Origin of the sequence: Sporosarcina beigongshangi, from assembly GCF_033485195.1 — a bacterium.
Classification (GTDB): Bacteria; Bacillota; Bacilli; order Bacillales_A; family Planococcaceae; genus Sporosarcina; species Sporosarcina beigongshangi.
Map to the genome: position 1 here is coordinate 1 of NZ_JAWLIR010000020.1, position 56,788 is coordinate 56,788.

60 protein-coding genes and 1 pseudogene are annotated in these 56,788 nt (G+C 41.4%); 38 read left to right on the forward strand and 23 right to left on the reverse strand.

Features of this window, described 5'->3' with window-relative positions; all coding sequences use genetic code 11:
* The first annotated feature begins 182 nt into the window (after nt 1-182).
* The 7 genes from R2B77_RS10585 (at nt 183) to R2B77_RS10615 (ending at nt 8,672) form a co-directional block, all read left to right on the forward strand.
* On the forward strand, nt 183-2,930 hold the full coding sequence (locus R2B77_RS10585) for a type I restriction endonuclease subunit R (protein WP_203248257.1): 2,748 nt from the start codon (nt 183-185) through the stop codon (nt 2,928-2,930).
* A gap of 196 nt (nt 2,931-3,126) precedes the next feature.
* Nucleotides 3,127-3,705, forward strand: a complete 579-nt coding sequence (locus R2B77_RS10590) for a restriction endonuclease subunit S domain-containing protein (protein ID WP_203248256.1) — start codon at nt 3,127-3,129, stop codon at nt 3,703-3,705.
* Nucleotides 3,702-5,255 carry a type I restriction-modification system subunit M gene (locus tag R2B77_RS10595; protein ID WP_203248255.1) on the forward strand — a complete coding sequence of 518 codons (1,554 nt, stop codon included), beginning with the start codon at nt 3,702-3,704 and terminating at the stop codon, nt 5,253-5,255. The genes R2B77_RS10590 and R2B77_RS10595 overlap by 4 nt, the downstream gene beginning before the upstream one ends.
* Before the next feature lie 8 nt (nt 5,256-5,263).
* Nucleotides 5,264-6,451, forward strand: coding sequence for a restriction endonuclease subunit S (locus R2B77_RS10600; RefSeq protein ID WP_203248254.1), 1,188 nt, complete (start codon nt 5,264-5,266; stop codon nt 6,449-6,451).
* Between the two features lie 111 nt (nt 6,452-6,562).
* Entirely contained in the window at nt 6,563-7,057 is a 495-nt protein-coding gene (locus tag R2B77_RS10605; RefSeq protein WP_203248253.1) for a hypothetical protein, read from the forward strand.
* 172 nt (nt 7,058-7,229) lie between these two features.
* Complete coding sequence (locus R2B77_RS10610; RefSeq protein ID WP_203248252.1) at nt 7,230-7,526, forward strand: phage antirepressor KilAC domain-containing protein; 297 nt, start codon at nt 7,230-7,232, stop codon at nt 7,524-7,526.
* Between the two features lie 237 nt (nt 7,527-7,763).
* On the forward strand, nt 7,764-8,672 hold the full coding sequence (locus R2B77_RS10615; protein WP_203248251.1) for a hypothetical protein: 909 nt from the start codon (nt 7,764-7,766) through the stop codon (nt 8,670-8,672).
* Nucleotides 8,673-9,352: 680 nt separating this feature from the next.
* Here the strand turns inward: R2B77_RS10615 and R2B77_RS10620 are convergent.
* Nucleotides 9,353-9,730, reverse strand: coding sequence for a hypothetical protein (locus tag R2B77_RS10620; RefSeq protein WP_203248250.1), 378 nt, complete (start codon nt 9,728-9,730; stop codon nt 9,353-9,355).
* A 187-nt stretch (nt 9,731-9,917) separates the two neighbouring features.
* Complete coding sequence (locus R2B77_RS10625) at nt 9,918-10,265, reverse strand: DUF6173 family protein (RefSeq protein ID WP_203248249.1); 348 nt, start codon at nt 10,263-10,265, stop codon at nt 9,918-9,920.
* A 395-nt stretch (nt 10,266-10,660) separates the two neighbouring features.
* On the opposite strand from R2B77_RS10625, the gene R2B77_RS10630 reads away from it, so the two are divergent.
* The 4 genes from R2B77_RS10630 to R2B77_RS10645 all read left to right on the forward strand — a co-directional run bounded on the left by R2B77_RS10630 (nt 10,661) and on the right by R2B77_RS10645 (nt 15,924).
* Complete coding sequence (locus R2B77_RS10630; RefSeq protein WP_203248248.1) at nt 10,661-11,257, forward strand: hypothetical protein; 597 nt, start codon at nt 10,661-10,663, stop codon at nt 11,255-11,257.
* Between the two features lie 133 nt (nt 11,258-11,390).
* On the forward strand, nt 11,391-13,460 hold the full coding sequence (locus tag R2B77_RS10635; protein WP_203248247.1) for a DUF2339 domain-containing protein: 2,070 nt from the start codon (nt 11,391-11,393) through the stop codon (nt 13,458-13,460).
* 37 nt (nt 13,461-13,497) lie between these two features.
* Complete coding sequence (locus R2B77_RS10640) at nt 13,498-13,935, forward strand: VOC family protein (RefSeq protein ID WP_203248246.1); 438 nt, start codon at nt 13,498-13,500, stop codon at nt 13,933-13,935.
* Nucleotides 13,936-14,727: 792 nt separating this feature from the next.
* Nucleotides 14,728-15,924, forward strand: a complete 1,197-nt coding sequence (locus tag R2B77_RS10645; protein ID WP_203248245.1) for a class I SAM-dependent rRNA methyltransferase — start codon at nt 14,728-14,730, stop codon at nt 15,922-15,924.
* Nucleotides 15,925-15,977: 53 nt separating this feature from the next.
* Here R2B77_RS10645 and R2B77_RS10650 read toward each other — a convergent pair whose 3' ends face one another.
* Together R2B77_RS10650 and R2B77_RS10655 are read right to left on the reverse strand one after the other, a co-directional pair.
* Complete coding sequence (locus R2B77_RS10650) at nt 15,978-16,712, reverse strand: glycoside hydrolase family 18 protein (RefSeq protein WP_203248244.1); 735 nt, start codon at nt 16,710-16,712, stop codon at nt 15,978-15,980.
* On the reverse strand, nt 16,705-17,211 hold the full coding sequence (locus R2B77_RS10655; protein WP_203248243.1) for a sigma-70 family RNA polymerase sigma factor: 507 nt from the start codon (nt 17,209-17,211) through the stop codon (nt 16,705-16,707). Before R2B77_RS10655 ends, R2B77_RS10650 begins: the two co-directional genes overlap by 8 nt.
* A gap of 157 nt (nt 17,212-17,368) precedes the next feature.
* On the opposite strand from R2B77_RS10655, the gene R2B77_RS10660 reads away from it, so the two are divergent.
* Nucleotides 17,369-17,989 (forward strand): LysE/ArgO family amino acid transporter, encoded by a 621-nt coding sequence (locus tag R2B77_RS10660; protein WP_203248242.1) that lies wholly within the window; start codon nt 17,369-17,371, stop codon nt 17,987-17,989.
* Nucleotides 17,990-18,182: 193 nt separating this feature from the next.
* Here the strand turns inward: R2B77_RS10660 and R2B77_RS10665 are convergent, their stop codons facing one another.
* The 4 genes from R2B77_RS10665 to R2B77_RS10680 form a co-directional block, all read right to left on the reverse strand.
* Complete coding sequence (locus R2B77_RS10665) at nt 18,183-18,596, reverse strand: DUF3021 domain-containing protein (protein ID WP_203248241.1); 414 nt, start codon at nt 18,594-18,596, stop codon at nt 18,183-18,185.
* The gene (locus tag R2B77_RS10670) at nt 18,593-19,054 is read right to left on the reverse strand and encodes a LytTR family DNA-binding domain-containing protein (RefSeq protein ID WP_203248240.1); all 462 of its coding nucleotides are present in this window, start codon (nt 19,052-19,054) and stop codon (nt 18,593-18,595) included. Before R2B77_RS10670 ends, R2B77_RS10665 begins: the two co-directional genes overlap by 4 nt.
* Before the next feature lie 62 nt (nt 19,055-19,116).
* The gene (locus tag R2B77_RS10675; RefSeq protein WP_203248239.1) at nt 19,117-19,860 is read right to left on the reverse strand and encodes an ABC transporter permease; all 744 of its coding nucleotides are present in this window, start codon (nt 19,858-19,860) and stop codon (nt 19,117-19,119) included.
* A gap of 183 nt (nt 19,861-20,043) precedes the next feature.
* The gene (locus R2B77_RS10680) at nt 20,044-20,763 is read right to left on the reverse strand and encodes an ABC transporter ATP-binding protein (protein WP_203248238.1); all 720 of its coding nucleotides are present in this window, start codon (nt 20,761-20,763) and stop codon (nt 20,044-20,046) included.
* 194 nt (nt 20,764-20,957) lie between these two features.
* On the opposite strand from R2B77_RS10680, the gene R2B77_RS10685 reads away from it, so the two are divergent.
* Nucleotides 20,958-21,770: a VanW family protein gene (locus tag R2B77_RS10685; RefSeq protein ID WP_203248237.1), complete on the forward strand. Its 813-nt coding sequence runs from the start codon at nt 20,958-20,960 to the stop codon at nt 21,768-21,770.
* 5 nt (nt 21,771-21,775) lie between these two features.
* Nucleotides 21,776-22,326, forward strand: a pseudogene (locus R2B77_RS10690) (GNAT family N-acetyltransferase).
* Between the two features lie 105 nt (nt 22,327-22,431).
* Here R2B77_RS10690 and R2B77_RS10695 read toward each other — a convergent pair.
* Nucleotides 22,432-22,962, reverse strand: coding sequence for a helix-turn-helix domain-containing protein (locus tag R2B77_RS10695; protein WP_203248235.1), 531 nt, complete (start codon nt 22,960-22,962; stop codon nt 22,432-22,434).
* A 165-nt stretch (nt 22,963-23,127) separates the two neighbouring features.
* Between R2B77_RS10695 and R2B77_RS10700 the strand changes: the two genes are divergently transcribed.
* The 7 genes from R2B77_RS10700 (at nt 23,128) to R2B77_RS10730 (ending at nt 27,328) form a co-directional block, all read left to right on the forward strand.
* Nucleotides 23,128-23,526 (forward strand): NUDIX hydrolase, encoded by a 399-nt coding sequence (locus R2B77_RS10700; RefSeq protein WP_203248234.1) that lies wholly within the window; start codon nt 23,128-23,130, stop codon nt 23,524-23,526.
* A gap of 20 nt (nt 23,527-23,546) precedes the next feature.
* A complete protein-coding gene (locus tag R2B77_RS10705; RefSeq protein ID WP_203248233.1) occupies nt 23,547-24,263 on the forward strand; it encodes a nucleotidyltransferase domain-containing protein in 717 nt (238 codons plus the stop codon).
* Nucleotides 24,264-24,274: 11 nt separating this feature from the next.
* Nucleotides 24,275-24,727 carry a GNAT family N-acetyltransferase gene (locus tag R2B77_RS10710; protein WP_203248232.1) on the forward strand — a complete coding sequence of 151 codons (453 nt, stop codon included), beginning with the start codon at nt 24,275-24,277 and terminating at the stop codon, nt 24,725-24,727.
* Between the two features lie 207 nt (nt 24,728-24,934).
* On the forward strand, nt 24,935-25,342 hold the full coding sequence (locus tag R2B77_RS10715) for a hypothetical protein (RefSeq protein WP_203248231.1): 408 nt from the start codon (nt 24,935-24,937) through the stop codon (nt 25,340-25,342).
* A gap of 371 nt (nt 25,343-25,713) precedes the next feature.
* Entirely contained in the window at nt 25,714-26,160 is a 447-nt protein-coding gene (locus R2B77_RS10720) for a GNAT family N-acetyltransferase (protein WP_203248230.1), read from the forward strand.
* 206 nt (nt 26,161-26,366) lie between these two features.
* On the forward strand, nt 26,367-26,747 hold the full coding sequence (locus R2B77_RS10725) for a hypothetical protein (RefSeq protein ID WP_203248229.1): 381 nt from the start codon (nt 26,367-26,369) through the stop codon (nt 26,745-26,747).
* A gap of 38 nt (nt 26,748-26,785) precedes the next feature.
* Nucleotides 26,786-27,328 (forward strand): hypothetical protein, encoded by a 543-nt coding sequence (locus tag R2B77_RS10730; RefSeq protein ID WP_203248228.1) that lies wholly within the window; start codon nt 26,786-26,788, stop codon nt 27,326-27,328.
* A gap of 56 nt (nt 27,329-27,384) precedes the next feature.
* Here R2B77_RS10730 and R2B77_RS10735 read toward each other — a convergent pair whose 3' ends face one another.
* The 4 genes from R2B77_RS10735 to R2B77_RS10750 all read right to left on the reverse strand — a co-directional run bounded on the left by R2B77_RS10735 (nt 27,385) and on the right by R2B77_RS10750 (nt 31,632).
* A complete protein-coding gene (locus tag R2B77_RS10735) occupies nt 27,385-28,104 on the reverse strand; it encodes a YebC/PmpR family DNA-binding transcriptional regulator (RefSeq protein WP_203248227.1) in 720 nt (239 codons plus the stop codon).
* A 685-nt stretch (nt 28,105-28,789) separates the two neighbouring features.
* Nucleotides 28,790-29,488, reverse strand: coding sequence for a Crp/Fnr family transcriptional regulator (locus R2B77_RS10740; RefSeq protein WP_212391677.1), 699 nt, complete (start codon nt 29,486-29,488; stop codon nt 28,790-28,792).
* 21 nt (nt 29,489-29,509) lie between these two features.
* Nucleotides 29,510-31,396 (reverse strand): heavy metal translocating P-type ATPase, encoded by a 1,887-nt coding sequence (locus tag R2B77_RS10745; RefSeq protein WP_203248225.1) that lies wholly within the window; start codon nt 31,394-31,396, stop codon nt 29,510-29,512.
* A 14-nt stretch (nt 31,397-31,410) separates the two neighbouring features.
* Nucleotides 31,411-31,632: a heavy-metal-associated domain-containing protein gene (locus R2B77_RS10750; RefSeq protein WP_203248224.1), complete on the reverse strand. Its 222-nt coding sequence runs from the start codon at nt 31,630-31,632 to the stop codon at nt 31,411-31,413.
* Between the two features lie 192 nt (nt 31,633-31,824).
* Here R2B77_RS10750 and R2B77_RS10755 point away from each other — a divergent pair, with 192 nt between their 5' ends.
* Both R2B77_RS10755 and R2B77_RS10760 read left to right on the forward strand, forming a co-directional pair.
* Entirely contained in the window at nt 31,825-32,508 is a 684-nt protein-coding gene (locus tag R2B77_RS10755) for a phosphoribosylaminoimidazolesuccinocarboxamide synthase (protein ID WP_203248223.1), read from the forward strand.
* A gap of 134 nt (nt 32,509-32,642) precedes the next feature.
* Nucleotides 32,643-33,197 carry a superoxide dismutase family protein gene (locus tag R2B77_RS10760; RefSeq protein ID WP_203248222.1) on the forward strand — a complete coding sequence of 185 codons (555 nt, stop codon included), beginning with the start codon at nt 32,643-32,645 and terminating at the stop codon, nt 33,195-33,197.
* 48 nt (nt 33,198-33,245) lie between these two features.
* Here the strand turns inward: R2B77_RS10760 and R2B77_RS10765 are convergent, their stop codons facing one another.
* Entirely contained in the window at nt 33,246-34,373 is a 1,128-nt protein-coding gene (locus tag R2B77_RS10765; protein ID WP_203248221.1) for a CAP domain-containing protein, read from the reverse strand.
* 171 nt (nt 34,374-34,544) lie between these two features.
* Between R2B77_RS10765 and R2B77_RS10770 the strand changes: the two genes are divergently transcribed.
* The 3 genes from R2B77_RS10770 (at nt 34,545) to R2B77_RS10780 (ending at nt 36,170) form a co-directional block, all read left to right on the forward strand.
* Nucleotides 34,545-35,423 carry a methyltransferase domain-containing protein gene (locus R2B77_RS10770; protein WP_203248220.1) on the forward strand — a complete coding sequence of 293 codons (879 nt, stop codon included), beginning with the start codon at nt 34,545-34,547 and terminating at the stop codon, nt 35,421-35,423.
* A 127-nt stretch (nt 35,424-35,550) separates the two neighbouring features.
* Nucleotides 35,551-36,021 (forward strand): hypothetical protein, encoded by a 471-nt coding sequence (locus tag R2B77_RS10775; RefSeq protein WP_203248219.1) that lies wholly within the window; start codon nt 35,551-35,553, stop codon nt 36,019-36,021.
* Nucleotides 36,018-36,170: a hypothetical protein gene (locus R2B77_RS10780; protein WP_203248218.1), complete on the forward strand. Its 153-nt coding sequence runs from the start codon at nt 36,018-36,020 to the stop codon at nt 36,168-36,170. Before R2B77_RS10775 ends, R2B77_RS10780 begins: the two co-directional genes overlap by 4 nt.
* Before the next feature lie 89 nt (nt 36,171-36,259).
* On the opposite strand, the gene R2B77_RS10785 is transcribed toward R2B77_RS10780, so the two are convergent.
* The 4 genes from R2B77_RS10785 to R2B77_RS10800 all read right to left on the reverse strand — a co-directional run bounded on the left by R2B77_RS10785 (nt 36,260) and on the right by R2B77_RS10800 (nt 40,790).
* Nucleotides 36,260-38,407 carry an MMPL family transporter gene (locus tag R2B77_RS10785; protein WP_203248217.1) on the reverse strand — a complete coding sequence of 716 codons (2,148 nt, stop codon included), beginning with the start codon at nt 38,405-38,407 and terminating at the stop codon, nt 36,260-36,262.
* A gap of 393 nt (nt 38,408-38,800) precedes the next feature.
* Nucleotides 38,801-39,001 (reverse strand): cold-shock protein, encoded by a 201-nt coding sequence (locus R2B77_RS10790; protein WP_067205063.1) that lies wholly within the window; start codon nt 38,999-39,001, stop codon nt 38,801-38,803.
* Nucleotides 39,002-39,159: 158 nt separating this feature from the next.
* Nucleotides 39,160-40,158: an inorganic phosphate transporter gene (locus tag R2B77_RS10795; RefSeq protein ID WP_203248216.1), complete on the reverse strand. Its 999-nt coding sequence runs from the start codon at nt 40,156-40,158 to the stop codon at nt 39,160-39,162.
* Nucleotides 40,159-40,169: 11 nt separating this feature from the next.
* Nucleotides 40,170-40,790: a DUF47 domain-containing protein gene (locus R2B77_RS10800; RefSeq protein ID WP_203248215.1), complete on the reverse strand. Its 621-nt coding sequence runs from the start codon at nt 40,788-40,790 to the stop codon at nt 40,170-40,172.
* A gap of 333 nt (nt 40,791-41,123) precedes the next feature.
* Here R2B77_RS10800 and R2B77_RS10805 point away from each other — a divergent pair, with 333 nt between their 5' ends.
* The 8 genes from R2B77_RS10805 to R2B77_RS10840 all read left to right on the forward strand — a co-directional run bounded on the left by R2B77_RS10805 (nt 41,124) and on the right by R2B77_RS10840 (nt 48,986).
* On the forward strand, nt 41,124-41,657 hold the full coding sequence (locus R2B77_RS10805) for a hypothetical protein (RefSeq protein WP_203248214.1): 534 nt from the start codon (nt 41,124-41,126) through the stop codon (nt 41,655-41,657).
* Between the two features lie 209 nt (nt 41,658-41,866).
* Complete coding sequence (locus R2B77_RS10810) at nt 41,867-43,414, forward strand: flotillin family protein (protein ID WP_232843485.1); 1,548 nt, start codon at nt 41,867-41,869, stop codon at nt 43,412-43,414.
* A gap of 315 nt (nt 43,415-43,729) precedes the next feature.
* A complete protein-coding gene (locus tag R2B77_RS10815; protein ID WP_203248212.1) occupies nt 43,730-44,668 on the forward strand; it encodes an HD-GYP domain-containing protein in 939 nt (312 codons plus the stop codon).
* A gap of 176 nt (nt 44,669-44,844) precedes the next feature.
* Nucleotides 44,845-46,056 (forward strand): multidrug effflux MFS transporter, encoded by a 1,212-nt coding sequence (locus tag R2B77_RS10820; RefSeq protein ID WP_203248211.1) that lies wholly within the window; start codon nt 44,845-44,847, stop codon nt 46,054-46,056.
* A gap of 61 nt (nt 46,057-46,117) precedes the next feature.
* Nucleotides 46,118-46,582 carry an NUDIX hydrolase gene (locus R2B77_RS10825; protein WP_203248210.1) on the forward strand — a complete coding sequence of 155 codons (465 nt, stop codon included), beginning with the start codon at nt 46,118-46,120 and terminating at the stop codon, nt 46,580-46,582.
* 33 nt (nt 46,583-46,615) lie between these two features.
* Nucleotides 46,616-47,998 (forward strand): class II fumarate hydratase, encoded by a 1,383-nt coding sequence (fumC, locus tag R2B77_RS10830; protein WP_203248209.1) that lies wholly within the window; start codon nt 46,616-46,618, stop codon nt 47,996-47,998.
* 5 nt (nt 47,999-48,003) lie between these two features.
* On the forward strand, nt 48,004-48,402 hold the full coding sequence (locus R2B77_RS10835; RefSeq protein ID WP_203248208.1) for an HIT family protein: 399 nt from the start codon (nt 48,004-48,006) through the stop codon (nt 48,400-48,402).
* Between the two features lie 83 nt (nt 48,403-48,485).
* Complete coding sequence (locus R2B77_RS10840; RefSeq protein WP_203248207.1) at nt 48,486-48,986, forward strand: PCYCGC motif-containing (lipo)protein; 501 nt, start codon at nt 48,486-48,488, stop codon at nt 48,984-48,986.
* A gap of 54 nt (nt 48,987-49,040) precedes the next feature.
* Here the strand turns inward: R2B77_RS10840 and R2B77_RS10845 are convergent, their stop codons facing one another.
* The 3 genes from R2B77_RS10845 to garR are packed head-to-tail and all read right to left on the reverse strand — an operon-like array spanning nt 49,041 to nt 52,729.
* Nucleotides 49,041-50,393 carry a GntP family permease gene (locus tag R2B77_RS10845; RefSeq protein WP_203248206.1) on the reverse strand — a complete coding sequence of 451 codons (1,353 nt, stop codon included), beginning with the start codon at nt 50,391-50,393 and terminating at the stop codon, nt 49,041-49,043.
* 18 nt (nt 50,394-50,411) lie between these two features.
* Complete coding sequence (locus tag R2B77_RS10850) at nt 50,412-51,833, reverse strand: four-carbon acid sugar kinase family protein (protein ID WP_203248205.1); 1,422 nt, start codon at nt 51,831-51,833, stop codon at nt 50,412-50,414.
* A complete protein-coding gene (garR, locus tag R2B77_RS10855) occupies nt 51,830-52,729 on the reverse strand; it encodes a 2-hydroxy-3-oxopropionate reductase (RefSeq protein ID WP_212391656.1) in 900 nt (299 codons plus the stop codon). The genes R2B77_RS10850 and garR overlap by 4 nt, the downstream gene beginning before the upstream one ends.
* Nucleotides 52,730-52,904: 175 nt before the next feature.
* Here garR and R2B77_RS10860 point away from each other — a divergent pair, with 175 nt between their 5' ends.
* Nucleotides 52,905-53,516 (forward strand): GntR family transcriptional regulator, encoded by a 612-nt coding sequence (locus R2B77_RS10860; RefSeq protein WP_203248204.1) that lies wholly within the window; start codon nt 52,905-52,907, stop codon nt 53,514-53,516.
* Nucleotides 53,517-53,563: 47 nt separating this feature from the next.
* Here the strand turns inward: R2B77_RS10860 and R2B77_RS10865 are convergent, their stop codons facing one another.
* Entirely contained in the window at nt 53,564-54,436 is an 873-nt protein-coding gene (locus tag R2B77_RS10865; protein WP_203248203.1) for a DUF3298 and DUF4163 domain-containing protein, read from the reverse strand.
* Nucleotides 54,436-54,930, reverse strand: coding sequence for an RNA polymerase sigma factor (locus R2B77_RS10870; protein WP_203248202.1), 495 nt, complete (start codon nt 54,928-54,930; stop codon nt 54,436-54,438). The genes R2B77_RS10865 and R2B77_RS10870 overlap by 1 nt, the downstream gene beginning before the upstream one ends.
* 174 nt (nt 54,931-55,104) lie before the next feature.
* On the opposite strand from R2B77_RS10870, the gene R2B77_RS10875 reads away from it, so the two are divergent.
* The 3 genes from R2B77_RS10875 to R2B77_RS17985 are packed head-to-tail and all read left to right on the forward strand — an operon-like array spanning nt 55,105 to nt 56,606.
* Nucleotides 55,105-55,761, forward strand: coding sequence for a Dph6-related ATP pyrophosphatase (locus tag R2B77_RS10875; RefSeq protein WP_203248201.1), 657 nt, complete (start codon nt 55,105-55,107; stop codon nt 55,759-55,761).
* A 33-nt stretch (nt 55,762-55,794) separates the two neighbouring features.
* On the forward strand, nt 55,795-56,289 hold the full coding sequence (locus R2B77_RS10880; protein WP_203248200.1) for a hypothetical protein: 495 nt from the start codon (nt 55,795-55,797) through the stop codon (nt 56,287-56,289).
* Nucleotides 56,290-56,309: 20 nt separating this feature from the next.
* Entirely contained in the window at nt 56,310-56,606 is a 297-nt protein-coding gene (locus R2B77_RS17985) for a TIGR04104 family putative zinc finger protein (protein ID WP_203248199.1), read from the forward strand.
* The last annotated feature ends 182 nt before the right edge of the window (nt 56,607-56,788 follow it).

Here is a 56,788-nt window from a genome sequence, read left to right on the forward strand (position 1 = left end):
TTCAGCTTTTTGGGTGTGAATCACTATATATGTTGGCATAAAGAATCCTACCAACAACGCTTGGCGCTTCGGCGACCCCAGTAAGGCACCTTCGCTTGTGATTATATAGACTGAGTATTCCGACAGAATTATGCAAGAATAGACGTATATAAATATGTTAAATATAAGGCGGTGTCACGTGAATGGGCTATCAATCTGAAGCACAACTTGAAAAAAACATGATTAATCAACTTGTACGACAAGGATATGAACAAATTCAGCTTCCTGATTACGATGCACTTCTGCGGAATTTCCGTTCGCAGGTCAATCGATTTAATCAAAAGAAACTGGAAGGGAAGCCGCTCACAGACATAGAATTTAATCGATTACTCAATTTAGTTGATGGTAAAAGTATCTTTGATTCGGCTAAAATCTTACGGGATAAACAAATTATTGAACGAGAAGACGGGTCGGAACTATATATAGAGCTGTTGAACACCCGTGAATGGTGCAAAAACTTATTCCAGGTGACAACGCAAACCACGGTAACTGGAACATACACGAATCGCTATGATGTAACAATCTTAATCAATGGTCTTCCTGTTGTGCAAGTTGAACTGAAAAGAAGAGGGCTGGATTTCAAAGAGGCATTCAATCAGATTCAACGCTATCGCAAGCATTCATACAAAGGATTGTACCGTTTTCTTCAAATATTCGTGGTTACAAACGGTGTAGATACGAAGTACTTTTCGAATTCGGATGGCGATATTTTATTTGGGTACACTTTTTTCTGGTCCGATGTAGAAAACAACATCATTACGAATTTGAATGAATTCACGGCTTCGTTTCTTGAAAAATGCCATATCGCTAAGATGATTGCTAGGTATATGGTTTTAAACGATACGGAAAAACTGTTGATGGTCATGCGACCCTATCAGGTGTACGCAACTGAGGCCCTTGTCCAGCGTGCCCTTGAAACGAAGAACAGTGGCTTTATTTGGCATACGACGGGTTCAGGAAAAACGCTCACTTCATTCAAAGCAAGTCAAATTCTTGCAAATGAACCGAGCATCAAAAAAGTATTTTTCTTAGTAGACCGAAAAGACTTAGACAGTCAAACCATCGCTGAATTTAATAAATTTGAAAAGGGTTCTGTTGACAGGACAGAGAAAACAGACCTCCTTGTTAAGCAAATTGAAGATGTTATGAAGCCATTCATTGTTACGACCATTCAAAAAATGGCGAATGCGGTAAAGAATCCTCGCTTCGCTCATATCATGGATCAATACAAAGGTGAACGAGTGATTTTCATTATAGACGAATGTCATCGAAGCCAATTCGGGGAAATGCATACGAATATCTCCAGACATTTCGAAAACGCACAGCATTTCGGGTTTACAGGCACACCCCGTTTTGAAGAGAATAAAAGTCAGGATGGGCGAACAACTGCCGATCTTTTTGAAAAGTGCTTACACACGTATTTGATTAAAGAGGCAATTCGAGATGGCAACGTGCTAGGCTTTTCAGTGGAGCATATTCGAACGTTTAATGTATCTGTTGATGAAAGCGATGATACCCGAGTGGAAGCCATCAATACAGATGAAGTCTGGATGCACGACAAGCGAATGCAGTTGGTTGTCAATAACATTCTGGACAATCATGAACGAAAATCACGCAGCAAAGGATACACCGCAATTTTTACGGTTCAATCCATTCCTATGCTCATTAAGTATTATGAGATGTTTAAACAAATCGAACATCCTTTTAAAATAGCGGGAATCTTTTCGTACGGTGCGAATGAAGAGAGTGAAGGGAAAGACGAGCACTCCAGGGATAGCCTTGAACGCATTATCACGGATTATAATGGAATCTTCGATACGAATTTTACCACGGATACATATGCGAGCTACTTTTCAGACATTTCCAAACGGGTCAAAACCGCACAGATTGATATATTACTTGTCGTCAATATGTTTTTAACAGGTTTCGATAGTCGAACGCTGAATACGCTATATGTTGATAAAAACCTAAAACATCATGACTTACTGCAAGCATTTAGCCGTACCAATCGTGTGGAAAAAGCAACGAAACCTTATGGGAATGTCGTCTGTTATCGCAACCTAAAGGATAATACAGACGAAGCCCTTAAACTTTTTTCTCAGACAGATTCTGTCGATGATATTTTAATGAAAAGTTATGTTGAATACTTGGCTATGTTCTTAGCTTCTCTAAAGAAGGTGCGTGAAATTGCCGCTACACCAGAAGCGGTTGATGAACTGGAACGGGAAGAGGATCAAAAGGCTTTTGTCAATGCATTTAAAGATATGACTAAACTCTTAGTTCGATTAAAAACATTTACAGAATTTGAGTTTGATCCAGAAATACTTGAAATCGAAAGCCAGACGTACGAAGACTATAAAAGTAAGTACTTTAAAATTGCTGAACAAGTGAAAAAAGATGTTGAAAAAGTATCTATACTACAAGATATCGACTTTGAATTGGAGCTCATGCACACAGATCGAATCAATGTTAGCTACATCATGAACTTAATGCGAGATCTTGATTTCGATAATAAAGAGGATCTTGAGAATAAACTTCGTTTCATTGAGGAAGAAGTGGGTCGGGCTGATAATCCTGAATTACGCTTGAAAGTAGACTTGATTAAAGGTTTCTTGAAGCGTGTGGTTCCTGATTTAACAAATGAAGACTCGGTGGACGATGCGTATAATAGTTACGAAGAAGAGATGCGGGAAAAAGAAATTCATTCCTTTTCAGAGAAAATGGGCATGCCTGAAGAGGATTTAAAACAATATCTTGAGGAATATGAGTATAGCAATATCATTCAACAATCCGTAATTAGTGATTCTTTAAAAGTCGGGCTTATCAAGAAACGAAAACTTGCCCGACAAATTACGGAGTTCATTATGGAACATACGGAGCGGTATACATGAGGGAGCTCAACGCCCTCTTTGGTTAGAAGATACGAAAGTATAAACATAAAGGCCTGCTACAACTGACAAGATTGTGGCAGGTCTTTATGTTATTTTATAAAATTACGTAAATAATAATTGCTATTTTATAAAATAACATATATAATTCGATCAGTAGTCAAAAGTATGGAGGTGTAGGGCTATTCAATTACAGGAATTGGCGTCAGTCGTCCAAGGTATAAATGTTACTCGTGTAGAAACGAAAGAAAAAACACCGGGTGCTACACGTGTAAAAGTATTAACGTTGAAAGAATTCAACGAATCCATAGGGTTACCGTATAGGTTGGTACAGGATAAGAAGGCCAGTATATGGGTCGAGGAAAAACAGATAGATAAGCTTCGTTTTACTGAAGAGAATATGGTCATCGTACATTTGTTATCACAACGTGTTGCTTCTATTCCGATAATCTTTGAAAAACTTCTGATTCCATCAAATTTCGTTATTATTGATTTTCAAGAGCAAGTCGATGCGAAGTTTATTGAATGGTATTTCAACGAACATGCGGAAGTACGAAGGCAATTCAAACTTGCGACTCAAGGATCCAGCGTCTCGTCCTTATCCATCGGTATGCTTCGTGAAATGGAAGTCTCGTTGCCACCCATTCAATTACAAGTGAAGATAGGAAAAGTTGTACAAGCAGTCCAGCAGAAAAAAAGGCTTATGGAAGAAAGAATGGAACTGGAAGATCAATATATTCATGAATTACTTTCAGTGAAAATGGAGGAATATAAATGACAACATCTGAAAAGCAGCAATTACAACAAGCAGAACTACACAAAAAACTTTGGGATATGGCAAATGATTTACGAGGACAAATGGAAGCATATGAATTCAAAAACTACATTCTCGGGTTAATTTTCTATCGCTACTTATCCGAAAAGACAGAAGATCGTGTAGGTAAATTACTTGAAGAAGATTCAATTTCTTACGCAAAGGCATGGACGGATGAAGAATATCGTGAAGCACTGACAGAGGAACTTCTTCAACAAATCGGTTATGTCATTAAGCCTGAATATCTGTTTTCAAATATGATGATTGAAATTGAAAAAGGGAACAATGGTAGATTTGATACGGAATTACTCCAGGAAGCAGTCAATGCAGTAACGGAATCCACGCTCGGTACAGATAGCCAAGCAGACTTTGAGCATTTATTCGACGATATGGATTTAGCTTCATCCAAATTGGGGCGTGACGTTTCATCTCGTTCTAAATTAATCGCAAAAATAATCGTGAGCGTCAACGATATTCCGTTCTTACATGATGATGTGGATATTGACCTACTGGGTGATGCCTATGAATATATGATTTCAAAATTCGCGGCTAGTGCAGGTAAGATTGCTGGAGAATTCTATACTCCCCAGCAAGTATCGAAGATTTTGGCAAAGATTGTAACGGTCGGTAAAACAGATTTGAAGAATGTTTATGACCCGGCCTGTGGATCAGGTTCACTTCTACTGCGTGTGGCAAAAGAAGCGGATGTTCGTAAGTTCTATGGTCAAGAGCTCACATCTACAACGTATAACTTGGCTCGCATGAACATGTTATTGCACGATGTATCTTACCAAAACTTTGATATTCAAAATGCGGATACTATCGAAGAACCCCAACACATGGAAATGAAATTTGAAGCGGTCGTGGCAAATCCACCTTATAGTGCCAAATGGACCTCAGATGTAGCATTCTTGGATGATGAACGTTTTAGTGCCTATAGTCGCCTAGCACCCAAATCAAAAGCTGACTATGCTTTTGTCCAACATATGATTCACCACTTGGATGACAACGGAACAATGGCCGTCGTATTACCGCATGGTGTGCTGTTTAGAGGTGCGGCGGAAGGCATTATCCGCAAGTATTTAATTGACGATAAAAACTACCTAGATGCAGTTATTGGATTACCATCCAACATTTTTTTTGGCACAACTATTCCAACGTGTATTATGGTCTTCAAAAAATGCCGTGAAGCGGATGACAATGTGATATTTATTGATGCATCCAGTGAATTTGAAAAAGGAAAGAATCAAAATATCTTAACCGATGAAAACGTTGAAAAGATTGTGGAAACGTATAAGTCTCGTGAAACAATTGATAAATATTCTTATGCAGCATTATTAAGTGAAATTGAGGAGAATGACTACAACCTTAACATTCCCCGTTATGTCGATACGTTTGAAGAAGAAGAGCCGATTGATTTGGAAGTTGTTTCACGACGGATGAAGGAAATTGATGTAGAAATTGAACAAATAGATGCGGAACTTGAGAAGTATTTTAGGGAATTGGGGGTTTGAAACTTCTGATGGAAAACATAATTAGAAATTATAAGGTATATAAAAATTCACAGATTCTTACAAGAGTGGAAAACCCTGTTAAGGTTGAAAAACAAGCCGAGTACGTCCAAATCGGAATACGTTCACATGCCAAGGGGATTTTTATTAAAGAACCCGTTGTAGGTAAAGAATTAGGTAATAAACGTGTATTTTGGATTGAAGAAGATTGCTTTATTGTAAATATTGTATTTGCTTGGGAGAGAGCAATCGCACAGACTAATAGTGAATTAAAAGGGTTAATTGCTTCACATAGATTTCCAATGTACAGAGTTGATAATAGTAAGGTGGACTTGGATTACTTCACCAGACTATATCAAACAAATCGCGGGAAATATCTTTTAGAACTTGCATCTCCTGGTGGGGCTGGTCGGAATAAAACACTTGGACAAAAGGAGTTTAATGAGCTAGAAATAAAATTACCATCCCTTGAAACTCAGAAGTATGTCTCCAGATTTTTGAACTTACTTGATCGTCGCATCGAACAGCAAAAAGAAAAGGTTGAGGCTTGGCGTGAGTATAAAAAGGGCATGATGCAGAAGCTATTTAGCCGGGAATTGAGGTTTAAGGATGAGAATGGGCAGGAATTTTCGGAGTGGGAAGAGCAAACCCTGGGAAGTTTGGGCCAGTTTTCTAAAGGAGGAGGCCTATCAAAGGCTGATTTAACTGAAGAGGGGATACCATGTATTCTTTACGGAGAATTATATACACTATATGATCATGTAATTAATAAAGTATATAGTCGAACTAAGAGTATTGATAATGTTGTTACTGGAATGAAAAATGATGTTCTTATACCTTCTTCTGGGGAAACTGCAATTGATATAGCATGTGCAAGTTCATTGGAAGCAGAAGGAGTTTTACTTGGTGGGGATATAAATATATTTAGACCGAATACAAATATTTTAGGTTCATTCATTAGTTATCAAATTAACTCAGCAAAGAAAAATGAATTAGCCGTATATGCCCAAGGGTCGTCCGTTGTTCATTTATACAATAAAGAAATAAAAAATCTTAAAGTGTTTCTTCCACTTCTTTTGGAGCAACAGAAAATAGTGAATTTCCTTTCTGAAATTGATAAGAAGATTAATGGGGAAACAGAAAAAATAACGATTTTGGAAGAACAGAAAAAGGGATTTATGCAACAGATGTTTATTTGAGATTAACTTCTGCTTTTCTTAACAAAAAAGATGCCTGGTTCTAATCTAATTTTGAAACGCATTAGAATCAGGCACCCAAATTAAAACGCTCTAATAAGGAGTAGCTGAAAGATGGATTTTAATTTAATAATTGTTGCAGTAGCCACATTGCTCGGTAGTTTAGGCTCTTCATATTTGGTTGGCCATTATAATACAAAATCCCAAAAAGAAGCACTTAAAATTGAATTTCAAAAAATAGACGAGGAACGTCAATATCAAGAAAAGCAAGAACTCATAAAAGCCTACAATTATGTATTACGTAAAAATGGAGAAGTTAGTATTGTTAAGCAACGGGATAACGGGCTATTAGAAATGGATATAGCCAAATACAGTAAAGAAATTCGAGCCGCTCTCTTTGAACAATATTCTAAATTGGATAAAGAGATAGCAGAAGTGTTAACCAAATTGGATAAGAAGATGGAAGAAGGAAATCTTTTATTTTCGTATGGGTACCACGACTTTGAAATGTTATCAGATGAATGTTGTGGAATATATTTTGAATTGATTAAGGCGATAAATAACGTCATTGATTCCCAAAGGGAAAGGACGCAATTAAGAATTGATTAATACTACATTTGAAAGTGCCAATAACTCGAAGAATCACGAATTCTATTTTTGTAATATACAGTATTTATGAAGTGTGCTACGCAAGTGGAAGAACACGGATTAGAACTCTATTTAACATTGATCAAATCATTGAAAACTAATCTACTCATTCAGGAAAAGGAGGTATTTGAATATGGAAACTCGAGGTTTTTTGACAGTCAGGGAACTTGCAAAAGTCATTACAAGAAAGGGACCAAAGATAAGTGGGAAAGAGTTATTTGAAAGGTTGCATAGCTGGGGGTTAATTTGGATAAACGGTGAAAATAAGAAACTACCTACAAGCCAAGCACGGAGATTGAGGTACCTAGATGTTGAAAAATCGTCAACAGGCTTTGATAAATATGATCGGGAACAGACAGCTACCGTTATAGTAGTAACTGAAAAAGGACAAGAATATATTCTAGAAAGGTTAATGAAGGAATTGGATTAAATTCGGGTGCAATGTTTAATGCGAAGAATTTTGCAGGTATCTGAAGAAATAGTGATTCTATCTATCTATTTAAATTTGTTGGCACTATGGACTCAGCCTTCTGAATATACGCACCCTGGACCACTTAATCTATTTTGATTACAATCACCCGCAACCGATATATTGATGAAAAGCTATTAATTAGCATGGATACCCATTCAAACGGTATTAGGGATTATCTAGAAAGGTAGTGATCCAATGAAAAAGAAAAAACGGTATGAAGAACGTACGGGAAATTTTAAATTATACTTTAGCCCCTTCTTCAGGGAATCTTACACTCGCATATATGACGTACTATTAGATACACATGACCGTACGTATGATGCAATTTATAAAGAGGTAAAAGAAAATCCTGAAAAGGCGTATGAGAGGTGCCTAAAAGAAGCGGAAGAAACTATTATTGGTAAATACAGTTTCAATCCTGAATACGATGATATGGGTGATTACTATGAAAAGGTCCAAGATTATGCAGTCGATAGAATGCAGGAACAATCACTTATGCATTATCAATTTGTATTAATGTCATTAAGCAACCTATACCAAGTATTCGAGCAGCAATTGCGAAGGTGGTTGCATGAAGAAATGACGCATCGACATAACGAATATCTCAATCAAATTGAATTCACTTCAAAACACGAGGAAGAAGCCTACGGTAAATTTGTAAACAATTTTGGTATTTTAGGGGGGGTGTTAAAAGAAATGAATCTAACCTTTACAATGCTATCATTTTCTGAAAGTGAAATCCTGGACTGGTTCGGACATAGTGAAGACAGCGGGATTGAGGTACCTATTGTAGAAACGGAAATATGGGAGACAATTCGGGAATGCAATTTAATTTCTAATACTTTTAAACATGGAAGTGGCACATCAGCTAAGGCGTTATTTGAAATCCGTCCTGAATATTTTGAGAAAGTTGGTGACACTAAACTTATGAACCTGTATCGTACAACCAACATGGAAGAAGTGTTAAGTGTCGATAATATATCTTTTGAAAAATATGCTATGGCTATGAAAGCATTTTGGGAAAAGTTAAAAGAACACCAAAACGGTTCAATTAATTTAAAAATCGATATTTCAATGGAAGATGGAGCACAGGCGAAAAAATAATGTTAAATATATTTGCGATTTATGAAATGTTTTTTTGAAGGTTCTACAAATCCATTGTTAAGAATCTACTTGTTACACAAAAATGGTGATGAATATGAAATGCAAACTGAACTAGAAGCATTTCAATTCCCTGATTAGGCAATGGCAAAAAGTTTTAATGACAGGCTGCCAAATATGACGGTCTTGGAAATTTTGATGATTACGAACGGTTATGAGCTAGTTGATAGTACAGGAGAAAGCGTGTTTCTCCAATAATGTAAAGTAGTTTAACACAATCGAATAAAGGGAACTGTTACAGAATATGCTCCATTTTTTATTTGAACGCGGTGGGATTTAAAGGTGTAAAAACCATAGTAGTTATAAAAATGTAACGTTCCTTTTATCTGAACACAGTGGGAAAGTCACAACTTATTTTTGTCATTCCTTATTACCAAAGGAATGTGGATTGAAATAATCCTTGCACACAATATAGGGTACGACTAGAAATGATAGCCTTCTGCGGAGGGCTATTATTTTTGAGAATGTGGTGCGTACTACCACAATTCCAAGTTCTTAAAGGCAGTCAATGCTAATTGCAAATTGAAACACCGTCGAGAGACTTCTCGACAATATCTTTTTTAATCCTTTTAATACTCTTTGGTTATTGCTAGGGGCATTTTGCATTCTGTAGAGGGGGCAATTTACACTTCCTCTTGTGTCGATTTTGCTGTCACTGATGTGGCATGTTGCACAGTCCGACATTGTAGCTTTGGGTAGTGAATACGATACGATTTTGTTTTGTCCATTTTAGAAAAGTTATGTGAAGTAGTTGAAATGATATAGCCGCTTTTCTCTAATTTGTGAATGGTTCTTTTAATGGTGTCTATTGACCAAAATGGAAATTCATCGTTTTCCCATTGCTCAACTGTTTTATATACCCACTTATGTCCATGCTGAACGTTTGTCGAAATGAGTAAGTTCACATGCAGTTGTTGTAGAAAAATGGCCGCATTTAAACCTACTTCCATTATGAGTGATGGAAGCAGTAGGATGTGTGCTTCTTTGACTAATTTATTCACTAGAAATCCTCCTCTTTCCATTTTTCGTGATAGTTCTTACAGTAATCGAATGCCCCTTTTCGACTAAAGTAAGACGTTTTCCCCCCGATGAACGATGACTTTCACATTATATATAGAGCGTGCGGCTGAAAAAGGATACAAAAATAATGAAAAAGTGCAAGGCCAACGCCATTGCACCTTGTTGTCTTCACTTCCCCACAAACCCAATATGCTTCTTCTCCTCTTGTGGATTCTCCCGCTTCAACGACACCAACAAAAAATTCAACTGTGACACATGCTGTAGTAGCTCGACAGGTGCGTTATTATTTGTGAGGAAACCTTTAAACATAATCAGCCTTGTACCAATATAGCCGATTCCCGTAATGTTGACCGTCACGGTTTGTCCAAATGATGTCAGCATGAGTCCGACTTCCTCGTCGTGGTTTAAGTTGCGATTGTAGGCGTTGACAGCTGCGACGACTTGGTTAGCGATTGTTGCGGCGTCGTTATCAGATGTAGGTGCGAGCTGCGGGATTTCTGGCAAATTGTTTGTCATTGTGTTCACTTCCCTCTATATAAGATAGACACAAGTTTTTAAGGCTGTTAGTATGTAGATACCCAGAAAGTTCCGGAATGAAAACATGTTGAGCGTATGCTGAAAAATTTGCGCATAGGGCAGTGGTGCGCAGGCACCGTTTGTTCTTTTTCCAGGTGATAAACACTGGAACTCTATTATGAACGACGTGTTAAGTTTTAATTATTTTCAAAAACATGAAACTCTTAGCTGGTAAAAGACGTATAATTAAGTATAGAGATGATAGATGTCATAAATTGTTCAGAGTGTCTGTGCGAACTAGGTCCCAGGGCTTAGATAGTTTCCATCTATAGCCGGTTTAGTTTGCTGTTTTAAAAGTAGATAATAGGTGTAACAGATTGTGGGGGTTGATTGTCGTGGGGAAAACCATATATATTGTCTTAACGGATACGGGGACATTGCTGTCGAAGGCGATAGGGCTGTATACACGGAAGGACTTGAATCACGCTTCAATCGCTTTTGATGAGCAATTGAATGAGGTGTATAGCTTCGGGCGGAAGCAGCGGCATAATCCTTTTGTGGGCGGGTTTGTCCGTGAGGATGTGTCGACGGGGATATTTCAGGATGCGGATTGTATGATTTTTAGCTGTGAGGTTAGTGAAGAGGAATATCATAAAATGCGCAGAATGGTTCGTCAGATTGAACGTCGTAAAGAGCAGTATAAGTATAACTTTATAGGACTGTTTGCGGTTGCTTTAAATATTGGTATTCAGCGTGAACATGCATTTTTCTGTTCGCAGTTTGTCGCAACGGTTGTCAATGAGGGCGGCGTTCGGATGTTTGCGATTCAGCCGAATATGGTACAGCCCCATCATTTTACGAAGGTCCCTTTTTTAATACAGGAGTTTGAAGGCGATTTACGGACTTATTTATATCAAATTAGAGGGCAGCAGGAACGTCAGCCCGTTCGCATTAGTATGTGGAAAAGTTTAGCGTTTCGCTTACTGGCCTAATCATTCATAATTTACTAGAGAGCAACTTCTTCTATTTAGAAAATGTTGCTTTTTTTGTGGTTATTATTCTCAGTTTATTCTACTAGTATGGTATGATTTCCAAAAGAAATAAACGAGGGAGGAGGTTATGACCTTGAATAAAGAGCTAAAGGCTGTATTCAAAAGAGTGACTGTCCTGGAGCAGGAGGTAGCGTCGTTAAAGCGTCAATTGGCTGGCAAGGAAGTCGTCGTTCCGGAACAGGCACCAACGATGCACGTGGCGGCACCAGTGAAGCATCCTGATCAGGTAGCTACTCCGAAGCAGGACATTCCTGTTCGCGTGCCGACCGTTCGGAAGGAATTTAATCTGGAGAAAGCATTGGGGATTTGGTTGCCGCGCGTATTCATGTTCATCCTGCTGCTTGGTGTGCTGTGGGGCTTGAAGGTGGGCATGGATCATGGTGTGATTACCAACCCGGTGCGTGTGGCGCTTGGCTATGCAGGGACCGTTTTGCTGTATTACCTGGGTATGCGTTATGTTCGTGGTGGAAAAAAAGGATTTGGTTTAACGTTATTGGGTGGCTTTATAGCCCTTGGGATATTGACGACCTTTGCGGCGCATCATTTGTATGGCTATTTAAGTTTTACGATCGCATTTTTGTTAGGTGTCGTCTATATTGTCGTGGGATTGTTATTATCTAGAAAAATGAAGTCAGAGACGCTGACATTGTTTTCGGGGATTGCAGGATTTTTACTGCCTTTTTTATTGGAGGGGGAAGGGACTACTGCGATTCAGTTTTGTGCGTATATCTTGCTGTTATTTCTATCGTTGTTTTACGTGTCGCTTAGTCAACGGCATAAGTTCTCCTTCTATGTGACATTCGTGCTGTTCCATTTGACGTTGTTCTTTTATGCGATTTTGGATGGTAGCTACGACGCAGAGGGAATATTGGTTACGACGGTGCTCATCCAGCATGGTGTGATTTTGTTCTTTTATGTAAAAGGGAAGATTTCGAGGACTGTTTTTTCGGAAGGATTGTTGTACTCGAATTTTATGTTTACGATCGCTTGGGTGAAGTTACTAGATCATGTGGCAGAGATAGCCGTTTATGGACTGGTGGCATTTGTCTACTGCGTACTTGCGATGTATACGTTATGGAAGAAGGATTACGCGCTACAAGGGGTTCTGTCGGCGGTGGCAGTATTTGCGCTAAGCGTTTTGGTATTGTCCTTCGATTTGGAGGACAGTAGGGTTGTCCTAATGCTGCTGCTGTTGAACGGTACGCTCGGTATTTGGGTGGGTGTACGCTATGAGACGCTGCGGACGATTGTGACGGGCTCCATTGTCTATCTGTTTGCCTTGCCAGCAGTACTCACCACCGTACAAATTGAACAGTTTTGGTCGTTAGAACATGCAGTGTGGTTAGTATTTTTAGCTTCAGTGGGTTGGTTGTTTTACACGCTATATCGCTGGACGCCAACGTGGTTGGTAGGGAAAACAGTACGCATTGACGGTAGTTTGATTGCCGGGCAAGTACTCGTATTGCTATACCTCAATCAATTGACAGTGCTGTGGCTATCGAGTACCTCTTTGGCATTCGAAACAGCTATGCATGTTCAGCGGTTTGTCATGTTAGTGGTACTTTGTGCGATGTACACCTTGCATAAATGGCGTAAAGGGCTTTATGTAGCACATAGTACAGTGATTTTGTTTTTAATACTCAGCTTATCAGTTATGCTAGCGGGGCTTGGGGTATTTAATGCACATGGAGAGTTTTTGTTCAATTTTTTAGTGCAAGTACTCTATGCAGCAGTTTTCACAGTATTGATTTGGGCCATGATGAAAGACCGATTTTATCTTTCGCGTGAAAAACTGAAATGGCATGTCCCGCAGTTAGCGGTCGTGCTTCAGGTTTTTTACTTCATCTATTTGAATAAATGGTATTTTTCTTTCATCGCAGCTTATGCGTGGGACTTGGAATATGTGTTGCTAGTGCACACATTTTCACTGTTCACCTTTGCCTTCGTATCCATTAGTGTCGGCGGCAAGCAGCAGTGGAAGTGGGTCAAATTTATCGGTGCGGGACTCATTGTCGTTTGTGTGTTGAAGCTCTTTATCATTGATTTGGCTAGCATCTCGATCCTTATTCGGGCCATTTTATTTACAATCGTGGGAGTTGTTGGATTGATCTATTCAAGGACGTTGTTGAAGGAAGAGAAGTAATTTTTAATAAGAATTAAAGGTATAGGAGGTATGAATTTTGAAAATCCATAGAATAGATCATGTAGGTATTATTGTAAAAGATCTTCCCGCCGCTAAAGCCTTTTTTCTCGACCTTGGACTTGAAGTGCTAGGGGAAGCGGAAGTAAAAGGAGAGTGGGTAGAACGGATAATTGGGCTTACTGATGTTAGGCAGACGGTTGTCATGTTAGGGATGTCGGATGGTCAGGCAACTTTGGAGTTGGTCAAATTCCATACTCCGTCAGATGAAAAAGCGATTCAGCAATCTTTTGCAAATACGTTGGGTATCCAGCATATTGCATTTGCCGTTGAAGATATTGAAGCCATTGTTGCCAAATTGAAAGAAAAAGGTGCAGAACTTTTGGGTGAGATACAAAACTATGAAAATATATATAAGTTATGCTATGTTCGTGGACCAGAAGGGATTATTTTAGAGCTGGCGGAGAAGATTAATTAAATAGTGGATGGGGCGTTGTTGCAAGAAGAGAAGTAGTGGGGGAGATTCCACTGCTATTTTAATGATACGCTTTGTTATGCTAGGCGTACGTTCTAAAATGGCGATCACTGTGCACGGTTACTCATCGTAGGGTACTGAATCTCTTGAAATATCTGGTTTTAAATTGTATACTTGCAGTATAAGTTGAATAAACTAAAAAAGACCGCGGATTTGTGAGATCCAGCGGTCAATACAATAGGTAGGTCCCTTCAAGGGGCAGCCATACAGTAGGAATAACCCATCTGAGCGCCTAACTCAAGGATGGGTTATTTTTGTTTTAGGTTAAATGACAATATCAATATGATTAATGTTGCAAATGCTACTGCGAACATTAACGATTCGAATACTGACATCAGCACCACCCCCTTTCTTACGGGAATGGGCTGACCACCCTTGAGCCACCTATTCTATTGTCCTACTACTATATCATATACGTGTTTTCTATCCCATGAGATGGATTCAGCATGCAACGCTATTCTGGATTGTGAATCGAATATATTTTTATGTAGACACTGTGTGAAATGATGGAATGATTTTTCAAAGTGAGATAAACGTATTTGCTCCGTCAAAGGACGGCAAGTTAGACAATAGCGCTGGGATATTATTTATAGCGGCATACACGACTTTGATGATTATTCGCAGAGCGAAGGATATACAAATGATGTGGGTAGAAGGATAACAAACCCTAGCCAATTTCGCAATTCTGGTGTAAACGTGCGATAATAAGAAAAAATGATGAAGTAGGCTGATGAAATGACGAAAACAATCGATTTACAAGTGAATGCAAAAAATATAGCAGATTTGAAAAAGGGCTATCCGTTAATTTTGAAGGAAGCGATTATTAACGCCAATGCTTTGACGGAGGAAGGTGCGATTGTTCGTTTGGTGGACAGAGACCGTCGTTTTGTGGCGAAAGGCTATTATGGCAATCAAAACAAAGGGATTGGCTGGGTGCTGACGCATAAAGAAGAGGAAGCGATTGACTTCGATTTCTTCGAATCAAAAATTGCGAAGGCGCTTGAACGCCGAGAAGCCCTTTTTGTAGATCCAGACACGACGGCATTTCGCGTGTTTAATGGAGAAGGCGATGGTATCGGTGGATTGTCGATTGATTTCTTCGACGGTTATTATATGGTGAGCTGGTATAGCCAGGGAATTTATTCGCTGAAGCATCATGTCTATAGTGTGTTGGATAAAATCGTTGAGTACAAAGGGATTTATGAGAAAAAGCGCTTCGATACGAAGGGTGAATACATCGAGCAAGATGATTTTGTCCGTGGTGAGCAAGGTGATTTCCCGATTATCGTCAAGGAAAATGGCATGAATTTCGCGGTCAATTTGAATGATGGCGCAATGACGGGTATTTTCTTGGATCAGCGTGATATGCGTCAGGCGATTCGTGATAAGTATGCACAGGGTAAAAATGTGCTGAATACGTTTTCGTATACAGGTGCGTTTTCGGTTGCGGCGGCACTTGGTGGCGCCATGAAGACGACGAGTGTCGATTTGGCGAAGCGTAGCCTGGCGAAGACGATTGAGCAGTTCAGTGTCAATGGTATTGATTATGAGCAGCAGGATATTAAAGTGATGGATGTGTTTGAGTATTTCCGCTATGCGAAGCGTAAAGAATTAAAGTTTGATCTTGTAATTCTGGACCCGCCGAGCTTTGCGCGGACGAAGAAATATTCGTTTAGCACAGCGAAGGATTATCCGGCTTTGCTGAAGGATGCGATTGCGATTACGGAGAAAAACGGTGTCATTGTGGCATCGACGAATAATGCGAGCTTTGGCATGAAGAAGTTCAAAACATTCATTGAAGAAGCTTTCAAGGATGCGGGTTCTACATTTAAGATTCTCGAGGAGTCCTCATTGCCGAGAGATTTCCGTACAAGTCGTGACTTCCCTGAATTTAATTATTTAAAAGTGGTTGTTATTCAGAAGTTGAAATGAATATAGAGAGCCGCACCTGTGATTACTGGGTGCGGCTTTTATTTTTGGGCATTTTACCATTGAATGCTTTCAGCAATTTTGATAAGTTCGTCTTCTGTTACATGAAGTACGCCTTCTTCATGAATTCCACGCGCAAAAGAGGTAATCACCATTTGCCATTGTTCATTTTTAATATAAATAGAATACCCATCCAAATCATTGGTTCCTAATAATGTTGCGACTGTACCATTAATGAAAACCTCTTTCTCGATAGCAGCTCCATCTGTTGTCTCAGCTCCGAATGTAGGACTTGACTCTACGACGTTAGTCGCGAAGACTTCATACATTCTTTCTGTTGTTGAAAGATGATAGTTGTATGAGAGAAAGTTGCCCATTTCATCTATTGCTACGCTATATGTTGTTGGTTCGGTATTTTCTTCTATTGTTACTAACTGTTCTGGAAAGGGAATATGGATTGTATAAGCATTTTCCACTTCCGCTAAAGAGTCATACGTTACCGTGTCATACCCTGCTGTACCTTTCCAAGAATAACCGAATGATAGTTCCTCATTATGTGGCCTTTTCTCAAACTTTGTCACTTCAAATAATCCGTTAAACGTTGCTTGACCTACAGGTGTCAGTAGCATGCCGAAGCTGATAACTAAAATAGCAGCTGTAGCTATGAGTGGGTTTTTATATTTTCTTTTCGGTTGTTCTGCTTTTGCTTGTTTGACACCTTGTTGTAGGCGCTCATGTAGATTTTGTGGAATGTCGAGTTTGTTGAGTTCCTGCTTGATTTTATTATCCATAAATTTCATCCTCCTTGGTTTGTTCACGAAGTTTGTTCAAGGCGCGATATAAAATAGACTTTGCTGTTCCTAATGGAATTTCTAGTGTTTGTGCAATTTCTTTGAAGGTATAATCGTTGTAGAATTTTAGTAATACAACACTTTTTTCGTCTTCATCAAGCGTGTTGAGCAGGTTTTGAATGGTTAGTGATAGCGAAATATCTTCATCGTGAGAGCCGATAAATTCTTCAGATTCGGGTCGTAGGGGCACGACTTTTTTTGATTTTTGTAGCACATTAATGGCACATGTAATCGTAATTTTGATCAACCATGTTTTGAAATACTCAGGATTTTTGAGTGTATGGATGTTTTTAAAGGAACGATAAGCTACTTCTTGTACAACGTCTGATGCGTCATTTTCATTTTTGACATAGAGGAAAGCCGTTCGATAGATGTCTGCTTCGTATTGCTGAAGCAGTTTTAGAAAAGCTTTGTCATTGCCTTGTTGCGCCTTTTTCACTAGCTTGATGATTTGGAGTCACCCTCTCTATTTTTGATTGCTTATGTATATTAGACAGTGTAAGTCCTTGTTTGGCTTAAAAATGTTCTTTTTATTTTTGTCGAAAGAAAAAGGGAAAATCTTGTCGATGAAGAATAGTGAGAGAGGGGGTGAGCGGGTGACGGAAGCAATTTTACATGGCATCATTTTGGCATTTGGACTCATTGTGCCGTTGGGTGCACAAAATGTCTTCGTTTTTAATCAAGGAGCGCTGCAGCCGACATTTGTGCGGGCGCTGCCTGTTGTTGTGACGACGGGGATTTGTGACACGATTTTAATTGTGGCGGCAGTGTCTGGTGTGTCGCTGCTAGTGCTGACATTTGCTTGGTTGGAAAATATCATTTTTAGTATCGGTATTATATTTTTAGTCTATATCGGTTTTGTGTTATGGAAAAGCGATGCGGCATCGATGAAAGTGGACGGGCAGCAATTTTCGGCAAAGAAGCAGATTATCTTTGCGGCATCCGTGTCTTTATTAAACCCCCATGCCATTCTCGATACGATTGGCGTCATTGGGTCGAGCTCGCTCAATTATGCGGGGGATGTCCGAGTGGCATTCACTTTGACGACGATCATTGTTTCGTGGCTATGGTTTCTCGGGCTGGTGATTGCCGGACGCTATTTTGGTAAATTGGATTCGAGTGGCAAGCTCATGGCATTGTTGAATAAAGGCTCTGCATTGGTTGTCTGGGGAATTGCTATCTATTTGGCGATTCGACTGGTGGGAAATATCGGATGATTTATAATGGAAAGCCACATTGGAATTGAATCTATAAATGATGAATTTATGATTTTACTTAATCTCCAGCGCAGGCGCCTTACACGGGGTAGCCGGAGTGATAAGACGGACAGCGGTTTTCTGTCTGGCTTATCGCGGGAGGCATCCCCGAGCGCCAAGCGTTGTTAGAAGGATTCCCTAGTACAGCTTTTAATTACGAAAATCCATTCAATTCCGCATTCAATTTCTTTGCTTGCTTTCTGAAATAAAGATAGAAGGCAGTCCAGAAAATAGCATAGACGACAATGAATAATCCTAGTGTCAGCGCAAAACTGCTCCAGGTAAATGGAATCCAGCCAATGCCGAATGCTAGGATAAAATATAGAACAACGACAGTTATAAAATGGAGCGCGGTCTGTTGAGAGAGTCGTAAATTGGTATTTTCAAAATAGAGTGGGCTGACTGTGAAAAACCATCCGCTGAAAATAGAGCCAAGTGAATTTTTCAAGAATAATTGCCCGTCTAACACGTCCTGCTCGCCAAAATAAACGACGGAATTCGTTAAGAGTACAGCGATAAATGCCCCGAAGAAAATGCCGATCATACTACGGAATAAAAAGGTTTTCATTCGTTTCCCCTCCTCTTGTTCATTTTCAATGATTCTTTAATGGTGTTGACGTATGTGCGAGAAACGTATTCCTTTGCCCCCGACTTAAAATAGACGCAGAGTGTTCCGTTGAAGGACGCTTCAAAACTACTCATTTCATGAAGATTAGCGATGACGGATTTGGAGAGCCGGACGAATTTATTCGAAGGAAGGATTTCCTCCAGCTCGTATAACTTCTCTTTTAATTTAAAAGAACCATCGGCTGTGACGGCGACAACTCCATCCTTTTCGCTGTGGCAATAGTGGATGTCGCCTGGCTTTAGAATATGCTGCATATCGCCGTCTTTTCCGACCAAGAACTCCGTTTCTCTTCCTTTTATGAAATCCAAAATCTCCTGAACGGAATGATCCAATTCCGGGGATTCAATCGTCACTTTTGTTTCTGTATAGTCACTATCGATGTTCAATGACACTTTCATACGTAAGCCCCCCTTAGACAATAGTGTATACAATTCATCTACGATTGTCTTGGAGTAGTCTATTAACTTCGTCTTTTATTCGTAAAGCTAATGATGATTAATGCGACGAGTACTAAACCAACAATGTAACTGATGGAGATGAATGTGCTGTTGTCAAACACAAGCTGTCCATTCCAAACTGCAATGAAGAGGTTGTTCATATGGTAGAGCGGATTCACATCTGCCATGACTTGAACGAACTTCGGCATCATAGCAATGGGCATTGTAAAGCCACCTGTAATCATAACAACTTGGAAAATGACGATAGAAAAAACCAGTGCGGCGTTCATGCTTTTGAATAAAGAATAGATTGCTGAAGAAATGACGAGCAGTACAGCGTTCAGGATGATGAAGAACCCGTAAGCACTTAGAAAACGTGCTGGCTGGAACGCTAAATCATACGCAATCATCCCGATGCCGTAGACAAGGAAAAAGCCGATACTTGTAATGATGATGGACTTCAAAATAGCTGACAGCAACAGCATTTTTTTCGGTACAGGTGACAGGCTGATGCGTTTTTCGACGCCGGTTGTGCGATTCATCACTTGATCGAAACCGAAGGCGAAAAAGATAACGCCGAATGTAATGAGTAAAATGAATGATGGTGTGTACGTTTCTGCATAACTTAGATTTCCTGCGTATGTTTGATTGCCAAACAATTGCCCCATGAACAGATATGTGACGGGTGGGACGATAATCGTGAAGACTAAGTAAAACAATTCTCTTGAGAACATGAGTAAATCGTATTTTAATTGTGTCGCTAACATATTTTTCTCCCCTTTATTAATAAGTTGGTAGTTCGAAGGTCATCATTTGCAAGCAAACTCGTTTTGAGTGCAAGCAAATGGGCAAGTGGTGCAAGCAAACTTATAGTGAGTGCAAGTAAACCCGTGGTGAGTGCAAGCAAACTCGCTTTCCGAAAGATTTATCTGGAGTTAGCGCTATTCTGCTTACAATGATACCTTCCTAAGATAGAAATCATTGATTGATTTATAACCCGATGCCAAAATACCTTCTGTTGTATCGTAGAGTTCAGTGATGCCGTTATTGATGAGCATCACTTTGTCGCAGTACATTTCGATTTCATCCATATTATGTGTCGTTAAAATGACCGTGCCGCCTGTGCGCTTGTTGTAATCTGTAATGTATGACCAAAGGATGTTGCGCATATGAGGATCTAAACCAGTTGTTGGTTCATCCAGAATTAACAGTTTTGGTTGTGATAAAAAAGCAATCGCTAGACTGACAATTTGCTTCCATCCACCAGAAAGCTTATCGAAATATTTTTTACGATGTGGCTCCAATTTGAAGTCCTCGATGATGGTGTTGATGTCGAGTGGTGATTTGTAATAGGCTTTGAATAATTTCAGCAGCTCAACTACTTTTAGCGTTTTGTAAAATTCAGTCGGCTGCAGGACGACGGAAATTTGTTGCCGGATTTGTTCTAGGCGATTCGTTGAGAGTGCTTTAATATCTTCATTAAAAAGGACAACGTTTCCTGTATCGTACTGTTTGATTGTCATGAGGATTTCAAGAAATGTCGATTTGCCTGCCCCGTTTTTCCCAATAACCCCGATGACTTCCCCTTCCTTCGCTTGAAAGTCCAGTCCTTTTAGAACGTGGTTGTTGCCATATGTTTTTTGTAAATTGTTGACGTTGATGATGTTCATCGTAATCCCTCCGCTTCAGTACTTTGTAACCCAAGTGTATGTTGTTTTGCTTTAGTTGTCGTTGCGATTTCGGTGACTCGCGTGAATTGACGAGTGACTTGCAGAAAATGATGGATGAAATGCATTTGGTTTTTTGGGTGGTTTGAAAGGGAAATGGGATTCATTAGCAGAATAGGTAATAGGGGGTGTGGGGAATGAATTCATTGCAACCGAAAAAGCGGAGCAAGCTGCGTATATTTTTTGGCAAGAAAGCGTATCGCTTGAAGCGTTATTCGGAGTGGTACATAGATGGTAAGAAGTATGCGTCGAAGCGAGCGGAGGACAAGTTGAGTCATGTTGTGTTTCAACATCGAACACCTTTACTTCGCGAGTTGAAAGATGTGGATATGGAATTACAAAGAAATAAAATCGTCAATTTGAAAATTGCGGTGAAACGGTTGAATGGCATTGTGCTGCAACCGGGGGAAACCTTTTCTTATTGGCGCTTAATTGGCAATACGACGAAACGGAAGGGCTATGTCGAGGGGATGATTTTGCATTATGGGAAAGTAACGACGGGTGTTGGCGGGGGATTGTGTCAGCTGTCAAACCTGATTTACTGGATGACGATTCATACGCCTTTGACGGTAACTGAACGTTATCGCCACAGTTATGATGTATTCCCAGATTCAAAGCGCAATCAGCCATTCGGTAGCGGCGCGACCTGTGCATATAATTATTTAGATTTACAAATAAAAAATGAAACGACTGAGCCTTATCAGCTTGTTGTTTATGTGACGGATACTTCGCTCGTTGGTGAATGGCGTAAGGCTATGCCTGCAAATCGAACGTATAAAGTGTATGAGAAAGATCATAGTTTCACGCTAGAACTATGGGGAGGCTATGTGCGTCATAATTCGATTTATAGAGAAGTGTATAACATGAATGGTGAGAAGATTGATGATGAATTTATTACAGAAAATCATGCGATTACGATGTACGAGCCGTTTTTGAGTTATGAGGAGTGAATACCATTATAAAAATTGAGAAATTGCATGTACGCATATTGAAAGAAGAGGATAAATTTTTACTTGTTAAATGGCTTTCTGATCCTGAAATCCTGCAGTATTACGAAGGCAGGGATAACCCGTTTGACGAGAAAAAGTGGAAGAGAAGTTTTTTGAAGAAGAGGATGATTCTACCCGGTGTCTGATTGAATTTGACGGTGAGCCAATCGGTTATATTCAGTTTTACGAGGTGGATAAAGAAGAGAGACTTGCCTATGGCTACGGTGATTCTATGGAATTAATTTATGGTATGGATCAGTTTATCGGAGAATCGGCCTATTGGAATAAAGGGATCGGTACACAGCTTGTTCGCTCCGTGGTAGGGTACTTAATTGAAGAGCGAGGGGCGGATTGTATTGTGATGGATCCGCAAACGTGGAATGAACGTGCGATTCGTTGTTATGAAAAGTGTGGGTTTGTGAAAGTGAAGTTGCTTCCGGCGAATGAGTGGCACGAGGGCGAGTATCGGGATTGTTGGTTAATTGAGTATCGGAAGGGAGTAGGCGGAGAGGCGTGAGAAATCAGGGCTCTTTCATAAGAAAGGGAAATCACTGTATTGACGTATTCGTTTGCCGGCAGACATCCACTCGGCAAACGAATACATCGATATTGCGTGTGGTGCTTAATAATCTAATTGACGTAAATAAAGAAGTAGCTCGTCGTCGTTTAGTTTTTTTATTCTGTACTTCCGAATTTGATTTTCGATTTTCCTGTAATCAGCGTCTTTGTTGCTAAAAAAGGTAGCGGCATGTAGGAGTAGCTCAGCTAAAACAGCTACCATTCCAGCAGAACCTAACCCCGTCCCCATCGTTTCAATTTCGAGAAGTTGCCCTTCGGCGAATGGAACGATTTCTTTTTTATAGTCGCCTTTGATGACAATATGGGTTTCTTTATTTTTAAAGGCTAACAATAAATCTTCTATATTGAATACTTCAAAGTAAGCATTTTCTTTTTCTAGGCCTAATAGTTCTTCTAAAACGGTTCCTTCACTTTTTCCAACTGTTTTTGCGATGGCTTGGATGGTTTTCACGGAATAGCCCGTTACCTCTTTTTTGTTGACATTTGAAAGCATTTGCTGGCTCAGTCCGGTTTCTTTAAATACATCGTAGCGTTTTTTCTCATTTTTTTGCAAATAGATATCCAACAGTCCCATTTCAAACTCCTCCTCTTCAATAAAATTTAGTTTGATAAAAATATATTTACTAAAAATTAATTTACTAAAATATATTATAGTATATGTGTAGGGAGTTGTAAAGTGATACTCATTCTAGTGCTATCTGATGTTTGGGGAGTATTGAAGGAAAGTAGGTGAGGAGATGTGAGAAATCGAGGTTCTTCCGTTATTATCGAAAGCAACAAAGTTGCATTGATTAAAAGAGTTAGAGCTGGACAGGAGTATTATGTTTTTCCTGGCGGCGGAATTGAACAGGATGAAAGTCCAGAGCAAGCTGCGATAAGAGAGACGTTCGAAGAATTAGGTGTGCATGTTGCGATTAAAGGTAGTCTTGGGATTATTAATTATAATGGGGTACAGTACTTTTTTATTGCTGAAATTATTGGTGGTGTATTTGGAACGGGGAATGGTGAAGAGTTTGGGGATGAATGCAGGGATAGGGGTACCTATGAGCCAATGTGGGTTGAATTGGAACAACTATTATCATTGGATGTTCATCCGATAGAGATTGTGGAAAAAGTATCTGTTTTATATAGAGATTGAAATAGTAAGAGGGGGAGCATATGAATGAAAACAGATTGCAGCCGCTAGAAGCTGCGAAAAGATTTATAGCAAAGAAGTTCCCAAATTGCCAAGCTGCGGTGATGGCTGGAAGTGTGGTCAGGGGTGAGCATACAGCTACATCAGATTTGGATATCGTTGTTTTTGATGACAAAGTCGAGTCGGCTTATCGTGAATCGTTTATCGATTATGGTTGGCCAATCGAAGTGTTTGTCCATAATTTTACTTCGTATAAAGACTTTTTCAAGTTGGACTGTGAGAGGGCTCGTCCTTCATTGCCGCGGATGGTTTCAGAAGGACTTATCATCATTGACTCGGGAGCTGTTCGTGCGATAAAGGATGAGGCGGATGAGCTGTTGAATCAAGGCCCTGCTATGTGGTCTTGGGATACGATAGAAACGAAACGATATATGCTAACGGATGCGCTTGATGATCTGGTTGGTTCAACCAATCGGGCGGAAGAAATCTTCATTGCGAATACATTGGCTGATGCAATCCATGAGTTTGTTTTGCGGACAAATGGCAAGTGGATAGGGGAGTCGAAATGGGTTGTGCGGGCTTTAAATAACTATGATGAGGACTTTGCAGGGAGATTCGTGCAAGCGTTTGATATGTTTTATAGAACGGGTGCTAAGGGTGAAATAATCAACCTGGCTGATGAAGTACTGCAACCTTATGGTGGTCGGTTATTTGAGGGATATTCGATGGGAAAACAATAGGAGGCGTTTGAGTGTTCATCAGAAAATTGAACAAGCATGAGATACCACCTTTTGAGCTCTTACTACTCGCAGATCCATCACGGGAGATGGTGGAGGAATATTTGGCGATTGGGGAATGCCGCGTAGCTGAAATTGCGGGTGAAATCGTCGGTGTTTATGTGTTGGTGAAATTGGATGTGGAAACGATGGAGATTATGAATGTAGCGGTTGATGAAAGGATGCATGGCAGAGGGATTGGTAGGAAGCTAATTGAGGATGCGATTCAAACTGCGCGGGAGCTTGGTTATCACTCACTGGAAGTCGGAACGGGCAATTCAAGTATAGGCCAGCTGGCGCTTTATCAGAAATGTGGTTTTCGAATAGAAGGTGTGATAAAGGACTTTTTCATTGATAACTACGAGGAAGCGATTTTTGAAAATGGTATTCAATGTAGAGATATGACTCGACTTGCGAGGAGGCTTTGAACCGCGAGCTTTTTGTAAGTGGATCATTTCACGCAATTAGGAAATAAAATGAAACTAGTTGTCAAATAATTACGTCTGTTAAGTAGTAGAGACCATTAATGAAATTATTTTCTACTGTTTTTTTGTTATTTCTAATCCTTATGATATTGATCCGACTCAATGAAGGAAGTAGGAACTGTAAGGATTGATGAAAGTGGGGTATTCAATATGACAACAACCTATAAAGAGACGTTTGACCGCATCTCACTTTACTTTTTGGCGGTAATAATTTCACCTATACCTTTTGGTATTTTCTTAGCACTTTATTCGATTCTATTTCTTCAAGACTCCTGGGGTTTTGGTCCAACTATCTTGGTTGTGGCACTATATTCGTTTCCGTTCTTTGTGTTTGGGGCATTTCCTATTTCATTGTATATCGACTTTTCTACTCGAACTAAAAATTATTTAAATCGGATAAAGGCACTTTTGTATGCGGGCTTTGGTGGCTTGGCGGGCCTTTTAGGGAGTATTGTTCTATATGATCTTTTTTCAATAATTACGATGTTCGTTTTTGGTATGGTTGGCGGAATTATTCAATTTTTTATATTGACGCTAATAAAAAAAGTTATCAAGTAGAGGTTTTTCTGGTCATCCAAAAGGAGGAGCTACTAGTTTGAACAGATTTTTAGTATATGGTCAATTGTCTTTGTGATTTCTGGAATACTTGCACTTAGTTGGATGACAACAGAGATAATTGAGCCTGCTGTTATCATAGGATTTATACTTTTAGTACTTGGAATTATCTTTAGTTTTATAGCATTCTCCAAAAAAAGAAAAAGGTGTAACAAAGATAATATCAGGCGTATCTTTTTTATCATTTTATTCTATCTAGTTTGGTTTAAGCCATTTATTTTTGCTTACATAATGACTTGGATAAAAAACATCTTTTAACAATTGAGCAATGTTGTACTGCAATCGGACTAGATAATAGAGGTGTAGTTACTAGCATGAGCAATATTTATATAAAGGACATTGATGATACCAATGAATGGCTATTTAGAAAGATAACATTAAAAATGGGACAAGAAAAATATATTGAATCGGTAGATGAGTGTATAGAGGAAGCGAGTACATACCATCAATGGCGTCCGGTGGCACTATATGATGGAGAGGTTATTATTGGATTTGCAATGTACGGTTCTTTCGGGCCGAATAAAGATACTTGGATTGACCGAATAATGATAGATGAAAAATATCAAGGTAAAGGCTTGGGAAGAAAAGCGATGCTAAAACTGATTGAGATTGTATCCAAAGAATATGGGGTAAAAATGATCTATTTAAGTATCATCGAAGAGAATAAAGTAGCATTCGAATTATATAAAAGTATTGGATTTGAGTTTATAAATGAAAGGGATCCAAACGGGGAGCTTATATTTAAGTATGTAATTAACTAGAGGTGGCGAGACAATCCTGAAATTGGAGATAAAAGGTTTCGAGTCATGTAACGAGCCCATGACATGATTACGCACACGGCGGAGGTCTTTGTTGAAAGCCACCAACCTAATTCCAGCTTGTCACAAATACGTCGGATGACAAACTTTAACTTTCTTAGTAATCTGATAGTAAAGGCTTGTGAAGTTTTTGTGAGGGAGATGGCGGGATGAAACGGCTTCTTATATTTCTTTTAATCATCGGCATGATGGCTGGCTGCTCGAATGTCTATAGCGAAGAAGAGGGCTATCGCATGGCGGTTATCAATCATGGTTTTCCAGTTCCAAAAAATGCGAGTGAAGTTCGACCTGAAATTTGTACAACCGAAATTGCAAAATCTGCAAAATATAAGCTGAAGGATATCGGTGGCAGCCAAGGTGAGCCACCAGCGCATTATTTAGCGGAGATCGAGGATTGGGGCTGGACCGAGTTGGTGGATCAACGCGTCGGCAATGTCCATTATTATAAAAAAGAAGATAAGATTATTTCGCTGGTGTTCCAAAAGCATATTTTCGATGTATTTGAAATGAGCGATGAAGTGAAGATGTGAGGGAATCCTATTTTCCATAAAGAATAGGGGAGAAGATGTTGAAGAAATTACTTGTCGTGGTTGTACTTGCAGTAAGTGTAATCCTTTGCGTTGTGATTTGGTGGGAGAAACCGATTTATGGTAACGACGAGGCGTCTATTATTGAAGTTATTCGGTCTATTGAAGGCTATGAAGCTGAATCGGCTACTATCGAAATTTTGGATATAACAGATAGTAGGGAAGAACGGATTGTTAGTCTTATTTTTAATCAGAATCCGGCCTATATGCGTTTGACCAAAAATGCTAAAGGGAACTATCAATGGTCGCATTTTGAAGTAAGGAAAGGTGAATCACTTTCACAATTCGGGGTCCATATGTTAGAGGAGGATGGTATTCCTCCGACGATGCTTTACGTTGCGAATGAAAATAATAAAATTGCCAAAATACGTATGACCGTCAATGATGAAGTTATGGAGATAGACATACATCCCAATGCAAGGGATGTTGTGTGGGTGGAGTTACCGAAGCGGAAAGGGAAGAGTTATCAATTTTACTATACTTATTTCGATGAAGAGGGCAATCAAATCGAACAGTATGAATAAGGGAGTATGAATAAAAAGGAGAATCCATCTGATGTGGATTCTCCTTTTCTATGTGATTAATCGTCCAAATCGACGTTGTGATATACCTGTTGAACGTCTTCTAAGTCGTCTAGTGCGTCAATCATTTTTTCGAATTTTGCTTGTGCATCGGAATCGAGTTCTACGAAATTGTGTGCTAGCATTGTTAGCTCGGCAACAGTGAATTCTGTAATACCAGCATTTTTGAATGCTTCTTGAACGACATGGAATTGGTCCGGTTCAGCATAGACGATAACAGCATCCTCTTCTTCAAGGATGTCACGAACTTCGACGTCCGCATCCATGAGGAGTTCGAGTACGTCGTCAGCAGATTTACCTTCGATACCGATGACTGCAGTAGCATCGAACATGTAGGAAACAGATCCACTTACGCCCATATTACCGTTGTTTTTACCGAAAGCAGCCCGCACTTCTGATGCAGTTCGGTTGACGTTGTTCGTTAATGTATCGACGATGACCATTGAGCCGTTCGGGCCAAAGCCTTCGTAGCGTAGCTCGTCAAAGTTTTCTTCCGCACCACCCTTTGCTTTTTCGATGGCACGGTCGATGATGGCTTTTGGTACGCTATATGTTTTGGCGCGCTCGACAACCACTTTAAGCGCTTGGTTTAGTTCTGGGTCAGGCTCGCCTTGCTTAGCGACCACATAAATTTCACGGCCGAATTTTGCGTAAATACGACTTGTATCCGCATCTCTTGACGCCTTTTTTTCTTTAATATTATTCCATTTGCGACCCATAGAATTTCACTCTCTTTCGATTGAGCATAGATTTACTAGTGTTATTATACAACAATTGTATGCGTTGAGACGAGTGTGAAATGCAAAAAGATAGGCTAATGGAATAAATTTATTAGCTGACGGTGGTTGAGAACTTCTGACGCAATGTTGGACAGTTCCCCGAAATGGTTGGACACTCCCGTAGTATTGTTGGAGAGTTTTGCAACAATGTTGGAATATTTTCGCAACGTTGGACATTTCCCCGAAATGGTTGGATACTCCCGTAGTATTGTTGGAGAGTTTTACAACAATGTTGGAATCTTTTCGTAATGTTGGGTAGTTCCCGAAATGGTTGGAGACTCCGGGATTATTGTTGTAGAGTTTCGCAACAATGTTAGAATCTTTTCGCAATGTTGGACAGGTCCCCGAAATGGTTGGACACTCCCGTAGTATAGTTGGAGAGTTTTGCAACAATGATGGAATCTTTTCGCAATGTTGGCCAGTTCCCGAAATGGTTGGAGACTCCCGGATTATTGTTGTAGAGTTTCGCAACAATGTTAGAATCTTTTCGCAATGTTGGGCTGTTCCCGAAATGGTTGGAGACTCCGGGATTATTGTTGTAGAGTTTCGCAACAATGTTAGAATCTTTTCGTAATGTTGGACAGTTCAACCATTTCGTTGGAACCCCCCCAGTCGCCATCAAATTTCACGCCAACAACAGTGCATCCAAATCCAAAATCACGATATCGCGCTGGCCACTCTGTCGAATCCATCCGGCCTGCTCGAAATCGGTGAGCTTTCGACTCACTGTTTCAGGTGTAGTGCCAAGATGGGAGGCGAGGTCTTTCCGACTCATAGGTAAGGTGATGTCACTGCGTTTTTGCTCCTCGACTAGATCGGCCAGATAGATAGCGACGCGCGTTTCGGTAGATTCCATGGCGATGCTGGCTGCTTGCTTCTCAGTTTTTGCTAACCGTGTGGAAAATTCAGTAAGTACCTTCAATGCAATCGCTGGGTACTTCAATAAAAACTGCTGGAAATCATCCCGCCCCATGACGCATAGTTCGACGGGCTCGAGTGCTTCTGCATAAGCGTTGTGGACAGATTCACTAAATAGTGAAAGTTCACCTGTAAAATCACCCGGCTCTAAAATACGAACGAGCTGTTCTTTGCCATTGTCGGACAGTCTGTAAATTTTTATGCGACCTTTATGGACAATGTACAAGCCATCTGAATTTTCGCCTGCGCGGTAGATAGTATGCCCTCGTTCATGCGAAATAGCGTGTGTTTCTTTGACGATTTCCCGCATTTCGGCTGCATCCAAATGATTGAAAATCGGCACGATGGAGATGCATAATTTTTGCATCTCCGCTGTACCTTCTGTTTCGTGGCTACATGTATTCATTTCTGTCACTTCGTATCCACCTCACTCTGTTAGTAATTTCGCTTCAGCTACCGTTACTTCTTTCTTTCCTTTAGTATACCGAATTAATCGGACCGCGTTGAGGATAACGATTAGTACGCTCAATTCATGGATGAGCATGCCGGATGCGAGAAAAACTTTTCCGAGTAATACGCCGGCTAGTAATAAAACGACTGTGCCAACTGCGAAAAATGTATTTTGTTTCATATTGAGGACAGTTGCTTTGGCGAGTGAGTAGGCATGGGAGAACTGATCTAATCGGTCTGCCATTAATACGACATCGGCCGTTTCCATGGAAATGTCTGTGCCGCCTTCGCCCATTGCAAGTCCGATATCGGCAGTCGCGATGGCGGGTGCGTCATTGATGCCATCCCCGGCCATTGCTACTTTGTGACCGGCATCCTTTAACATTTGGATCATGGTTACTTTATCTTCCGGAAGTAGTTCTGCATGTACTTCATCTAGGCCAAGCTGTGCACCGACAAGTTCCGCAGTATGCCGGTTATCGCCTGTAAGCATAATGATTTTTTTCACGCCGCTTGCACGTAATTGCTGGATTGCCTGTTTAGCTTCAGGTCGAATTCTATCTGCGATGGAAAGAATACCTGCTACTGTCCCGTCCACACTTGCGAAGATGGCTGTGCTGCCTGCTTTTTCACGTCGTATTGCATATGCTTCGACGGCTTCTTCGATTGAAATCCCTTCGGCTGCCATTAGCTTGCGATTCCCGATGGCTAATAATTTACCGTCAACGCGGGCACGAATTCCCTTCCCTTTAATGACTTCGGCATCTTGGGGTTCATTGATGAATGAAAGCTTTTGTCTTTTCGCTTCTTTGACAATTGTTTGGCCGAGATGGTGTTCGGATATCATTTCAGCCTCTGCGACAAGTTGCAGTAAATTGTCTGGAGCTCCCGCAAATGAATGGATGTCTGTCACTTCAGGACGTCCTCGTGTCAGTGTGCCTGTTTTATCGAATACGACAGTGTCAATTTTCGCTAGCTTCTCCATGATGTCGCCACCCTTAATGAGAACGCCGTTACGCGCGCCATTCCCGATACCAGCGACGATAGAAACGGGGGCAGAAATAACGAGTGCGCCTGGGCAAGCGATAACGAGGAATGTCAGTGTCATTTCAATATTGCGTGAAAAAATAAAAACAAGAACAGAGAGGACAACGATGGTTGGCGTGTAAATATTGGCGAAGCGGTCAAGAAACTTTTCTGTCTTCGATTGGGATTCCTGTGCTTCCTCGACGAGTTCAATAATGCGTGCGAATGTTGTATCGTCTCCGACACGATCCGCGATTACTTCAATGAAGCCGTTGTCGACGATGGTTCCGCTGAATACGCGGTCTTCAATGGTTTTAGAAGCAGGGACGGACTCGCCTGTAATTGCGGCCTCGTTCAAAGTTGCAGTACCTGTGGCGATATGACCGTCAACGGCTACTTTTTCGCCAGAGCGGATGATCACGCGATCACCTAGCTCGACATCGTCGACAGAAATGGTCATCGTTTCCCCGCCGCGGATAACTGTCGCTTCAAGTGGTGCCATGTCAACTAATGCCTTTAAAGAAGAACGCGTTTTTTCCAGTGTCCGTGCTTCAAGAAAAGCGCCAAATAAGAATAAGAATGTGACGGCTGCGGACTCAACATATTCTCCGATGAATAATGCACCAATCACTGCGATTGTAACGAGTAGTTCGATGCTGAAGGTTTTCATGCGTAGCGCTTTAAACGCTTTTATCAATATAGGGGTTCCAGCAACGACCGTTGCTAGGATGAGCACCACCTGCCTCCAATCATGGAAGCCGGTAAAGTGCAATCCGATGGCGATGGCAAGCAACAAACCAGAAACTGCGGTGATATGGGATGTGTGTTTGGCAGTCATGTGACTCGCTCCTTTTATGAAACTTTTTGTGATAGCACAGGATAACCGAGATTGACGATAAGATTTTTCAATTCATCCGCTTGGATCACACTATCGTCGAACTGTGCGCGAACTTTTCCAGAGTGGAACAACACTTTTGCGTCATCCACACCGTTCAGCTTGTTAAGTGCACTTTCAATTTTCTTAATACAAGATGGGCAGCTAAGTGGTTCTAAACCGAATACGACTTTTTTCATTATTTTCATCCTCCAGTAATTAATTGTGTTGTTATTTTCTTTCTGACTCTAGAATAAGCCAGATAGGAGGATAAAACCTTGACATGAATCAAGAACGATAAAGTTTTTGAAAAATTTTTATGATAGGATAAAAAACATTGTAGTATACTATAGATGGACGTTTAAACTTTCATACAGAAAGGAACTAGACACATGGAACTTATGTATAAAGGCAAGACGAAAGATGTATATAAAGCGGAGGGTAACCACGTTCTCCTGAAATTCAAAGATGATGTAACAGGTGAGGATGGCGTTTTCGATCCGGGTGCGAACACGGTAGGCTTAACGATTGAAGGAGCTGGGCAATCAGGGCTTCGGATGACGAAGTTTTTCTTTGAAAAGCTGGCGGAGAAAGGGATACCGACACATTATGTTGCAGCAGATCTAGAAGAAGTCACGATGACAGTGAAGTCGGCGAAGATGTTCGGCAAAGGCCTTGAAGTCATTTGTCGGTACCGTGCTGTCGGGAGTTTCCTGCGTCGATACGGGGCATATTGTGAGGATGGACAACCATTGGATGCATTCGTTGAAGTGACCCTGAAGGATGATAATCGCAATGATCCACCGATTACACAGGATGCACTTGCGCAGTTAGGCTTATTGACGGCTGAAGAATATACGACGCTAGAAGCGTTAACGAAACAAATTTCCGGCGTTGTGAAGGACGAGCTCGCAGCAAAAGGTCTTGAGTTATATGATATTAAACTCGAATTCGGACGCGACGGTGTTACAGGTGATGTGATGCTGATTGACGAGATTTCTGGTGGTAATATGCGTGTTTACCAAAACGGCGTTTATATTGCGCCGATGGATTTAGAGAAATTAGTGCTGGCATAATTGAAAAACCGCTGTTCATTCCACAAGATTGGAGTTGGCAGCGGTTTTCTCATCTGTCGATTTTTGCATGTCATACATAATAATGAGAAGTTAGACCATCCTCCTTATAGATAAGATTTTTAGGAGGAATTATATTGAATCAAAAGGTTGTATTAACGATTATGCTAGTCGCACTGTTGGCCGTCGGTGGTTGCGGTAAAGGTAGCAATGCAAAGTTAGCTGTAAGTGGTGAAAATGCCAAAGCAATTGTCACGCCAATCATCAATACGGAAGGCAATGAAATAGGCGAAGCCCGTTTTACGGAATCTGGTGATGGTGTAACGATTAGTATTCAGGCGGAAGGTTTACCGCCAGGAGTGAAGGGCATTCATATTCATGAGACGGGCGTCTGTACGCCACCCGATTTCACATCAGCAGGCAGCCACTTCAATCCAACGCATAAAGAGCATGGCTTTGACAATCCGAAAGGGTTCCATTTAGGCGATTTACCGAATATTGAAGTCGATGCCAATGGAAAGGTTGCTGCTGAAGTGACAACCGTTGAATTGACAATGAAGCCGGGTGCTACAAATTCAATTATCGATAGTGACGGCAGTGCACTCGTTATTCATGAAAAAGCGGATGATTATAAAACAGATCCGTCCGGTAATTCAGGTGTTCGAATAGCTTGTGCAGCAGTCAATAAATGACGACTCCACTCTGCTGTCCAGTTTCTACTCATGGTATTTTCAGCAGAATCACTTAAGTAAAAAATTCTCCGTATAGTACGGCTGCAACTTTTCGTTAAAAGCGACGCCTGTTCCGAGATGGCTATAATTGTCTAATAGTATATTTTCACGATGGCCCTCGGAATTCATCAGACCTTCGTGTGCGAATATACTACTGGATTGACCGTAGGCTAGATTCTCACCTGCGCTGCGATATGTCACGCCGTCCTCATCCATCCGATTGAATGGAGATTTTCCCTGTTTATTTTGATGACTAAAATAATCGTTGTCAGCCATATCAATACTATGATTGCGCGCCGTTTCCGCAACGTTGGCTTCCCATTGTAGGATGGAGTATCCGTGGCGGACGCGTGCGGCATTCGTTAAATCGAATAGCTGCTGCTCAAAACCATCTTGTAGTTGCGAATCACCGCCGGCATAAATGCCGGTTTTTTTCTGTTCCAACGCGGTGGAGATGAGTTGGATGGCGGTCACTTTGCTTTGTTGATGTAAATCATAAAAAACATAGAGATAGGCATCGTCTGATTGAAAAACATCGAAGCCCTCGCTTTCTTGCAGGATAAAGATATTCAAACCTTTACGGATTTCTTTAATAGGCTCACCAAGTATTTCACGCACAGCTGTTTTGGAAGAACCGTATTTGATGCCGGAAGTCGATGAAATCAAATCATCGTTTGTGTAAATGGCGCTCACCTTTTTCTGCTCGTCAAATGAAACCATAACGAAGTTTTGGTAGCCGTTGTGATACGTTAACCATTCAGAACCGTATTCATTCATAGAGCGATTTTTTGGTTTACCGAGCTGGGCTGTTACTTGTTCCTCAGTACTGCCTAGTTCAATGTTATGAATGGAAAGTTGCGTTGTCGTTGGTTTCTTTAATTCTGGCTTCTCTACTTCGGAGATTGTTTCTTGTACTTCCTGTGATTTCGAAGTGAGGTAAAAGACTGCTTTGTCAGCACCGTCTGCAATATAGCGAATAGCGGTATCGACCGATTCTTTATTCAAAAGGGAAGCTATTTTTTCGTCGACTGGTTCAAGGAAGGAAATATCGACGTAGCGTGAGACTGGCTCTTCCCAAAGTGGTTTTGCGAGATACAATGCAGCGATGAACAGGATAAAAAAGAATAAACGTTTCATACAATCGCCTCCTTGTTGCTATTGTAACCTGCTCATGTACGATGAATACAGCGAGAACCTTATGATTGGAAATAATTACTTGATCTACAGGAGAATCATACTGTCTGTATTCCAGTCCCTGCATAAAAACGGTATACTGGTAGAACAACAAATGATCGGAGCTTGGAAACGATGACTTTATCGAAAAAAATGATCAATGCACAGGTGATGGAGCGCAATATGGATTTATTTAGATGCCCGATTTGCTTAGCGAAGATGGCAATGTTAGAGATGTCACGGCTTGTTTGTACGCATAACCACTCCTTCGATTTATCGAAAAATGGGTATGTGAATTTGGCGCCACAAGCGCATATGACAAAATATGACCAGTCATTGTTTGGAGCAAGGAAAACGGTGATGACGAGTGGTTTTTTTGATGGTGTTTTGGAATCAATTATTAAGACTGTGCAAAAACAAGAGCATGCTGTTTTGTTGGATGCCGGCTGCGGAGAAGGATCGCATTTGTCGACGATTATGAATCAACTTGCTGGGGACGTCACGGGTGTTGGAATAGATTTGGCGAAGGAAGGTATCACGGCTGCTGCTAAAGAGTATCCAGGTTTGATATGGAGCGTCGCAGATCTTGCGAATTGTCCGTTTCAAGATGCTACATTCGATACAATTTTAAATATTTTATCGCCAGCAAATTATGCAGAATTTAGCCGTTTATTAAAACCGGGTGGGCTGTTTGTTAAAGCGGTACCGGAAAGTAGTTATTTAAAAGAGTTGAGAGCTATTTTTTACGAAGATAAAGAGCAGAAGGAAGACGTAGATCCGGTGGCGCGAGTTGCCGAGCATTTTGATGCGGTGTGCACAGAGAGAATTACGTATACATTCCCGTTAGCTGATGGACTTCTTGCACCACTTATTCAAATGACGCCGCTGACGTGGGGTGCGAGTGCGGACAAGATTGAAGAGGCGTTGCAGATGGCCATTCCAGAGATTACGATTGATTTTACGATTATTTCTGGAGTCAATAGAGAGGGGACGGGTCCATGTTTGGTGGAATGAGTAGTGTACCAAGCGGGTTTTATATAGTTGCCATTGCGGTTATTGTTTTGATCGTCATTTTTATGGAGTGGAAAACACGTTAATGGTATACTAAAACGACATTAGAGTGGAAAAGAGTGAAATAGATATGCTGACATTTGAACAGAAGCAAGCCATTATCGAATCTTACCCGGAGCTAACACGAAAAGACGTGTCTATGAAGCGGGTTAACTATCATTATGAGGATAGCTTGTATGACAAAACGGTTGTCGTTCAGCATTTGCACCCGAACGGCAATGGATTTGTCTATGTAGCGGGTATCGCGGGCTATGACGCGGATGAGCGCGGTCTCGTTAATATTCGTGAGGCATCCGAAGAGGAATTGCGTAAAACAATTGCGGATGCTATCGCAGCATTGTCGCAAGGAGAAGCGGAAGAACAGGCAGTTGAACAGCACTGGGCGAATGCGGCAGGAGAAAAGTTAGTGTTAATGGAAGAGTTAGGCGCTTGGAATGTATATCATGGTTTGAACTTAGAGGACAGCTTTGGTGATTATGCAGAAGCCGTTGCTTATTTGAAGGAAGAGCAGTTCAAACAGGTGCCGGGTGATGCGAAGTGAAAGGGAAACAGCTTGCCATCGGGCTCGTCCTATTCATTATTCTTGGCATTATAGCTATTTACTTTGCGATGCAGGCCACGTTTAAAAAAGATGCGAATAGTATGGAGTCAGTTGCCGAGGTGCTTGTAGAGAAGGCTTGGGCGGAGTGAAATTTTCTATTATACTCATAAAAAAATGCACATCAGGGATCCTATGAGCCTGATGTGCATTTTTAGATGGAGCGATTGTTAGTAAGCTGTTATTTCTTCTGTTCAAACCGTCGATTATCTGAGCGATACAGCCCTTTTCCAAACGGTAACCACCAATTCCATTTACCAAATAGTTTCATCAAGCTTGGTACAAGCAGGAGGCGAATAATCGTTGCGTCAATAGCGACTGCAATGGCGATGCCAACTCCGATTTGCTTCACTGGTAGAACGTCTGTAAAGGCGAATGCACCTGTCAATACAATCATGATAAGTGCAGCGGACGTAATAATCTTGCTCGTCGTCGCGAGCCCTTCGACGGTTGCACGGTCATTGTCGAACGAATTTGCATACTCCTCCTGCATTCGTGAAATGAGGAACACTTCATAGTCCATGCTCAGCCCAAAGACGAGGCTGAAGACGAGAACAGGAATGATGAGTGCGATTGTTCCGCTTTCAATACCGAAATGCCCATATTGGAAAATGTAGACGAGAATCCCGAACGTTGCAGCAAGTCCAACGATATTCATCAAAATGGCCTTTAACGGAATTAAGATCGATCGGAAAGCAATCATTAAGATGAAGAACGTTGAAACGACAATGATAATGAGCGCATAGACAATTTTATCCCATATTTCATCGAAAATTTCCTGATTGAACTTTGGTTGTCCACCAATGGATAGATTCCATGCCGTTTCTTTCTCAGACCAATCACGCGCCCACTGTTGGGCTGCGTCGGAATCTCCTGCAGCTCCAAGTGTTACGGGAATCATAAGCTGTTTGTCCTCGACGAATGTTTCGACAAGGGGAGAGAGTCCAGCAGCCATCTCTGGCACCAGCATGGCTTGTTTCCATTGTTCGACTGAACGGATGTCACTTGCGGTGAAAACGGTTGTTACTTTATCGACAAGTGAATCCTTTTCCAATTGTTCCTCAAGTGCTTTCATCGCTTGAAGGCCTTCTGTATCCTCCCAGCCGTTAGTGCGTTCAGCAATAACATAGACGGATGATTGCTCACCTAGACCGAATGTGGTATCCATTAATTCGAAAGCTTGACGCGTATCATATGACTTGGGAAGTGCATCGATTCCTGGGATCGTCAGCTCCATATTTTTTACAGGAATCATAGCGATCCCGAGTAGGATAAAGGCTATGATTGTAATCGTCACGGGTCGTTTAATGACACGGTGTGCAAATGTACGCCAATTATCCGAGCCGTTCGTTTTAGGTTTGAGTAATTGCCACTTGTCAATGCGATCACCAAGTACTATGAGCACAGACGGTAGCAGAGTCAGGGAGCTAAGAACAGCCATTCCGACAACAATCATGCCGCCCAGGGCGATGTTTTGGAAAATAGCAACCCGAATAATTAGCATGGCACCTAGTCCGATGAAGACGCAAAATGCCGAAAAGATTATCGAGCGACCTGCTGTACGAATGGTAGTAGAAATAGCCTCCAGCAGGTCGCTTTTTTTACGTTCTTCGCGATAACGACTAATGAACAACAGAGCGAAGTCGATACTAAGTGCGAGTCCGAGCATCGGGATGATATTCAAGACGAAGATAGATAAATCCATTTGTCCGCCAAGAATAGTGAGAACACCGAACGATGTTACAACGGTGACAATCCCGATGATCAGTGGTACGAATGAGGCGACGACTGTCCCGAAGGCAAAGAGTAGGACGATAATGGCAATCGGTAATCCAATGGCTTCGGCTGTCATTAAGTCACGTTGACTGGCTGTATTGATATCTTTTGAAATTGCGGAGGCACCTGTAAGTGTGATGCCTTTTTCATCGCCAATCTCCTTACGAATAGCTGTCACGCTGTCAGCTTTATTTTCGGCTTGATTATCGAAATGGAGCAGTGCATAAGAAACATCTTCTGTATACTGCGTGTCATCGTCTAACGGCGAAGCAATTGCTGATGTTAGATTAAGTTTTTCGATATTGTGAAGTGTGGATTGGATTTTATCGTCTGAAATATGATCGAAGACGACAAACATCGTCTCTGCTGGCATATCAAATGTACTAGATACGATATCTATCACGTCGGCATGTTCGCCGTTCATTTCGAAGCCGTCCCCTGCGAGTAATCCAGGAAGCCTAATGGCGAAAATGGTCATCACAATGAAGATGGCAATCCAGCTAAATATAATGTACTTATGGGCATTTGTTACAAAGCGCGCGAGTGTGCGCATACAATCCATCCTTTCAGTATGTAAGAATCAATTACGTCTTGGCGTAATCACGTTTAGATTTTGAGTTGAGCAAAGCTCAATTCACTCTTTTCAAAATCTGTGATATCGGGGAAGGATTGAACTGCATCCTTCTTTGGAGTCTTCTGTAGCCGACGCTTCTCTTTCAGTACAAAGTTATTTGCTGAATGAAGATAATACTATTCTTCTATCATAACGGAAAATGTTGGGGATGTCTTTTATCAGGAAATTATAAGTAGAAATAGCTGAATTATCATGCGGAAAGGGAAAACTGTAAGAGGAATTAGTCAAACTGTCACGGTAACGAAAGGACTTGTAGGAACAAAGAAAAAACCCAATCCTCGAAAGGATTGGGTTTTGAATGGTTAATTAAAATTAGTTTTTGTTAACGTTTGTAGCTTGAAGACCACGTTGGCCTTGCTCGATTTCAAACGTTACATCTTGGCCTTCTTCAAGAGACTTGAAGCCTTCGCCTTGAATAGCTGAGAAGTGTACGAATACGTCGTCGCCATCTTCACGTTCGATGAAGCCAAAACCTTTTTCTGCGTTAAACCATTTTACTTTACCTTGTTCCATGTTTGTTTCCTCCTCGTATGCTATGTGCATACATTGTGTTACTATCCTTGCTCAAGTCTTGAAGCGGTCAAGATGTATTCGAGACCATCGCGCCGAACAAAAATAATTCTTCTTTATCATAGCAGAGCCTAAATGGGAATGCAAGTGAAATGATTAATTTAAAAAAACAAATTCAGAACCTGATAGACAATTGCAGCAAGTGTTGCTGAAATTGGCAATGTAATGACCCATGTCATAACAATTTTTTGGGCAACGCCCCAGTTAACGCCTTTCACACGCTGTGCCGATCCTACCCCCATAATTGCGGAAGAAATGACGTGAGTCGTACTAACTGGCAAGTGAATAAGTGTTGCCCCGAAAATGATGATAGCAGATGATAAGTCAGCTGCGGCACCGTTCACTGGACGGATTTTCATGATTTTACCGCCGACAGTCTTAATAATTTTATAGCCACCGATTGACGTCCCGAGCCCCATCGCAGTAGCTGCGGCAATTCGGACCCACAGCTGGATGTCATCCCCTGCTTGCAGTTCCGCGGCAATAAGTGCCATCGTAATAATCCCCATTGCTTTTTGTGCATCGTTTGTACCGTGCGTGAATGCTTGTAGTGCAGCCGTACCGATCTGTAAATAGCGGAATCGGGTATTTGCTTTGAATAGATTTCTGTTTTTAAATAAAATCTTGAACAGAGTCATCATTAAGAATCCCCCCGCAAGTGCGATAAACGGAGAAATTAGGAGTGCCTGTAAGATTTTCAAGAACCCATTGTAATTCAAAATACCAAATCCGGCAGCGGAAATAGCCGCACCTGCGATGGATCCAATCAATGCATGTGAGGAACTTGATGGAATTCCGAAATACCATGTAATTAGATTCCAGGCGATAGCAGCTGTAAGAGCCGCTAGGATAACAAGCGAACCATTATCAAGAACGAATGGATCGACAATGTCTTTGGAAATCGTTTTCGCGACGCCGGTAAATGTGAGTGCGCCGACAAAGTTCATGATAGCTGCCATGAAAATAGCAGTTCGTGGTTTTAGCGCGCGCGTAGAAACGGATGTAGCGATGGCGTTAGCCGTATCGTGAAACCCGTTGATGAAATCGAATGCGAGCGCAAACACGACAACCATGATCGTAAGGAAAAGTATTATGTCCATAGTTCTCCCCCTTATGCGTTGCGCATAATGATTGTTTCTATTGTATTTGCAACGTCTTGGCAGTAATCTGCGATATCTTCAAGTTGCTCGTAAATGTCTTTGAATTGGATAATGCGGATTGGATCTTTTTCATTAATGAAAAGCTGTTTGATAGATGTACGAAACACCTCGTCGCAAATCCGTTCGTATTCTTTGATGAGTACGGCATGATCACGCATCGCTTCCAATTTCTTTCTTGCAAGTAACTTCATCGCTTTCACAATTTCATCTGTACTCTTCACAATGTTTTCCATGAATTTCTGCACATACTCGTCTATTTCTATAAGAGAGAACATTTCAAGATGTGCTGCAAAATGCTCAACACCATCGAGGACATCGTCCATCTTAATCGCCAGTTGCAAAATATCTTCACGTTCAATTGGTGTCATGAAGGACTTATTGAGCTTCGTAATGAGTTCGTGAATAAGTGTGTCGCCTTCTGTCTCGTAAATTTTGAGCTTAATGCTCACTTCTTTTAGGTCAGCAACAGTAGCGACTTTAAAGTCATCTGCATAATGGACTGCTTCTTGCACATTTTCTGCAATTGTTAACAGTGCTGTGAAGAAAGGATCGGTTTTTCGTGGGTTTAACATTGATTATGCCTCCATCCGTCTCCGGAAATAAATTAATGAACTTGCTTATCATAGCAAAGACTATTTAAAAATGGGACAAAATTCGACGACATTTACACAAACTTAACAAAACTTTTACGAAAATAGGGTTGCTCTTTTGGAAAGTGATAATTCGGCAATAGGAATGCACTTCTTTAGCGTACCCTTTCTGAAAAAAAGTAACAAAATATACGGTGCCCAGTTACTTCCACCACGGATTAGAGAAGAAAAAATTAATTTGTTAGCAAATTGAAACTTATTCCAAAACTGCCCGTATATATAGTAAGGCAAAAAAGTGGAAGTGGAGGTGATGGAATGGAGCTGTTTGGGATGCCGATTGTGCAAGTGTATTTGGTTGTATTGATCGTTGCGGGCCTTGCGACGGTGCTGTACCTCTTTTTCAGTGACATGGCAGAAGGTATTGGTGAGGTAAGTCCGTTGTTGGATCCAGCAGTTGTGCTTGCATTTATAACACTTACTGCCGCCGCTGGTTATATACTGGAGCTTGTTACAGCCTTGAACAGTGGAATTATTATCGTAATCGCGTTAGTTATTGCAGCTGTACTCGATTTCTTGTTGTATGTTTTTGTACTGCTTCCAATAAGGTCGGCAGAAGTATCACTTGCTTATACCGATGAGTCGCTAGTGGGGCAGGTTGCTAAAGTGATTGTCCCTGTGCCGATAGGTGGCTTCGGTGAAATTGTCATCGAAACAGTGAGTGGGATTTTATCGAAGAGGGCAGTAGGATATGAAAACACGGCAATTGAGTATGGAAAAGAAGTGCTTATTATGGAAGTGAAGAATGGGTCATTTATCGTCAAGGAGTATGAGCCATTTCGCTTCAACTAAATTCAGCAAAAGTCCACCACTCTCATAAGTGGCGGGTTGAACGCTGAAAATGCACTTAATTCAGTGGGGTTTCGAACTTAAGCTGAATTAAGTTGAAGCCTCCGGCGGATGTCACAGAGTTTTAAGGGAGCTTTTCGAGCGAGCTCGAAAAAATCTGGACGCAATTACGCCGAGGCGCAATTGATAATTAATTTAAAGGGGGAAAAATGATGGGAATTTGGATTGCGCTTGGAGTCGTCGCGTTTGTTTTGTTGGCAGTCATTCTTGTTTATGTATCGAAGTATAAGACAGTTGGACCAGATGAAGCATTGATTGTGACAGGGAGTTATTTAGGAGCGAAAAATGTACATACGGATGAGTCGGGTAATCGCATTAAAATCATCCGTGGTGGCGGGACATTCGTGTTACCGGTATTCCAACAGGCAACGCCACTAAGCTTATTATCGAGCAAGTTGGAAGTGACGACGCCGGAAGTGTATACGGAGCAGGGTGTTCCGGTTATGGCAGACGGAACGGCGATTATTAAAATCGGTGGTTCAATCTCGGAAATTGCGACAGCTGCCGAACAGTTTTTAGGGAAATCTAAAGTAGACCGCGAAAACGAAGCGAAGGAAGTATTGGAAGGTCATTTGCGTTCGATTTTAGGTTCTATGACCGTTGAAGAGATTTATAAAAACCGAGATATGTTCTCGCAGGAAGTGCAACGTGTCGCTTCGCAGGATCTATCAAAAATGGGGCTTGTTATCGTTTCATTTACGATTAAAGATGTACGCGATAAAAATGGTTACCTAGACTCACTAGGGAAGCCGCGTATTGCGCAAGTAAAACGTGATGCAGATATCGCTACGGTTGAAGCCGAAAAAGAAACACGTATTAAAAATGCGGAAGCCTCTAAAGAAGCACAAAAAGCAGAAATCGAGCGTGCAACTGAAATTGCAGAAGCTGAAAAAGAGAATCTATTGAAAGTGGCGGAGTACCGCCGAGAGCAAGATGTGGCGAAAGCACGTGCTGACCAAGCGTATGAATTGCAAACAGCAGTTTCCAAGCAGGAAGTTATGGAACAGGAAATGCAAATTCAAATTATCGAGCGTCAAAAGCAAATTGAGCTGGAAGAGAAAGAGATTTTACGTCGTGAGAAACAATATGATTCTGAAGTGAAGAAAAAAGCGGATGCGGATCGTTATGCGATTGAGCAAAATGCGGAAGCTGAAAAATCTAAGCAAATTACAGAAGCAGATGCTGAAAAGTATCGTATTGAAGCGCGTGCGACGGCGGATGCAGAAAAAGTCCGTCTTGATGGGCAGGCAAAAGCCGATTCTCAGCGTGCACAAGGGGAATCTGAGGCAGATATTATTCGTCTGAAAGGTCTTGCAGAGGCCGAAGCGAAACGTAAAATTGCCGAAGCCTTTGAACAATACGGGCAAGCCGCGATGCTTGATATGATTGTTAAAATGCTACCAGAATATGCGAAGGAAATTGCAAGTCCATTGTCTAACATCGATAAAATTACTGTTGTTGACACAGGTGGTGGCGAAGGCGGCGGTGCAAATAAAGTAACGTCGTATGCAACGAACTTAATGTCTACGCTACAGGAAACATTGAAAGCCTCCTCAGGCATTGACGTGAAGGAAATGCTGGAGAATTATTCTGGAAAAGGAACGATTCGTCCGAGCATTGATCAGCTAACGAACGAAGTGAAGGCAGCAAATTCGAAACAGCTTGTTGAAAAAGAAGTAGTAGCTGACGTAGCAGAATAAATTGAAGAAGAAAGAGTCCATGCGTAAGTGTTACGTGTGGACTCTTTTTGTAGAGATATTACCTGGAAAGTTAACCTGGCTATCTATGGTATGAGAGTTTTTTTATCTATTTTCATTAGAAGATTCTTTTATGTACATAGAGCTTTTTGTTTAGGAAAAAGACAATGTAATTCTAAACAATTGTTTAGAATTACGACAATTAAATTGAAAAACAACTAATAAAGAGGAAATAGTCTAGATAAGTAGAGTGACTATTGCTATAATTGAGAAACTCCTTGAGTATATAGTCACTAAATAATTTAGAGGGTGGAATATATGATAACCCATTTAAACAAGTCATTCGTTAATTATACAGAAGATGGAAATCCAACCTTGCGCCTTAGCTCCGTTGAAATTATTTTGTTGGGAAGGTGGGATGGGTTGTCGAATGCCCTTCTAACATTACATAAAAACCAATTTTTCATGGTGAAATATGACGATGAGCGTTTCAAAAGTGAATCTTATATGCTACTTGAGGGCGATGTGGAAATGGAGGTAAACGGATTTCGTCGTGTGCTGGAAATTGGTGAAGTAATCGACGCTTCCTCCTACGAAGAAACTGTGTCTTTTTACGGAGAAACAGAAGCTGTTTTTTTACTGAAAATAGATGCTGAGGCTTATGAAGCGCATTTTCTGGAGATGCAGATGCTTCAAAAAGAAGCTGAAGAAATTGAGTTATTAGACGGCTATACCTATCATCATTGTGATCGTATTAAAAATTATACAATTGAAGTATGGAAGCATTTAGAAATGCCAGGGGATACCCAAAGTCTTATTGTGTTAAGGTGGGGCGCCTATTTTCATGATATTGGAAAACGAGCGGTTCCGTTGGAGATATTGAATAAGCCAGGGAAGCTAACCGCAGAGGAATGGGAAATTATGAAATCTCATACAACGAAAGGCGCAAAAATGGTACGAGAACATGCTGTAGAATGGCTTAAAGATGTTGCATTTATTGTTGAGCAACACCATGAAAGGTATGATGGCAAGGGTTATCCATATGGTTTAAAGGGGGACCAGATTGCACTGGAAGCTGCTATAGTTTCAGTTGTTGATGCTTTTGACGCGATGACAACCGACCGTCCCTATAAGAAGGCCTATCCTGTAAAGGAAGCCGTAAACGAACTGAGGGCTGGAAAAGGGACACAGTTCAATCCCGAAGTCGTCGATGCATTTATCGAAATATTGGAGAGAAAACAGTTTAAGTGGAAATAAAGACCTAGGCGACTAAGGTTCGCCTAGGTTTAAATATTGGCCTTAATTTCTGCAGAAGGCGCAGAAATTAAGGCCAATCGAACCCTTCGCTGTTCGATTGGCAATCGGGTCTTTTTTTATTTTACGTGGGTGTTATAGGGTGGGGAAGAAAGGATGTCTGTGCTGGAATGAAAGCAATGAACAATCAAGTTACTAACTCAAAATCAGTAGGCAAGCTGTGGGTCATTCTTATACTGGGCTCGTTGACAGCTTTTGGCCCTTTATCATTGGATATGTATTTACCAGCACTTCCTATCGTAGCGGAAGATTTACAAGCAACGACGTCTCTTGCACAATTGAGCTTGACTGCCTGCCTATTAGGGCTAGCAATCGGTCAGCTGATATTTGGTCCGTTAAGTGATATTCGAGGTAGACGGAAGCCTCTTGTGCTGACGCTTATCATTTACGCCATCGCGTCGGTACTTTGTGCATTTAGTCCAAGTATATGGGTGTTTATCGGCTTGCGTTTTGTTCAAGGATTGACAGGAGCAGCTGGAATTGTCATTGCTCGAGCATCTGCCCGTGATATGTATTCGGGAACAGAGTTAACGAAATTTATCGCTTTACTAGCGCTCGTCAATGGAGCAGCGCCAATCTTAGCGCCTATTTCTGGCGGTATCATTTTAAACTTTGCGTCATGGACTAGTGTATTTATCATTTTAGGTATTATCGGTTTAGTTATGTTTACCGCAGTCTTCTTCTTTTTACCAGAAACGTTGCCAGAAGAAAATCGCTCAGAAGGAAGTCTGCTAGCTGTCTTCAAAGCGTTTAGGAGTTTATTTGCCAATCGTGTGTTCATGGGGGCTGCATTTACACAGGCATTTGTCTCAACAGGCATGTTTGCCTATATTGCCGGTTCCCCTTTTGTGTTGCAAAACATCTATGAGGTCACACCGCAACAATTTTCCATGTTATTTGCGGCCAACGGTGTCGGTATTATTATTGCCGCACAGCTAGCAGGTCGATTATCGGGTAAGGTAAATGAGGTGAAACTACTATTTACAGGGATTATGATTTCGCTTGCTGGTAGCGTCCTGCTTGTATTTGTTGTACTCAATGATCTACCACTACTTGCGATGGCCGTTGCGCTCTTTTTAGTCGTGTCCAGTGTAGGAATGGTGGGAACGATGTCATTTTCGATTGGTATGCAAAGTCAGGGGAAATCGGCGGGGAGTGCTTCTGCATTTCTTGGATTACTGCCATTTATCGGAGGGGCTATTGTTGCACCAATTGTCGGTATCGCAGGGGATCAAACGGCTTGGCCGATGGGCATTGTGATTGCTGTTTGTAGTGTAATGGCCACCGTTATTTATATGGTGTTTGTGAGAGGTCATGTTCAGAGTGAATAAGAGGAATGGGAAAGACTCGGGAAACCGGGTCTTTTTCATGTACATATCAGGAGGGATTCCAGTGGACTACATTCAAACAATGAGAAAAATGGTCGGCAAGGAGCCGCTGCTAACAGTGGGCTGCGGTGTCATTATAATGAACGAAGGTAAAATATTACTTCAGCACCGTGCAGATGAAGATAATTGGTGTATTCCGGGTGGCGTGATGGAACTGGGCGAAACGTTTGAAGAGACAGCGATAAGGGAGACTTATGAAGAAACAGGATTGCATGTGGAAGGGCTACAGTTATTTGGCCTTTATTCAGGAGAGTCCTGCTATGTCACCTATCCGAATGGCGATCAAGTATACAGTGTGCAGGTTATTTTTCACACGAATCAATACCAAGGAGAGCTAATGCAGGGTGGGGCTGAATGCAAGGCGCATCGTTTTTTCAGCAAAGATGACCTGCCGGAAAACTTAAATCCAAGACAAAAAGCGTTCATCCAAGACTGGGCGCATGAAAAAAAGCTACCGGTCATGAGATAATAAAAATACTTACATTCGAAAGGTGATGGCGAAATGAATTATCGTATTGAACATGATACATTTGGTGAAATTAAAGTACCTGCAGACAAGTTATGGGGTGCGCAGACGCAGCGCAGTAAGCAAAACTTCAAAATTGGTGAGGAAAGAATGCCGATTGGTGTTGTTCGTGCATTCGCCCATTTGAAAAAGTCAGCAGCTATTGCGAGCCATGCGAACGGCGCCCTTTCAGCAGCAAAAATGAAAGCCATTTCTGCTGCTGCAGATGAAGTGATTGCCGGGAAATTGGATGATCATTTCCCGCTCGTCGTTTGGCAAACAGGCAGTGGGACACAATCGAATATGAATATGAACGAAGTACTGGCCAATCGTGGCAATCAATTGCTAGAGGAGTGGGACGAGGAAGAACGTCTACACCCGAACGATGATGTCAATAAATCGCAAAGCTCGAATGACACATTCCCGACAGCCTTGCACGTCGCAGGTGTTATTGCTGTCCAACAGCAGCTCATCCCGGCAATCGGTCAGTTGAAAGCAACGCTTGGCAAAAAGTCGGAAGAATTCATGGATATTATTAAAATCGGTCGTACACATTTGCAAGACGCTACGCCATTGACACTAGGGCAAGAAATCAGTGGCTGGCACCGTATGTTGGAGAAAACAGAAAAAATGATTAGAGATAGTGTTGAATCGATGAAAGAGCTAGCCATCGGCGGAACCGCAGTTGGGACAGGTTTGAATGCACCTGCTGGATTTGGTGACCGTGTAGCGGAGGAAATTAGTAAGGCGGTAGGTATCGAGTTCACTTCTGCGCAGAATAAATTCCATTCATTAACGAGCTATGACGAAGTCGTTTACGTTCACGGTGCCATCAAAGCGCTGGCGGCAGACCTTATGAAAATTGCCAACGATGTACGTTGGCTGGCAAGCGGTCCACGTTCCGGTATTGGCGAAATTACGATTCCGGAAAATGAACCAGGGAGTTCCATTATGCCTGGGAAGGTCAATCCGACACAAAGTGAAGCGTTAACGATGGTCGTCGCACAAGTGATGGGCAACGACGCAACAATCGGTTTTGCGGCAAGCCAAGGGAACTTTGAACTAAACGTCTTCAAACCTGTTATCATTTACAACTTCTTGCAATCTGTGACGTTGTTGAGTGATGCAATCATCAGTTTCGATGATAACTGTGCAGTCGGAATTGAGCCGAATCGAGAAGAAATTGAGCGTAAAGTACAAAATTCACTCATGCTTGTAACGGCATTGAATCCGTATATCGGTTATGAAAATGCAGCGAAAATCGCCAAGACTGCCCATGCGGAAGGCACAACGTTGAAAGAGGCGGCATTGAAAACGGGTTTATTGACAGAAGAGCAGTTTGGCGAGTATGTCGACCCATCGAAAATGATTGGGAGATAAGGAGCATGTACGAAAAAGAGTGCCCGTATTGTAACTTGCTCGCAGATCCGGAGCAACGAATTATTTTTGAAAACGCAACATGTGCTTATATTCAAAAACCTTCCGAACAACGGGTGTTGGAAGGTAGTGGTCTAATTGTTCCAAAACGGCATGCGTCAGACGTGTTTTCGTTAACGAAAGAAGAGTGGAGTGACACACAGGAGCTTCTATTGAAATCCAAGGTCTATTTGGAAGAGCGGCATGGACACGATGGTTATTCAGTCGGTTGGAATACTGGGAAAACAGGTGGTCAATCAATTCCGCATGCACATTTACATGTCATTCCACGCTTTGCAGATGAGCTACATGCCGGGAAGGGCATTCGCCATTGGATTAAACAAGAAGATAATCGACGTCATCCTTAATTGTCCACAATTCCGTAACCCATCAAATTAGTGATTTGGGCTATGATGGAAGGGTAGATAAGAAAATTAGGAGTGGACATAATATGAAAAAACGATTAATGCTCGTCTTACTTGCTATGACACTTGTCGTTGCAGCATGTGGTCAGAAGGCTGATACAGACCATGAGAAAGACCATTTGGAAACCGGACAACATAAGCAATTGCCAAACGGTGACTTGCAGGAGGTAACGGCGTCTGCCGCTGAATTACCAGCATTCCTGGACGATAAATCGGAAGAAATGCGCCTCGTCTATCAAGTTGCCGGTACAGCAACGGATATCCTAGATTACATGCCATGCTATTGTGGCTGTGGTGACAGTGCAGGACATGAAAGTAACACAAACTGTTTCATCGATGAAATTCGTGAAGATGGTTCTGTTGTGTGGGATGACCACGGCACACGTTGTCAGGTTTGTCTTGAAATTGCGGTACAATCTGTAAAGATGACGCAAGAAGGTAAGTCGTTAACAGAAGTACGTAATTTTATTGATGAAACATATAAGGAAGGCTATGCGCAACCAACCGATACACCGATGCCATCTTAATGAAAACCCCACTACAATTCAGAACTAGAATTGTAGTGGGGTTTTTGAACCTTATTATAAACCTGGTAAAAATCCGCTGAATAAGCTAAGAATATACACCATACCAAGTGCAGTTAGCCCAGCAACAAATCCACCGATGGACCAAGCTTGAATCGTCTGAGGAATTGTCAGACGACCGAATTTATTGACGACCCAGAATCCTGAGTCATTCGGAAGAGACAAGCCGATTGCTCCAGCACAAATGGCTAGTCCGAGCAAAACAGGCGATACGCCGAGTTCGAGAACCATAGGTCCCATAATGGAGGACGTTGTGACAAGTGCAACTGTAGCGGAGCCGAGTGATGCACGCAAAATTTGAGAGAAGATAAATGCCAGTAAAAATACCGGAATGCTCCAACCTTGCATCGTTGAAATTAAATAATCACCAATTCCACTCTGATTAATGACTGCTCCGAAGGCACCACCAGCACCTGTGACTAAAAGAATCATCCCAGCCGAATTAAGTGCCTCATCGTATAATTGACTATAAGGAACACTAATATAAGGGCGTAATACAATAATCGCGACAATGACACTAATGAAAAGCGCAACGTTCTTATCTCCGATAAAACCAAGTACATTGGATAATGGACCTTCCGGAAGATATAGTTTTGTAACCGTGTTCAATAAGATTAAAACAATTGGTAATCCAAGTATAGCAAATGAGAGACCCGTTGAAATTTCTTTGCGTGGAGCTGTTTGCTCTGTTTGAACGACTTCTTCCTCTTCAATTTGCCCTAGTGAAGGCTTGATGCGCTTGCCGATGAATGACCCATAAATATATCCACCAACAATCGCCGCAGGAATAGCACAAATAATAGCATAGAGAATAAACAATCCTAAATCAGCACCTGTGTTTTCAGCAACGACTAAAGGTCCTGGAGTGGGTGGAATCATACTATGTGAAACGATGAGCCCTATACCAAGCGCAGTGGCAAAAGTGACAATGGAAATACCAGTCTTTTTCGACAAACTTCTAACAAGACCACTTAAAATAACAAAAGCGGCATCAAAGAATACAGGGATGGAAACAACAACTCCCGTTAAAGATAGACCGGCAGCCGATTTTTTTGCACCGAAAACCCGTAAGACAGCTTGGGCAATTTTTTCAATTGCGCCAGATACACCAAGGAACTGTCCAAAAATAACCCCAAGACCAATTAAAATCCCGACTCCTGTCAACGTATTACCGAAGCCACTAGCAACGACTTTCGGTATTTCCGCTAGAGGAAAACCAATGACTAAAGCAGTCGCTAGTGCAACCCCAATTAAAGATAAAAATGGTTCAATCTTCAACTTTAAAATCATGAAAAACAATGCAGCGAGTGATAATACAAAAATAACAATGAGCAAATTCCCTTCAACCATTTCCCTTACCCCTTTTCCTTAATTAGATTGTAGTTTTTGTACTACTTTTTTTAATGTGTCGTCTTCGCCAACATTCCCGGGAAAAATAACATATGGAATATGTGGAAAACGACTATCTCCACCTGTTCTCCAAACAGGTACCCCTGGAGCGATTTGGCCAATTACCTCTGCTTTTTTCACTTCAAGTCCGATAGTCCCCACGTCACTCGAAGTGATTCCGCCTTTTGCAATGACATAACGCGGGTGTGGGCTACATTCATGAACAAATTGTGTAACTGCGTTTGAAATTTTTACCGATAACGCTAATTCCTCCTCTTCCCTACCATCCTCTAAATCCAATCTTTCACGAGATGTGTAGACACACACATCAGTACCTTCCGAAATCTTGGTATTTATCAATTGTTGGATACGAGAAATTTCAATCCCAAATTGTTCTTCGTTCGTCACAAGATGACAATCGAATTCAATATAGTAAAGAGAGGATAATTCTTTTAATCGATTCAATTGGGCCGTTGTTTTTTGGACATGTGACCCAACAACAATAAGACCGCCCGTTGAAGTCGCTTCAGTAATCAAATCTTCTTTCGTCAAATAAGGTTTGGAAGAAATATCCCCAATTACCTTTGTAAATGAAGCGGCAGTTCGAAAGAGGTAGTTACCTCCTTTGTTAATCGCGCGCAATAGGGCGATTGAAAATGCTTTAACATCCTCTTCTGAGACAGCGTTGACAATAAGCTTTTGAAAATTTTTCAGCTGAAGAAGCTTGTCTGTCATAGCCGTGAAGTTGAGCGCCCGCAGTTCATCTAGAGAAATGGATAGGACAGAGTCTTTAGGATAGGCTTCAGCCGTTTTTTCTGCGACCCATTCTTTTAAGTTGCTGCTGCTAAATCCAAACATGCGGTCCTTGGCAAACTCAGTGTCGCCCGCAGGTGTGTAGTTATCCCCTTGCTTGACGTAATGAATATCGTCGATAGTCTCTCGTCCACCTTCTTTAAAGAACGGTAAAATAATTTCTCCATCGAAGTGAAGAGAACTTTCTTTTTCTAATGACTCTTTTAATACCACTGTTTCTAGTGGGTAATGCCCCCGTAAAGTGGAGTCTCCACGGCTGATGAGTAGAAAAGCTTGCTTTTGTTGTTCAGCAACGCGAGCAATTCTCTCTGCGATTTCTGTATGCACTTGACGTGTTTTATCTGTCGAAAATGCACGTGAATTTGTTAGGAGGAAGACCATCTGCCGCTCCTCTTGGAACATAGCCGTGATGGTTTCCTCTGACCAATCCGTGAATACGGGAACTCCGTGAACGGTTTGGACGCCCGTTGGATCATCGTCCAGCACAATAATTTTATGCGAAAAGGCTGTACGTTCCTGTTGCCATAAGTTTTCTAGGTCTGAACCATAAGCAGGAAGACTAGTCACCCGCTTTAGCACATTATTCAAGACTTGCTCCCACCTTTCTTCACTTCAAAGTTCGCTAGTTTTTCATAGTATTGAACTAATCCAGCATGATCATCTGCTGCCTTTCCATCCACTTTCAATGCATGGAACATTTCTACGACATTTGACGTAAGTGGCATAGGCACGCCAATTTCTCTTCCGGCGTCAAGTACATTTGTTAAATCTTTTAAGTTGATATCAATACGCCCGCCCGCCACAAAATTCCGATCAAGTACAAGTGGTATTTTTGCATCCAAAACTGCACTTCCAGCGAGTCCCCCACGGATTGCTTGATACATTTTTTCTACATCAACACCAGCTTTTGCCGCTAGAACAACGGCTTCAGACATTGCCGCAATCGTGACGTTCACCAAAATTTGGTTCGCAAGTTTTGTCGTTGAACCACTACCGCTAGCACCTACATGTGTGATGTCTTCGCCCATCGCTTGTAAAGCTGGTAGCACTTTCCCTAGTGCTTTTTCGTCTCCACCAATCATGATTGACATCGTTCCATCGATTGCTTTCGGTTCACCGCCACTGACTGGAGCATCTAGAAATGCGACATCTTTCTTTGAAAATTCTTGTGCGAAATATTGGGAGTCTACTGGAGAGACTGAGCTCATGTCAACGATAACTGTACCGGCTTTTACCCCTTCAACTACACCATTTTCACCCAATAATACATGCTTTACGATGGCTGCATTTGGAAGCATCGTGATGATGCAATCACTTTTTACTGCGACTTCACGGGGTGATTGCGCTTCAGTTGCACCAGCAGCAACGACGATTTTTCTTGCTTCTTCACTAACGTCAAAAGCGGTTACATGAAAGCCTGCTTTTAGTAAATTAAGTACCATGGGTCTACCCATAATTCCGAGTCCGATAAATCCTATATTCATGATGATTCCTCCTTCGATATTTTGAAAGCGCCTACATTCATTAATAGGAGTATACAATAAGTATTCTGACTTGTATACAATTTATTTTGAAATGAATACATTTATGATTAAAATGCCGATTAAGTGGTAAATCGAGTATACTTATTGTATACACGGAAATGTGGAGGGAAATTTATTGCAACATACAGCGATGACAGCTCAACGACAGGCATATGAAATCATACGTGACCACATACTGGACGGAACTTACCCAGGAGGCATGAAGCTGGTTGAGGAGAGGATGGCCGAGGAAATTGGTGTCAGTAGGACCCCAATTCGCGAAGCGATTCGCCGGCTAGAGCAAGAGGGTTTGATCAAAAGGAAAAAAGTGATTCAGCCGACAGAGACGGATTTGCGGCATTTATTTCAAATGAGGATTCTTATCGAATGTCATGCAGCGGAGATGGCGGCGTCTTATATGATAGAAGAAGATTTGGCGGAATTGCACTCTTGCATCGAGAAGGCAAGGTTAGGCTCTTCTGATGAAACAGTTCAGGCGAATAAGCGATTTCATGATCTAATTGTGCGAGAATGCCGCAATCCAATCATGATTGACACGGTCGATAAAATGCAATCAGTTATTTATTTGTTTAGCCGAGCAGTCGTGCTTTATAAGCGACCATTCCTAATTGATGAGCACGAAGGAATTTGGCGTGCAATTAGTGATCGAGAGCCAGAGCGGGCAAGTGAATTGATGCGAACGCATTTGGAATCTGATTTAGAGTTTACCCTGAATATTGTGGATTAAAAAGTCATGAAAAAAGCAGACACAATTGCGTGTCTGCTTTTCTGTAGTTATTTAATATAGGCATCGCTCACTAGGTGTTCTTGCAAAATGTCCGTTGGGATTTCAAACGTCACGATGCCCATAGAACCAGGTGAAACCTCATATTTTTGGAATGAAATAACGAGCTTATTGTCAGCTGTAATATAGAAATCTTGGTCAGGTCGGATTTTTTCAAAGCCTTCCTGCGACTCGTCTTTTAAAAAGTACACGATATTTTCATCAGTTGTCATTTGCTGAGCCATTTCATCCAAAATGTATGAGCTAATGGCGTCCACGTAATTTTTATCTTTAAATAGGCTTGGCAATGTGATTAAAATACTGTTCTCCTTATCAATCGTGTCATAGGTCATAATTGTGGAAGAAGACCCGACGATGTTTAACTCATAGCGTGCGATGGAGAGTAACTGATTTGTATCTGTTTTTATTTCGTAGCCAGCCATAACGCCAAGATGACCGTCACCCGATTTCTCCATTTCTGAAACGTCCTTTTCAAATTGTTCAAAGAGTGCTTTATTTTCTTGGATATATTTATTGTTTAACATTGCTTGAAGCTCTTTATCCGCCAGGCCTTCAATTGCAGGTGTAGAGATATCCGCTTGATAGGTTTCTTTATCCACTGTCAATTGTTGCACGGTTAAGACGTTGACGAACGCGCCGAGTACAGGCACATTGGCCATCGCCTGCGCAAAAGATGGACTCATATTGATGCTCCCAATGAAAAGAGCAGCCGCTGCAGCAACGCCGATTGTCCACTGTTTTAAAAGTGGACGCCTCTTACGTGAGGCTTTTGCCTTTTGGATGGATGCATTCACAATATCCTCTAATTCGGACGGAATTTCCGTTTCATCATAATCCTTTTTTAACTTGTTCAATTTATTCATTATCTGAACTCCTCTCCAACTTCAATACGTAATTTCCTCAAAGCCGCATATAATCTCGTTTTGACTGTATTGACATTGTCACCCGTCACTTCGGCGATTTCATCGATCTTTAAATCCTCAAAAAATCGAAGAATGATGAGTGTCTTATATTTTGGCGGTAGTTGATCGATGGCCTTTTGTAAGTCTATATCCGTTATTTCATCTTCAAGTTGCGGTAAAAAGCGATCGAGGATGTCATCGTCCATCACAGCTACCCTCTGATGCTTGCGAATAAAATCAATAGCGGTATTGACGATAATCCGATAAAACCATGTTTTGAGGAAGGCCAGCTCATCTAGTCGATCCACTGAATGTAGTGCTTTTACAATGGCATCTTGTACGATATCCAGTGCATTTTCTTTATTGCGCACATAGCTATATGCAAGCCGGTAATGAGCTTCCCGGTTTTCGACTATAAAGTTTTCTACAAGTTCGAACTTCTCATTTTTTGTCATGACAAAAGATCACCTTCTCCAATTTCCAACATGTCGCGAGCACGTTACATTTATTTGACGGGGCATAGCTGTGAAAAGTTTGGTTTTATGAAAGACAGACAGTTAACGGAATTTTTTGTAAGATAATCGTAAAGCTATGGTAAAATAAATACAAGAGTAAGAGGGAGTGGTAGCATGAAGGGTATATCATTTGTAGCGTCATGGAGTGGTGGAAAAGATTCCGCAATGGCGTATTATCGGGCGATGCAAGCAGGGGGCAATCCGAAGCGATTGTGGACAATGTTTGAGGAGAATAAAGAGCGGTCAAAATCGCATGCCTTACCTTTTGCAGTCGTTGAAGCACAAGCGGAAAAGTTAGGCGTGCCTTTAATGATTCGGGGAGCAAGCTGGAGTGGCTACGAAGAACAGTTTTTAGATGCCATGGACGCCTGTAAAGAGTTGGGCATTAACCACGCTGTTTTCGGAGATATCGATCTTGAAGACCATTTGCACTGGGTGCAGAAAACGTGTGCGAAGGTTTCCATGGAAGCGGTGCATCCGTTATGGCTAGAGCCTCGCCGTAGCTTATTAGAGGAATTCGTGGCAGCGGGATTTGAGGCCTATATTGTCGTTGTTAATACAAAAATGATGCCTGCACATTTCATTGGTCGCAAATTTACTGTAGAGCTGATGGATGAATTGGATGCGCTTGGCATTGATTCGTGTGGTGAATCCGGTGAATTTCATACCGTTGTTGTGGACGGTCCTATTTTCAGTGAGCGTGTGCCTGTTGTATTTTCGGGGCAACATGAACGGGATGGCTATGTGTTTTTGGACGTGACGTTGGAATAAATAAGAAATTCTAATGAAACGAGGGTGTTTTCATTGTATGTGAAGGGTTGGAGATGGTTGTTGCCGGTCGTATTGATGTTGGCAGCATGTTCTTCTATAGTCTATCCCAAAGAAATGCCTGAGGAATTCGATTTCAGTGTGGAATATGGAGTGGAAGGCAGGCAAAAAGTCGATACCTTTACGGACACTGTTGTAAAGGACTTGGTGGAAGATGGCGTAGTGGAGGCACCTATAGCGTTAACGGATGAAGAAATGCAGGACGTTTACAATAAAATGGTTGCCCTCGATATAATGGGGAAGCTGGATTTTGAGGACGATGAAAATGCACAATGTGCGACTGAACCTGAATTGAGAACGGAATGGATCATTCAGCTTAATGGGGATTTGAATATCATCAGGTATGCGTTGCTTTGTAGTGATACACCGGATTCACAAGCTATTATGGAGTTGCAAGAATATGTTCATTCCCTTGTGATAGTAAAAGACGAGTATAAGAAACTACCTGAGTCGAATGGCTATTATGAATAAAGGAATAGGGGTTAGTACATATGAAATTACAAAAATGTGATCACTGCAATGCTTCATTTACATGGAGTGAGATCAACAAATCTCTTTGGCTAGCGTACAGACCAATTACATGTAGGCAATGTGGCACAAAACATAAGGTGCTAGTTGCTTCGAGGTTCCTATTTGTTTTAATTGTAGTACCTATGACTCCGCTTGGATTGTATGTGGTGAATACTTACAATCCGCCGATTCTTTCATTGATAGTTATGCTCCTTTTGCTAACAATTCCCTTACTACTGATATTCCCCTATTTAGCGAGGTATAGTGATGACTACTAAGGTAAGATCAATCACGCCGCGGCGTGATTGTGTCCGGATTTTGAATTGAGCGTGCTCAATTAACTCCCTTCAAAATCTGTGACATCGGGGAAGGGTTGAACTGCATCCGTCCTTGGAGGCTTGGGCCAACAGGATGTTGGTTACTCAGATGTTGCCGCAGGACGCGGCGGTTTTAGTCTGAG

What these genes read in the sequence shown, in the direction of transcription:
- R2B77_RS10715 (WP_203248231.1), top strand. Translation starts at nt 24,935, where the DNA reads ATGACAACAACCTATAAAGAGACGTTTGACCGCATCTCACTTTACTTT.
- R2B77_RS10745 (WP_203248225.1), bottom strand. Translation starts at nt 31,396, where the DNA reads ATGACTGCCAAACACACATCCCATATCACCGCAGTTTCTGGTTTGTTG.
- R2B77_RS10605 (WP_203248253.1), top strand. Translation starts at nt 6,563, where the DNA reads ATGGATTTTAATTTAATAATTGTTGCAGTAGCCACATTGCTCGGTAGT.
- R2B77_RS10595 (WP_203248255.1), top strand. Translation starts at nt 3,702, where the DNA reads ATGACAACATCTGAAAAGCAGCAATTACAACAAGCAGAACTACACAAA.
- fumC (WP_203248209.1), top strand. Translation starts at nt 46,616, where the DNA reads ATGAATTATCGTATTGAACATGATACATTTGGTGAAATTAAAGTACCT.
- R2B77_RS10695 (WP_203248235.1), bottom strand. Translation starts at nt 22,962, where the DNA reads ATGGGACTGTTGGATATCTATTTGCAAAAAAATGAGAAAAAACGCTAC.
- R2B77_RS10790 (WP_067205063.1), bottom strand. Translation starts at nt 39,001, where the DNA reads ATGGAACAAGGTAAAGTAAAATGGTTTAACGCAGAAAAAGGTTTTGGC.
- R2B77_RS10650 (WP_203248244.1), bottom strand. Translation starts at nt 16,712, where the DNA reads ATGGATAATAAAATCAAGCAGGAACTCAACAAACTCGACATTCCACAA.
- R2B77_RS17985 (WP_203248199.1), top strand. Translation starts at nt 56,310, where the DNA reads ATGAAATTACAAAAATGTGATCACTGCAATGCTTCATTTACATGGAGT.
- R2B77_RS10840 (WP_203248207.1), top strand. Translation starts at nt 48,486, where the DNA reads ATGAAAAAACGATTAATGCTCGTCTTACTTGCTATGACACTTGTCGTT.
- R2B77_RS10645 (WP_203248245.1), top strand. Translation starts at nt 14,728, where the DNA reads ATGACGAAAACAATCGATTTACAAGTGAATGCAAAAAATATAGCAGAT.
- R2B77_RS10625 (WP_203248249.1), bottom strand. Translation starts at nt 10,265, where the DNA reads ATGACAAACAATTTGCCAGAAATCCCGCAGCTCGCACCTACATCTGAT.
- R2B77_RS10800 (WP_203248215.1), bottom strand. Translation starts at nt 40,790, where the DNA reads ATGTTAAACCCACGAAAAACCGATCCTTTCTTCACAGCACTGTTAACA.
- R2B77_RS10735 (WP_203248227.1), bottom strand. Translation starts at nt 28,104, where the DNA reads ATGGGTCGCAAATGGAATAATATTAAAGAAAAAAAGGCGTCAAGAGAT.
- R2B77_RS10835 (WP_203248208.1), top strand. Translation starts at nt 48,004, where the DNA reads ATGTACGAAAAAGAGTGCCCGTATTGTAACTTGCTCGCAGATCCGGAG.
- R2B77_RS10615 (WP_203248251.1), top strand. Translation starts at nt 7,764, where the DNA reads ATGAAAAAGAAAAAACGGTATGAAGAACGTACGGGAAATTTTAAATTA.
- R2B77_RS10775 (WP_203248219.1), top strand. Translation starts at nt 35,551, where the DNA reads ATGCTGACATTTGAACAGAAGCAAGCCATTATCGAATCTTACCCGGAG.
- R2B77_RS10870 (WP_203248202.1), bottom strand. Translation starts at nt 54,930, where the DNA reads ATGACAAAAAATGAGAAGTTCGAACTTGTAGAAAACTTTATAGTCGAA.
- R2B77_RS10600 (WP_203248254.1), top strand. Translation starts at nt 5,264, where the DNA reads ATGGAAAACATAATTAGAAATTATAAGGTATATAAAAATTCACAGATT.
- R2B77_RS10685 (WP_203248237.1), top strand. Translation starts at nt 20,958, where the DNA reads ATGAATTCATTGCAACCGAAAAAGCGGAGCAAGCTGCGTATATTTTTT.
- R2B77_RS10680 (WP_203248238.1), bottom strand. Translation starts at nt 20,763, where the DNA reads ATGAACATCATCAACGTCAACAATTTACAAAAAACATATGGCAACAAC.
- R2B77_RS10720 (WP_203248230.1), top strand. Translation starts at nt 25,714, where the DNA reads ATGAGCAATATTTATATAAAGGACATTGATGATACCAATGAATGGCTA.
- garR (WP_212391656.1), bottom strand. Translation starts at nt 52,729, where the DNA reads ATGAATATAGGATTTATCGGACTCGGAATTATGGGTAGACCCATGGTA.
- R2B77_RS10675 (WP_203248239.1), bottom strand. Translation starts at nt 19,860, where the DNA reads ATGTTAGCGACACAATTAAAATACGATTTACTCATGTTCTCAAGAGAA.
- R2B77_RS10740 (WP_212391677.1), bottom strand. Translation starts at nt 29,488, where the DNA reads ATGAATACATGTAGCCACGAAACAGAAGGTACAGCGGAGATGCAAAAA.
- R2B77_RS10770 (WP_203248220.1), top strand. Translation starts at nt 34,545, where the DNA reads ATGACTTTATCGAAAAAAATGATCAATGCACAGGTGATGGAGCGCAAT.
- R2B77_RS10755 (WP_203248223.1), top strand. Translation starts at nt 31,825, where the DNA reads ATGGAACTTATGTATAAAGGCAAGACGAAAGATGTATATAAAGCGGAG.
- R2B77_RS10845 (WP_203248206.1), bottom strand. Translation starts at nt 50,393, where the DNA reads ATGGTTGAAGGGAATTTGCTCATTGTTATTTTTGTATTATCACTCGCT.
- R2B77_RS10610 (WP_203248252.1), top strand. Translation starts at nt 7,230, where the DNA reads ATGGAAACTCGAGGTTTTTTGACAGTCAGGGAACTTGCAAAAGTCATT.
- R2B77_RS10805 (WP_203248214.1), top strand. Translation starts at nt 41,124, where the DNA reads ATGGAGCTGTTTGGGATGCCGATTGTGCAAGTGTATTTGGTTGTATTG.
- R2B77_RS10875 (WP_203248201.1), top strand. Translation starts at nt 55,105, where the DNA reads ATGAAGGGTATATCATTTGTAGCGTCATGGAGTGGTGGAAAAGATTCC.
- R2B77_RS10795 (WP_203248216.1), bottom strand. Translation starts at nt 40,158, where the DNA reads ATGGACATAATACTTTTCCTTACGATCATGGTTGTCGTGTTTGCGCTC.
- R2B77_RS10820 (WP_203248211.1), top strand. Translation starts at nt 44,845, where the DNA reads ATGAACAATCAAGTTACTAACTCAAAATCAGTAGGCAAGCTGTGGGTC.
- R2B77_RS10815 (WP_203248212.1), top strand. Translation starts at nt 43,730, where the DNA reads ATGATAACCCATTTAAACAAGTCATTCGTTAATTATACAGAAGATGGA.
- R2B77_RS10665 (WP_203248241.1), bottom strand. Translation starts at nt 18,596, where the DNA reads ATGAAAACCTTTTTATTCCGTAGTATGATCGGCATTTTCTTCGGGGCA.
- R2B77_RS10765 (WP_203248221.1), bottom strand. Translation starts at nt 34,373, where the DNA reads ATGAAACGTTTATTCTTTTTTATCCTGTTCATCGCTGCATTGTATCTC.
- R2B77_RS10585 (WP_203248257.1), top strand. Translation starts at nt 183, where the DNA reads ATGGGCTATCAATCTGAAGCACAACTTGAAAAAAACATGATTAATCAA.
- R2B77_RS10785 (WP_203248217.1), bottom strand. Translation starts at nt 38,407, where the DNA reads ATGCGCACACTCGCGCGCTTTGTAACAAATGCCCATAAGTACATTATA.
- R2B77_RS10865 (WP_203248203.1), bottom strand. Translation starts at nt 54,436, where the DNA reads ATGAATAAATTGAACAAGTTAAAAAAGGATTATGATGAAACGGAAATT.
- R2B77_RS10750 (WP_203248224.1), bottom strand. Translation starts at nt 31,632, where the DNA reads ATGAAAAAAGTCGTATTCGGTTTAGAACCACTTAGCTGCCCATCTTGT.
- R2B77_RS10810 (WP_232843485.1), top strand. Translation starts at nt 41,867, where the DNA reads ATGGGAATTTGGATTGCGCTTGGAGTCGTCGCGTTTGTTTTGTTGGCA.
- R2B77_RS10705 (WP_203248233.1), top strand. Translation starts at nt 23,547, where the DNA reads ATGAATGAAAACAGATTGCAGCCGCTAGAAGCTGCGAAAAGATTTATA.
- R2B77_RS10725 (WP_203248229.1), top strand. Translation starts at nt 26,367, where the DNA reads ATGAAACGGCTTCTTATATTTCTTTTAATCATCGGCATGATGGCTGGC.
- R2B77_RS10670 (WP_203248240.1), bottom strand. Translation starts at nt 19,054, where the DNA reads ATGAAAGTGTCATTGAACATCGATAGTGACTATACAGAAACAAAAGTG.